This window comes from Streptomyces sp. NPDC021115 (genome assembly GCF_044333065.1).
GTDB lineage: Bacteria > Actinomycetota > Actinomycetes > Streptomycetales > Streptomycetaceae > Streptomyces.
Genome location: NZ_JBIRQF010000004.1, coordinates 225,852 through 280,672, shown reverse-complemented (window position 1 = coordinate 280,672; position 54,821 = coordinate 225,852). Strand labels below are relative to the sequence as shown.

The 54,821-nt window shown below is 71.1% G+C and carries 56 protein-coding genes and 1 tRNA gene (2 of these 57 cut by a window edge); 30 read left to right on the top strand and 27 right to left on the bottom strand.

Features of this window, described 5'->3' with window-relative positions; all coding sequences use genetic code 11:
- Positions 1-757 carry the 3' portion of an ABC transporter ATP-binding protein gene (locus ACH4TL_RS15235; protein ID WP_398314187.1) on the top strand. Its footprint begins 170 nt before the window's first position, so the window shows 757 of its 927 coding nt (coding positions 171-927); its start codon lies off the left edge, out of view; it ends in the stop codon at positions 755-757.
- 14 nt (positions 758-771) lie between these two features.
- A complete protein-coding gene (locus ACH4TL_RS15230) occupies positions 772-1,497 on the top strand; it encodes an ABC transporter permease subunit (protein WP_398314185.1) in 726 nt (241 codons plus the stop codon).
- Between the two features lie 21 nt (positions 1,498-1,518).
- Here the strand turns inward: ACH4TL_RS15230 and ACH4TL_RS15225 are convergent, their stop codons facing one another.
- From ACH4TL_RS15225 to ACH4TL_RS15205, 5 genes are all read right to left on the bottom strand, one after another.
- Positions 1,519-1,740 carry a hypothetical protein gene (locus ACH4TL_RS15225; protein ID WP_398314183.1) on the bottom strand — a complete coding sequence of 74 codons (222 nt, stop codon included), beginning with the start codon at positions 1,738-1,740 and terminating at the stop codon, positions 1,519-1,521.
- Between the two features lie 120 nt (positions 1,741-1,860).
- The gene (locus tag ACH4TL_RS15220; protein WP_398314181.1) at positions 1,861-3,171 is read right to left on the bottom strand and encodes a CynX/NimT family MFS transporter; all 1,311 of its coding nucleotides are present in this window, start codon (positions 3,169-3,171) and stop codon (positions 1,861-1,863) included.
- 50 nt (positions 3,172-3,221) lie between these two features.
- Entirely contained in the window at positions 3,222-3,932 is a 711-nt protein-coding gene (locus ACH4TL_RS15215; protein ID WP_398314179.1) for a FadR/GntR family transcriptional regulator, read from the bottom strand.
- A 119-nt stretch (positions 3,933-4,051) separates the two neighbouring features.
- Positions 4,052-4,801, bottom strand: a complete 750-nt coding sequence (locus ACH4TL_RS15210) for a hypothetical protein (protein WP_398314904.1) — start codon at positions 4,799-4,801, stop codon at positions 4,052-4,054.
- A 272-nt stretch (positions 4,802-5,073) separates the two neighbouring features.
- Entirely contained in the window at positions 5,074-6,618 is a 1,545-nt protein-coding gene (locus ACH4TL_RS15205; protein WP_398314177.1) for an MFS transporter, read from the bottom strand.
- Positions 6,619-6,753: 135 nt separating this feature from the next.
- Between ACH4TL_RS15205 and ACH4TL_RS15200 the strand changes: the two genes are divergently transcribed.
- Positions 6,754-7,764 (top strand): Lrp/AsnC family transcriptional regulator, encoded by a 1,011-nt coding sequence (locus ACH4TL_RS15200; protein WP_398314175.1) that lies wholly within the window; start codon positions 6,754-6,756, stop codon positions 7,762-7,764.
- Between the two features lie 212 nt (positions 7,765-7,976).
- Positions 7,977-8,426, top strand: a complete 450-nt coding sequence (locus ACH4TL_RS15195) for a phospholipase (RefSeq protein ID WP_398314173.1) — start codon at positions 7,977-7,979, stop codon at positions 8,424-8,426.
- An 83-nt stretch (positions 8,427-8,509) separates the two neighbouring features.
- Here the strand turns inward: ACH4TL_RS15195 and ACH4TL_RS15190 are convergent, their stop codons facing one another.
- The 9 genes from ACH4TL_RS15190 to ACH4TL_RS15150 form a co-directional block, all read right to left on the bottom strand.
- Complete coding sequence (locus ACH4TL_RS15190; protein WP_398314171.1) at positions 8,510-9,319, bottom strand: HAD family hydrolase; 810 nt, start codon at positions 9,317-9,319, stop codon at positions 8,510-8,512.
- The gene (serS, locus tag ACH4TL_RS15185) at positions 9,316-10,593 is read right to left on the bottom strand and encodes a serine--tRNA ligase (RefSeq protein WP_398314170.1); all 1,278 of its coding nucleotides are present in this window, start codon (positions 10,591-10,593) and stop codon (positions 9,316-9,318) included. Before serS ends, ACH4TL_RS15190 begins: the two co-directional genes overlap by 4 nt.
- A 575-nt stretch (positions 10,594-11,168) precedes the next feature.
- Positions 11,169-12,104, bottom strand: a complete 936-nt coding sequence (gene pheA, locus ACH4TL_RS15180; protein ID WP_398314169.1) for a prephenate dehydratase — start codon at positions 12,102-12,104, stop codon at positions 11,169-11,171.
- Between the two features lie 78 nt (positions 12,105-12,182).
- Positions 12,183-13,460, bottom strand: coding sequence for an iron uptake transporter deferrochelatase/peroxidase subunit (gene efeB / locus ACH4TL_RS15175; protein ID WP_398314168.1), 1,278 nt, complete (start codon positions 13,458-13,460; stop codon positions 12,183-12,185).
- Positions 13,457-15,520 carry a copper resistance protein CopC gene (locus tag ACH4TL_RS15170; RefSeq protein ID WP_398314167.1) on the bottom strand — a complete coding sequence of 688 codons (2,064 nt, stop codon included), beginning with the start codon at positions 15,518-15,520 and terminating at the stop codon, positions 13,457-13,459. The genes efeB and ACH4TL_RS15170 overlap by 4 nt, the downstream gene beginning before the upstream one ends.
- 6 nt (positions 15,521-15,526) lie before the next feature.
- Positions 15,527-15,994, bottom strand: a complete 468-nt coding sequence (locus ACH4TL_RS15165; RefSeq protein ID WP_398314165.1) for a copper chaperone PCu(A)C — start codon at positions 15,992-15,994, stop codon at positions 15,527-15,529.
- Positions 15,991-16,653: an SCO family protein gene (locus tag ACH4TL_RS15160; protein WP_398314163.1), complete on the bottom strand. Its 663-nt coding sequence runs from the start codon at positions 16,651-16,653 to the stop codon at positions 15,991-15,993. Before ACH4TL_RS15160 ends, ACH4TL_RS15165 begins: the two co-directional genes overlap by 4 nt.
- A gap of 74 nt (positions 16,654-16,727) precedes the next feature.
- On the bottom strand, positions 16,728-17,465 hold the full coding sequence (locus ACH4TL_RS15155; RefSeq protein ID WP_398314161.1) for a YcnI family protein: 738 nt from the start codon (positions 17,463-17,465) through the stop codon (positions 16,728-16,730).
- A 102-nt stretch (positions 17,466-17,567) separates the two neighbouring features.
- On the bottom strand, positions 17,568-18,383 hold the full coding sequence (locus ACH4TL_RS15150) for a hypothetical protein (RefSeq protein ID WP_398314159.1): 816 nt from the start codon (positions 18,381-18,383) through the stop codon (positions 17,568-17,570).
- A 201-nt stretch (positions 18,384-18,584) separates the two neighbouring features.
- Between ACH4TL_RS15150 and ACH4TL_RS15145 the strand changes: the two genes are divergently transcribed.
- Entirely contained in the window at positions 18,585-19,088 is a 504-nt protein-coding gene (locus tag ACH4TL_RS15145; RefSeq protein WP_398314157.1) for an ATP-binding protein, read from the top strand.
- Here the strand turns inward: ACH4TL_RS15145 and ACH4TL_RS15140 are convergent.
- The 3 genes from ACH4TL_RS15140 to ACH4TL_RS15130 form a co-directional block, all read right to left on the bottom strand.
- Positions 19,075-20,544: a PLP-dependent aminotransferase family protein gene (locus ACH4TL_RS15140; RefSeq protein ID WP_398314155.1), complete on the bottom strand. Its 1,470-nt coding sequence runs from the start codon at positions 20,542-20,544 to the stop codon at positions 19,075-19,077. The genes ACH4TL_RS15145 and ACH4TL_RS15140 overlap by 14 nt on opposite strands.
- A gap of 97 nt (positions 20,545-20,641) precedes the next feature.
- The gene (locus ACH4TL_RS15135; protein WP_398314153.1) at positions 20,642-22,150 is read right to left on the bottom strand and encodes an aminopeptidase P family protein; all 1,509 of its coding nucleotides are present in this window, start codon (positions 22,148-22,150) and stop codon (positions 20,642-20,644) included.
- 49 nt (positions 22,151-22,199) lie between these two features.
- Positions 22,200-23,834: a SpoIIE family protein phosphatase gene (locus ACH4TL_RS15130; protein ID WP_398314151.1), complete on the bottom strand. Its 1,635-nt coding sequence runs from the start codon at positions 23,832-23,834 to the stop codon at positions 22,200-22,202.
- A gap of 574 nt (positions 23,835-24,408) precedes the next feature.
- On the opposite strand from ACH4TL_RS15130, the gene ACH4TL_RS15125 reads away from it, so the two are divergent.
- Positions 24,409-25,083 (top strand): bifunctional DNA primase/polymerase, encoded by a 675-nt coding sequence (locus ACH4TL_RS15125; protein ID WP_398314149.1) that lies wholly within the window; start codon positions 24,409-24,411, stop codon positions 25,081-25,083.
- A 341-nt stretch (positions 25,084-25,424) separates the two neighbouring features.
- Here the strand turns inward: ACH4TL_RS15125 and ACH4TL_RS15120 are convergent, their stop codons facing one another.
- From ACH4TL_RS15120 to ACH4TL_RS15110, 3 genes are all read right to left on the bottom strand, one after another.
- The gene (locus tag ACH4TL_RS15120) at positions 25,425-26,393 is read right to left on the bottom strand and encodes a DUF5926 family protein (RefSeq protein WP_398314148.1); all 969 of its coding nucleotides are present in this window, start codon (positions 26,391-26,393) and stop codon (positions 25,425-25,427) included.
- Between the two features lie 146 nt (positions 26,394-26,539).
- A complete protein-coding gene (locus ACH4TL_RS15115; RefSeq protein ID WP_398314902.1) occupies positions 26,540-27,217 on the bottom strand; it encodes an ATP-binding protein in 678 nt (225 codons plus the stop codon).
- A 65-nt stretch (positions 27,218-27,282) separates the two neighbouring features.
- Positions 27,283-28,146 (bottom strand): glycerophosphodiester phosphodiesterase, encoded by an 864-nt coding sequence (locus ACH4TL_RS15110; RefSeq protein ID WP_398314146.1) that lies wholly within the window; start codon positions 28,144-28,146, stop codon positions 27,283-27,285.
- 188 nt (positions 28,147-28,334) lie between these two features.
- Here ACH4TL_RS15110 and ACH4TL_RS15105 point away from each other — a divergent pair, with 188 nt between their 5' ends.
- Positions 28,335-29,954 (top strand): S1C family serine protease, encoded by a 1,620-nt coding sequence (locus tag ACH4TL_RS15105; protein ID WP_398314144.1) that lies wholly within the window; start codon positions 28,335-28,337, stop codon positions 29,952-29,954.
- A 38-nt stretch (positions 29,955-29,992) separates the two neighbouring features.
- A tRNA-Ser gene (locus ACH4TL_RS15100) sits at positions 29,993-30,079 on the top strand.
- A 146-nt stretch (positions 30,080-30,225) separates the two neighbouring features.
- Here ACH4TL_RS15100 and ACH4TL_RS15095 read toward each other — a convergent pair.
- Positions 30,226-30,981, bottom strand: a complete 756-nt coding sequence (locus ACH4TL_RS15095; RefSeq protein WP_398314142.1) for a GntR family transcriptional regulator — start codon at positions 30,979-30,981, stop codon at positions 30,226-30,228.
- A 79-nt stretch (positions 30,982-31,060) separates the two neighbouring features.
- Here ACH4TL_RS15095 and ACH4TL_RS15090 point away from each other — a divergent pair, with 79 nt between their 5' ends.
- From ACH4TL_RS15090 to ACH4TL_RS15070, 5 genes are all read left to right on the top strand, one after another.
- Positions 31,061-31,339 carry a hypothetical protein gene (locus ACH4TL_RS15090; RefSeq protein ID WP_398314140.1) on the top strand — a complete coding sequence of 93 codons (279 nt, stop codon included), beginning with the start codon at positions 31,061-31,063 and terminating at the stop codon, positions 31,337-31,339.
- Between the two features lie 13 nt (positions 31,340-31,352).
- Positions 31,353-31,646, top strand: coding sequence for a hypothetical protein (locus tag ACH4TL_RS15085; RefSeq protein WP_398314138.1), 294 nt, complete (start codon positions 31,353-31,355; stop codon positions 31,644-31,646).
- A gap of 269 nt (positions 31,647-31,915) precedes the next feature.
- Positions 31,916-32,206 (top strand): hypothetical protein, encoded by a 291-nt coding sequence (locus tag ACH4TL_RS15080; RefSeq protein WP_398314900.1) that lies wholly within the window; start codon positions 31,916-31,918, stop codon positions 32,204-32,206.
- A gap of 272 nt (positions 32,207-32,478) precedes the next feature.
- The gene (locus ACH4TL_RS15075) at positions 32,479-33,855 is read left to right on the top strand and encodes a hypothetical protein (protein ID WP_398314136.1); all 1,377 of its coding nucleotides are present in this window, start codon (positions 32,479-32,481) and stop codon (positions 33,853-33,855) included.
- 473 nt (positions 33,856-34,328) lie between these two features.
- A complete protein-coding gene (locus ACH4TL_RS15070; protein WP_398314135.1) occupies positions 34,329-35,123 on the top strand; it encodes an NUDIX domain-containing protein in 795 nt (264 codons plus the stop codon).
- Here the strand turns inward: ACH4TL_RS15070 and ACH4TL_RS15065 are convergent.
- The gene (locus ACH4TL_RS15065) at positions 35,107-36,150 is read right to left on the bottom strand and encodes an XRE family transcriptional regulator (protein WP_398314898.1); all 1,044 of its coding nucleotides are present in this window, start codon (positions 36,148-36,150) and stop codon (positions 35,107-35,109) included. The two genes, ACH4TL_RS15070 and ACH4TL_RS15065, sit on opposite strands and share 17 nt — an antisense overlap.
- A 425-nt stretch (positions 36,151-36,575) precedes the next feature.
- On the opposite strand from ACH4TL_RS15065, the gene ACH4TL_RS15060 reads away from it, so the two are divergent.
- From ACH4TL_RS15060 to ACH4TL_RS15010, 11 genes are all read left to right on the top strand, one after another.
- Positions 36,576-36,923, top strand: coding sequence for a hypothetical protein (locus tag ACH4TL_RS15060; protein ID WP_398314133.1), 348 nt, complete (start codon positions 36,576-36,578; stop codon positions 36,921-36,923).
- 2 nt (positions 36,924-36,925) lie between these two features.
- A complete protein-coding gene (locus tag ACH4TL_RS15055; RefSeq protein ID WP_398314131.1) occupies positions 36,926-38,278 on the top strand; it encodes an FtsK/SpoIIIE domain-containing protein in 1,353 nt (450 codons plus the stop codon).
- An 84-nt stretch (positions 38,279-38,362) separates the two neighbouring features.
- Positions 38,363-39,043 (top strand): DUF2637 domain-containing protein, encoded by a 681-nt coding sequence (locus tag ACH4TL_RS15050; RefSeq protein ID WP_398314129.1) that lies wholly within the window; start codon positions 38,363-38,365, stop codon positions 39,041-39,043.
- Between the two features lie 22 nt (positions 39,044-39,065).
- The gene (locus ACH4TL_RS15045) at positions 39,066-39,260 is read left to right on the top strand and encodes a hypothetical protein (protein ID WP_398314127.1); all 195 of its coding nucleotides are present in this window, start codon (positions 39,066-39,068) and stop codon (positions 39,258-39,260) included.
- A gap of 1 nt (position 39,261) precedes the next feature.
- Complete coding sequence (locus ACH4TL_RS15040; RefSeq protein WP_179935397.1) at positions 39,262-39,453, top strand: mobile element transfer protein; 192 nt, start codon at positions 39,262-39,264, stop codon at positions 39,451-39,453.
- 14 nt (positions 39,454-39,467) lie between these two features.
- The gene (locus ACH4TL_RS15035) at positions 39,468-39,623 is read left to right on the top strand and encodes a hypothetical protein (protein ID WP_109376597.1); all 156 of its coding nucleotides are present in this window, start codon (positions 39,468-39,470) and stop codon (positions 39,621-39,623) included.
- A 21-nt stretch (positions 39,624-39,644) separates the two neighbouring features.
- Complete coding sequence (locus ACH4TL_RS15030; RefSeq protein WP_398314125.1) at positions 39,645-39,968, top strand: SpdD-like protein; 324 nt, start codon at positions 39,645-39,647, stop codon at positions 39,966-39,968.
- Between the two features lie 89 nt (positions 39,969-40,057).
- On the top strand, positions 40,058-40,243 hold the full coding sequence (locus ACH4TL_RS15025) for a hypothetical protein (protein ID WP_398314123.1): 186 nt from the start codon (positions 40,058-40,060) through the stop codon (positions 40,241-40,243).
- Entirely contained in the window at positions 40,218-41,597 is a 1,380-nt protein-coding gene (gene repSA / locus ACH4TL_RS15020; protein WP_398314121.1) for a replication initiator protein RepSA, read from the top strand. Before ACH4TL_RS15025 ends, repSA begins: the two co-directional genes overlap by 26 nt.
- Before the next feature lie 2 nt (positions 41,598-41,599).
- The gene (locus tag ACH4TL_RS15015; RefSeq protein ID WP_046085260.1) at positions 41,600-41,809 is read left to right on the top strand and encodes a helix-turn-helix domain-containing protein; all 210 of its coding nucleotides are present in this window, start codon (positions 41,600-41,602) and stop codon (positions 41,807-41,809) included.
- Positions 41,809-42,987, top strand: coding sequence for a tyrosine-type recombinase/integrase (locus ACH4TL_RS15010; RefSeq protein ID WP_398314119.1), 1,179 nt, complete (start codon positions 41,809-41,811; stop codon positions 42,985-42,987). Before ACH4TL_RS15015 ends, ACH4TL_RS15010 begins: the two co-directional genes overlap by 1 nt.
- Positions 42,988-43,607: 620 nt before the next feature.
- Here ACH4TL_RS15010 and ACH4TL_RS15005 read toward each other — a convergent pair.
- From ACH4TL_RS15005 to ACH4TL_RS14990, 4 genes are all read right to left on the bottom strand, one after another.
- Positions 43,608-44,582 (bottom strand): CU044_5270 family protein, encoded by a 975-nt coding sequence (locus ACH4TL_RS15005; protein WP_398314117.1) that lies wholly within the window; start codon positions 44,580-44,582, stop codon positions 43,608-43,610.
- Complete coding sequence (locus ACH4TL_RS15000; RefSeq protein WP_398314116.1) at positions 44,575-45,192, bottom strand: RNA polymerase sigma factor; 618 nt, start codon at positions 45,190-45,192, stop codon at positions 44,575-44,577. The genes ACH4TL_RS15005 and ACH4TL_RS15000 overlap by 8 nt, the downstream gene beginning before the upstream one ends.
- A 132-nt stretch (positions 45,193-45,324) precedes the next feature.
- The gene (locus ACH4TL_RS14995; protein WP_398314114.1) at positions 45,325-46,443 is read right to left on the bottom strand and encodes an MFS transporter; all 1,119 of its coding nucleotides are present in this window, start codon (positions 46,441-46,443) and stop codon (positions 45,325-45,327) included.
- A 561-nt stretch (positions 46,444-47,004) separates the two neighbouring features.
- Entirely contained in the window at positions 47,005-47,907 is a 903-nt protein-coding gene (locus tag ACH4TL_RS14990; protein ID WP_398314112.1) for an SDR family oxidoreductase, read from the bottom strand.
- A gap of 128 nt (positions 47,908-48,035) precedes the next feature.
- Between ACH4TL_RS14990 and ACH4TL_RS14985 the strand changes: the two genes are divergently transcribed.
- Complete coding sequence (locus ACH4TL_RS14985) at positions 48,036-48,602, top strand: TetR family transcriptional regulator (RefSeq protein WP_398314110.1); 567 nt, start codon at positions 48,036-48,038, stop codon at positions 48,600-48,602.
- Between the two features lie 32 nt (positions 48,603-48,634).
- Here the strand turns inward: ACH4TL_RS14985 and ACH4TL_RS14980 are convergent, their stop codons facing one another.
- Complete coding sequence (locus ACH4TL_RS14980; RefSeq protein WP_398314108.1) at positions 48,635-49,534, bottom strand: bifunctional DNA primase/polymerase; 900 nt, start codon at positions 49,532-49,534, stop codon at positions 48,635-48,637.
- A 414-nt stretch (positions 49,535-49,948) separates the two neighbouring features.
- On the opposite strand from ACH4TL_RS14980, the gene ACH4TL_RS14975 reads away from it, so the two are divergent.
- The 5 genes in view from ACH4TL_RS14975 to ACH4TL_RS14955 are tightly spaced (each overlapping or abutting the next) and all read left to right on the top strand, a layout consistent with a single transcriptional unit that may run on beyond the window.
- Positions 49,949-51,184: an acyl-CoA dehydrogenase family protein gene (locus ACH4TL_RS14975; RefSeq protein WP_398314106.1), complete on the top strand. Its 1,236-nt coding sequence runs from the start codon at positions 49,949-49,951 to the stop codon at positions 51,182-51,184.
- Positions 51,181-52,131 carry a bifunctional MaoC family dehydratase N-terminal/OB-fold nucleic acid binding domain-containing protein gene (locus ACH4TL_RS14970; protein ID WP_398314104.1) on the top strand — a complete coding sequence of 317 codons (951 nt, stop codon included), beginning with the start codon at positions 51,181-51,183 and terminating at the stop codon, positions 52,129-52,131. Before ACH4TL_RS14975 ends, ACH4TL_RS14970 begins: the two co-directional genes overlap by 4 nt.
- On the top strand, positions 52,131-53,249 hold the full coding sequence (locus tag ACH4TL_RS14965) for an acyl-CoA dehydrogenase family protein (protein ID WP_398314102.1): 1,119 nt from the start codon (positions 52,131-52,133) through the stop codon (positions 53,247-53,249). The genes ACH4TL_RS14970 and ACH4TL_RS14965 overlap by 1 nt, the downstream gene beginning before the upstream one ends.
- On the top strand, positions 53,246-53,677 hold the full coding sequence (locus tag ACH4TL_RS14960; RefSeq protein ID WP_398314100.1) for a MaoC family dehydratase: 432 nt from the start codon (positions 53,246-53,248) through the stop codon (positions 53,675-53,677). Before ACH4TL_RS14965 ends, ACH4TL_RS14960 begins: the two co-directional genes overlap by 4 nt.
- Positions 53,674-54,821, top strand: partial view of a lipid-transfer protein gene (locus ACH4TL_RS14955; protein ID WP_398314098.1) — the 5' portion only. The gene runs 19 nt beyond the window's last position; only the first 1,148 of its 1,167 coding nucleotides appear in the window; it begins with the start codon at positions 53,674-53,676; its stop codon lies beyond the right edge, outside the window. The genes ACH4TL_RS14960 and ACH4TL_RS14955 overlap by 4 nt, the downstream gene beginning before the upstream one ends.

Below are 54,821 nucleotides of genomic sequence, written 5' to 3'. Positions count from 1 at the left end.
GAGCGTCACCCTCGACGGCGCCGCGATCTGGCGCAACGAGCAGGCGTACCGCCACATCGGCATCGTCCCCGAGCGCGAGGGGATGTACGACTTCCTCACCGGCCGCGAGTTCGTCATCGCCAACGCCGAGCTGCACGGGCTGCCCGACCCCCGGGCCGCCGCCCGCAAGGCGCTCGACACCGTCGAGATGGACTACGCCGGGTCGCGCAAGATCTCCACGTACAGCAAGGGCATGCGCCAGCGCGTGAAGATGGCCTCCGCCCTGGTCCACGAGCCGTCGGTGCTGCTCCTCGACGAGCCGTTCAACGGCATGGACCCGCGTCAGCGGATGCAGCTGATGGAGCTGCTGCGGCGGATGGGCGCGGAGGGCCGCACCGTGCTGTTCTCCTCGCACATCCTGGAGGAGGTCGAGCAACTGGCCGCGCACATCGAGGTGATCGTCGCGGGGCGGCACGCCGCCTCCGGCGACTTCCGCAAGATCCGCCGCTTGATGACGGACCGTCCGCACCGCTATCTCGTACGGTCCAGCGACGACCGCGCGCTCGCCGCCGCCCTCATCGCCGACCCGTCGACCACCGGGATCGAGGTGGACGCGAGCGGCGGCGCCGACGGCGGACTGCACATCCAGGCCGTCGACTTCACACGCTTCACCGAACTGCTGCCCCGCGTCGCCCGTGAACAGGGCATCCGGCTCCTCACGGTCTCGCCCTCCGACGAGTCCCTGGAGAGCGTGTTCTCCTACCTCGTCGCGGCCTGAAAGGAGCCCCTGCGATGCCCGCGCTCTACCATCCCACCGTCGCCCGGCTCACCTACCGAGCCCTGCTCGGCCGCCGCCGCGCGATGATCCTGTTCCTGCTGCCCGCGCTGCTGGTGGTCATCTCGCTCGCCGTACGGATGCTCACCGGCGTCGACGACTCCACCGCCAACTCCCTCCTGGGCGGCTTCGCGATCGCCACCATGGTCCCGCTGATCGGCGTGATCGCCGGGACCGGGGCGATCGGCCCGGAGATCGACGACGGCTCGGTCATCTATCTGCTGGCCAAGCCGGTGAAGCGGCCCACGATCATCGTCACCAAGCTGATCGTCGCGATCGGCGTCACGGTCGTCTTCTCGGCCGTGCCCACGCTGCTGGCGGGCTTCATCCTCAACGGCAACGCGCACAGCATGGCGGTCGGCTACGCCGTCGCCGCCGCCGTGGCGTCCGTCGCCTACAGCGCCATCTTCCTGCTGCTGGGCACCATCACCCGGCACGCGGTGGTGTTCGGCCTGGTCTACGCCCTGGTCTGGGAGGCCTTCTTCGGCAGCCTGGTGGCCGGTGCCAAGACCCTCAGCGTCCAGCAGTGGTCGCTGGCGATCGCCCAGAAGATCACGGACGAGGCGGTCACCTCGGACGTGGGCCTGACGACCGGCGTCATCCTGCTGATCGTCGTGACCGGCGCCGCCACCTGGTACGCCGGGCACAAGATGCGCTCCCTGACCCTCGCCGGGGAGGAGTGAGCGACACGTCCCCTACGGACGCTACGGACGCCAGCGGTTGACGAAACGGCCGGTGTCCCCCGTGGCGGCGGTCGTCGTGACGACCGCCGCCACGCCGTGTCCGGGGGCGGCGTTGGCCCGGTCGAGGGCCGAGGCCACGGTCGTGGAGGAGCCGAGCGTCACGGTCGCGACCACACCGGCCACGATCCATGGCGCCCGCAGCATCCGCCGCCACTTCGTGCTCACCTTGCTCACGCTGCTCATCTCGTCCTCCGATCCTCGCCGGTGCCCGATGACAGCGAGCGTGACGGCCGGAGTTGTCCGTTTCCCCTCCGCCGCCTGCGGAGGAGCTGTGAACGCGGCAGGACGGGCGGGGCTTTTGCCTCAGGCGGTGATCTTGCGGTCGCGTCCCGCGCCCAGCCCCAACAGGGCCAGCGCCGCGCACACCGCGAGCATCAGCACCAGCGGCAGCGTCCAGCCGCCGGTGGCCTGGTGCACCGCGCCGAGCGCCAGCGGGCCCGCAGCGGCCAGCAGATAGCCCCAGGTCTGCGCCATCCCCGACAGCCGCGCCGAGGTGTGGGCATCCCCGGTCCGCAGCACCATCATGGTGAGCGCGAGCCCCACCGTGCCGCCCTGGCCCACGCCGATCAGCGCCGCCCACGCCCAGGCCCCGGCCACCGGCGCCACCAGCAGCCCGGCCATCCCGGACGCCATCAGCCCGGCCACCACGACCGCGAGCAGCCGCTGCGACCGCATCCGCCCCGCCAGCAGCGGCACCACGAACGACCCGCTCATCTGCACCAGCGTGCTGAAGGCGAAGACCAGACCGGCGGTGGCCTTGTCCATGCCGTGGTCGGTGAGGATCGTCGGCATCCAGGCGATGGTGACGTACGCGACCAGCGACTGGAGCCCCATGAACAGCGTCACCTGCCAGGCCAGCGGCGAACGCGACAGCGTCCGGCCGTCCCCCTTGGCGTCCCTCTTGGCGTCCCTGCCGGGAACCGGCGTCGCCGCGGCCCGGCCGTGGGGCGTACCGCGCCGGGCGAGCACCGCCTGCGGAAGCCACAGCAGTGCGGCGACCGCGGCCAGCAGCGACCAGGAGGCGAGCGAGCCGCGCCAGCCGCCGAGCGCGTTCTCCAGCGGGACGGCGGCCGCGGCGGAGGTGGTCGCTCCGGCGATCATCGCGGTCGTGTAGAGGGCGGTCATCGCCGCCGCCCGGTCCGGGAAGTCCCGCTTGATCAGGCCCGGCATCAGCACATTGAGCAGCGCGATCCCGCTGCCGACCAGGGCGCAGCCGGTGAACAGCGCGACCAGCGGCGGCGCGACGCGCAGCAGAACCCCGCCGCCCAGCAGCACCAGCGCCGCCAGCAGCACGGTCTCGGTGCCCCAGCGCCGGGCCAGTCGGGGCGCGAGCGGCGAGGCCAGCCCCATGAAGATCAGCGGAATCGTGGTCACCAGGCTGCCCGTGGTCGCGCTCAGCCCGAAGTCGCCGCTGATCTCGCCGAGCAGCGGGGAGACCCCGGCGAGCGAGGCGCGCATGTTGAGCGACGCCAGCACGATGCCGACCAGGACGAGGGCCGGATGGGCGCGCAGCGTCCGCCGGGCGGCGGTCACCTCCGGGGTCGGCCGCAGATCCGTCTCGGCGTCGACGAGCAGCTGCTCGGCCTCGGGTCCGGGGGCATGCGGGCGTGACAAGGACAACTCCGTTCGGTGGTGCGGGTTTTTGGTGGTGGGGGGTTGGGGGGTCAGCCCGCGTCGAGCAGTGTCTCGACGGCGCGTTTCGGCGTCTCCAGCAGGGCCCGGGCCGCTTCCTCGGCGGCCACGGGGTCGCCGGACGCGATGGCGTCGACGAGGGCGTGGTGGTCGCCGGGCACGATGCGCGGCATCTCGCGGTCGCCGAGCGAGGCCACCAGCGCCTCGCGCACCGAGCTGCTGAACCAGCCGTACGTGGCGCTCAGCGCGGCGTTGTGCGCGGCGTCGACCACGGCGGTGTGGAACGCGACGTCATGCGCCGCGTACAGCTCGTGGCTGCCGGACTCCGGCTGTCCCGCCGCATCCTCGAACGCCGCCTGCGAGGCCAGCGCCGCGCGCATCCGCGCCAGGTCGTCCGGCTGGTGCCGCAGCGCGGCGAGCCGGGCGCCCTCGGCCTCCAGCGCGATGCGCAGCTCCAGCACATCCCGGATCCCCGCGCGCCGTACGTCCCGCATGACCTCGGCCGGGTCGGTGGTGGAGACCACGAAGGTGCCCTCGCCCTGCCTGGACTGAAGCATTCCGGCGTGGACGAGGACGCGGACCGCCTCACGGACCGTGTTCCGTCCGACCTGGAGCTGCTCGGCGAGCGCATGCTCGGTCGGGACGCGGTCGCCGACCCGCCACTCGCCCTCGGCGAGTTGCGCGCGCAGCTGCTCCACGACGGTGTCGACGAGCGACTGCCGCCCGGCGGCACGCAAGGCCATGGTTCTCCTTCGACTCAACGTCCTCGACTCGACCGGTTGCCCAGTCATCCTACAACCTAGTTGCGTATGCCATCTAAACCCCGGGGGCGGGCAGGCAGACGCCCACCCGCCCCGGGCCGCTACCGCCGACGCCGCCCCTTGCCCCGGGCCGCGCCCGTCCCCGCCGAGGCCTGGAGCCGGGCGACATCCCGGCGGACCTCCTTCATGTCCTCACCGAGGTCGCACAGCCGCTCGCTCATGGCACAGATCACCCGCCCCTGCGCGTCGAGCCGCCGATCCATGCCGTCCAGCCGGGCCGACACCCTGGCCAGCCACGGGGTCAGCTCCCGCAGTGCGGAACCGACATCGGTGAGCCGCGATTCGACGGCGTCGAGCCGGGTACCGATCGGCCCCTCCAGCAGCCGCTCGGTCAGGATCTGTTCGAGCGGGACCCGGCCCGCGCCGGATTGCCGCCCCGCGCGGGTGCGTTCCTCGACGTCGAGCAGATAGGTCCGTACCCGCCTGGCGATATCACTGTCACGCAGCAGCATGGCCACGTTGAGCACCGCGCGACGGGGGTAGAGGGTGAGGTGGGCGCGCCCCTGTGGATAACTCGAATCTGAAAGGTCCAAGTTGGACCTTTCAAAGACTTGCAGGTCAGGGCCGCGCAGCGTGTGCATTCCGTTGCTGTGGAACTCCTCCCGGTGTCGCTTGGCCAGGCTCTTGATGGCTTCTTCCCCAACCTCGAAGTACGCCGCGACGATTCGTGTGGTGACGTGGACCCCATCGGGGAGCATGGCGAGGATCTTGACCTTGTCGAGGACGTCGGTTCGTTCGATCACGCTGTCGCGCAGCGCGCGCGATTCCAGCAGCGCGGTCTCGGGTGGCATAGGCATACGTGTGCCTCCGGTGTGGATACGGGTGGTGTTGCGCCCCAAAGGCATGGGGCCATGACGCCCCAACTGCCCGGGGCCAGGCCGCCCTTATCCAGGGACCAGGAGCGGAGGCTGCCTACCCCCTTCGGACCCAACCGCCGTGACATCGCTGTCCGTCGATCCGTCGCCCGGCCGGAGCTTCAAGCCCGCGTTGCCTCCGCGCATAACGCGTATCTAGAACAACGATCCGACTGTCGGAGGGTTACGCGGTTCCGCCGGGTTGACCTTCACGCCGCGACCGGCTCCGTCGGGGACGGTTCGCCCTGGCGCTCCGGGGTCGGGGGCTTCGGGCGGCCGCGGACGACGGCGAGGACGAGGAGGCCCGCCGCGAGGGCCGTGATGCCGGAGATCGCGCAGATCCGGTCGAGGCCGGAGGCGAACGACTCGTGCACCAGCGTGCGGGCCGCGGCCGCGTGGTCCGGTGGGGTGGCGGCGATGACGGCGTCGGCGTGGCCGCCGGAGATCGCGTCGGCCGCCGGGCCGGAGGCCCGGGGCGGGACGGCGCCGCTGTCGGTGACCACGTCCCGTACCCGGGAGGAGAAGACCGTGCCCAGGACCGCGATGCCCAGCGCGTATCCCAGCTGGCGGAAGGTGTTCACCGCACCGCTGGCCATGCCCGCCCGCTTCGGCGGGGCGGCACCGAGGGCCGCCGACACCAGGACGGGCATGGCGAGGCCGATGCCGAGACCCGCCAGGGCCAGGCCCGGGGCGAGGGCCGTCCAGTCCGACGAGGCGTCCACCAGCGTGCCGTTGACGAGTGCGCCCGCGCCCACCAGCAGCAGTCCGCCGCCGAGTGCGCGCCCCGGCGCGACCTTCTCCATCAGGCGCCCGCCCGCCGCGCCGACGATCAGCGAGACGCCCGCCATGGGCAGCACCGCGAGCCCCGCCCGCACCGGGCTCAGGCCGAGCACGGACTGCAGCCACAGCCCGGCGTAGGTGAGGTACGGGAAGGCCGCGGCCTGGAGCAGCAGGGCCGCCGCCATCAGTACCGCGAAGGACGGGCGGCGCATGAGCCGCAGGTCGAGCAGCGGCTGCCGGGCCCCGCGTTCCACCGCGATGAAGAGGATCAGCGCGAGCGCGGCGCCGGTCAGGGCGACGACGGCGCCGGTGTCGGACCAGCCCTCCTCGCCGCCCCGCATCAGCCCGTACGTCAGCGCACCGGCGCACGCGGTGAACAACACGGCGCCCGGCCAGTCGATGCGCCCTCCCGGCGCGCCGCGCGATTCGCCGACCGTGCGGAGCGTGATCCACACCGCGATCGCCGTCAGCGGCAGGTTGACCAGGAAGATGGCCCGCCAGTCGACGTACTCGGTGAGCACCCCGCCCAGCACCGGGCCGACCGCCGCGGCCGCCCCGCTCGTACCGCCCCACACCCCGAAGGCGACGCCGCGGGCGCGTCCGGAGTAGGTGGCCATCAGCAGCGGGGTGTTGGTGGCGAACATGGCCGCCGCGCCGACGCCCTGGACCGCGCGGGCGGCGATCAGCACCCCGGCGTCGGGGGCGAGGCCGCAGACCAGCGAGGACAGCGCGAAGACGGCGAGGCCGAGCAGATACAGCCGGCGGCGGCCGAAGAGGTCCGCCGCCGATCCGGCCACCATGAGCAGCGCGGCGAGCGCCAGCGCGTAGATGTCCATCACCCACTGGAGGGAGGTGAAGGAGGCGTCCAGCCCGTGCGCCACCTGGGGCAGCGCGGTGTTCACGATGGTCACGTCTATCAGCAGCATGAAGTTGCCGAGCGTGATGGCGGCCAGCGGCCACCATGTGCTGCGCATGGGGTGTCTCCAAAAAAGGAGGGGGCCGGCCCGACGCCGCTGCCCCGTGGGCCCTCACAGTCGCCATCACACCGGCTTCACCTCCAGCCAGCGCCCTTCCTGGTGGCGTTATCCGACACCGGTTAGCTTTGAGCGGTGAAATCCGACGCCGATGAGTACGACGATCTGGACCGGGCGCTGGTGTGCGCCCTCCAGCTCGACAGCCGGGCCCCCTTCAGCCGGATCGCCGAGGTGCTGGGCGTCTCCGACCAGACCGTGGCGCGCCGCTACACCCGGCTGCGGACGACGGGGGCGGTCCGGGTGCTGGGCCTCACCGACCCGGCGGCGGTCGGCGAGGTGGTGTGGATGGTGCGGGTGCAGTGCCTGCCGGACGCCGCGGTGCCGGTCGCCGAGGCACTGGCCCGCCGCACCGACACCTCCTGGGTGCATGTGATGTCCGACGGCACGGAGGTCGTCGCGACGACGCGGGCGGCGTCCGGCCAGGACAGCGACGCGCTGCTGCTGCGCAAACTGCCGCATACGCCCCGGGTGGTGGGGGTCAGCGCGCGCTGTGTCCTGCATCAGTTCTTCGGTGGTGCGCTGGCCCTGGTGAGCAAGTCCGGGGTGCTGGACCCCGATCAGGCGGCGCGGCTCGCCGCCCCCGGGGCGGACCGTCCCGCGGGGTCCGCCGGGCCCCTGACCGCCGAGGACCGGAAGCTGCTGGCGGTCCTCGCGCGCGACGGGCGGGCGCCGCTGGCCGAACTCGCCGCCGCCACCGGCTGGTCGCAGTCGACGGTACGCCGCAGGCTCGCGGCCCTGCGCGCCGACGGCACGCTGTACTTCGACGTGGATCAGCGTCAGCGCATCTTCGGGCTCGGCATGACGGCCGTGCTCTGGCTGTCGGTGCCGCCCTCCGATCTGGAGGCCACGGGGCAGGCGCTCGCGGGCCACCCCGAGGTCGCGTTCGCGTGCGCGACCACCGGGCCCAACAACCTGATGGCGACCGTGGTGTGCGAGGACGTCGCCGCGCTGTACACCTATCTGACGACGCGGATCGCCGCCCTGTCCGCCGTACGGCACATGGAGACGTCGCCGATCATCCGTCGGATCAAGGGGCCGGGGCCGCTGCCGCCCACACCGCACGATCCGTCGCGCCTTCCCTACTGAACCCTCATCTGAACTTGCCTTTTCCCCAGTTCACTTGGAGGAATCTCCGAACCTCCGTTGGTTGAACTCTGTTCATCCACACGCCCGTCCAGATCTTGACGTTTGTCAGGAACCTGCCGAACTCTGGATGTGCGCCACCTCACACCGACCCGCAACCCGCACCCCTGCGGGCGGTTTGAGCTGCCGTCAGCGACCAACGGAGGGAACCCGAAATGCGTCGTCTCGCCACGAGTCTTGCCGCCACCGCCGTCACCGCGGCCGCCACCGTCGCCCTGGCCGCTCCGGCCCAGGCCGTCCCCGCCGACAAGGCACAGGTGCTCGCGAGCTGGACCCAGACCAGCGCCGCCAGCTACAACACCTGGCTCGCGGCCCGCAACAACCAGGCCGCCTGGGCCGCGTACGCGTTCGACTGGTCCACCGACTACTGCAGCTCCTCGCCCGACAACCCTTTCGGCTTCCCCTTCCAGACCTCCTGCGCCCGCCATGACTTCGGCTACCGCAACCACAAGGCGCTCGGCATCTTCGACGCCAACAAGGCCCGTATCGACAGCGCCTTCTACGAGGACCTCAAGCGGGTGTGCGCCGCCTACTCCGGTGCGCAGAAGACCGCCTGCGACGGCACCGCGTGGACCTACTACCAGGCCGTGAAGAACCTCGGCTGAGCCCCGGACCCCCGCATGGCGACGGGCGGCCCGCCATGGGCCGCCCGTCGCCATGCGTCATCACGCGTCGTCCGCGGAACCGTTCAGCCGAGGAGCCGCTCCAGCACCACGGCGATGCCGTCCTCCTCGTTGGAGGCGGTGATCTCGTCGGCGACGCCCTTCAGCTCGTCGTGGGCGTTGGCCATCGCGACCCCGTGCTTCGCCCAGCCGAACATCGGGATGTCATTGGGCATGTCGCCGAACGCGATGGTGTCCGCGGCCGTCACCTTCAGCCTGCGGGCGGCCAGCGAGAGGCCCGTGGCCTTGGTCAGCCCCAGCGGCAGCAACTCCACCAGCCCCGCGCCCGCCATCGTCACCCCGACCAGACCCCCGGCGGCGCTCCGCGCGGCGTCCGCGAGCGCGTCGTCGCCGAGCTCGGCGTGCTGGATGTAGAGCTTGCTGATGGGCGCGGACCACACCTCGTCCGGGTCGTCGAAGGAACTGACGGGCATGTCCCCGTGCCCCACCCGGTAGCCCGGGCCGAACAGCACCTTGCCGTCGAGCCCGTCGCGGGCCGCGGCCAGCAGCAGCGGACCGGTCTCTGCCGCGATCTTCTCCAGTGCCAGCGACGCCACCTGGCGGTCCAGCGTGACGGAGGTCAGCAGCCGGTGCTCGCCCGCGTGGTAGAGCTGCGCGCCCTGGCCGCACACCGCGAGCCCGTCGTAGCCGAGGTCGTCCAGTATGTGCCGGGCCACCGGCACGGTGCGGCCGGTGACGACGATGTGGGCGGCCCCGGTCGCGGTGGCCGCGGCGAGCGCGGCGCGGGTACGGGCCGAGACGGTGTGGTCGGGACGCAGCAGCGTCCCGTCCAGATCCGTCGCGACCAGGCGGTACGGAAAGGTCCCGCCGCTCACCGGGCGACCGGTGCCAGGACCTCGCGCCCGCCCAGGAACGGCCGCAGCACCTCGGGCACCCGCACCGAGCCGTCGGCCTGCTGGTGGTTCTCCAGGATCGCGACGATGGTCCGGGTGACCGCGCACAGCGTGCCGTTCAGCGTGGCCAGCGGGCGCACCTTCTTGCCCTCGCGCATCCGGATCGACAGCCGCCGCGACTGGAACTCGGTGGTGTTGGACGTCGACGTCAGCTCGCGGTACTTGCCCTGGGTCGGGATCCACGCCTCGCAGTCGAACTTGCGCGTCGCGGACGAGCCCAGGTCACCCGAGGCCAGGTCGACGACCCGGAACGGCAGCTCCAGGGAGGTCAGCCACTGCTTCTCCCACTCCAGCAGCCGCTGGTGCTCGGCCTCGGCGTCCTCCGGGGTCGTGTAGACGAACATCTCGACCTTGTCGAACTGGTGCACCCGGAAGATGCCCCGGGTGTCCTTGCCGTACGACCCGGCCTCGCGGCGGAAGCAGGAGGAGAAGCCCGCGTAGCGCCGGGGCAACTGCTCCGCCTCCAGGATCTCGTCCATGTGGTACGCGGCCAGCGGGACCTCGGAGGTGCCGACCAGGTAGAGGTCGTCCTTGTCCAGGTGGTAGACGTCCTCGGCGGCCTGGCCCAGGAAGCCGGTGCCCTCCATGGCCTTCGGCTTGACCAGCGCGGGGGTGAGCACCGGGGTGAAGCCCGCCGCGGTGGCCTGCGCCATCGCCGCGTTCACCAGCGCGAGCTCCAGCAGCGCGCCGACGCCGGTGAGGTAGTAGAAGCGCGATCCGGAGACCTTGGCGCCGCGCTCGGTGTCGATCGCGCCGAGCAGCTCGCCGAGCTCCAGGTGGTCCTTGGGGGCGATTCCCTCGGCCGCGAAGTCGCGCGGGGTGCCGACCGTCTCCAGGACGGTGAAGTCGTCCTCGCCGCCCACCGGGACGTCCGGGTGGACCAGGTTGCCCAGCTGGCGCAGCAGGGTCTGGGTCTCCTCGGCCGCCGCGTCCTGCTCGGCGTCGGCCGCCTTGACCGCGGCGGACAGCTCACCGGCCTTCTTCAGCAGCTCGGCCTTCTCGTCCCCGGACGCCTTGGGGATGAGCTTGCCGAGCCCCTTCTGTTCGGAGCGCAGCTCGTCGAAGCGGACACTGGAGGACCTGCGCCGTTCGTCGGCGGCCAGGAGCGCGTCGACGATGCCGACGTCTTCTCCACGGGCGCGCTGGGAGGCGCGCACACGGTCGGGGTCCTCACGGAGCAGGCGAAGGTCAATCACGCCCCCAGGTTACCGGTGTGACCTCGGGGGCTCGACGCGATATTCCGTTGTGCCCCTTTTTGCCCCTATTTAGGGCTGTGGGAAAACCTGGGAATTCTCGTGTGGACGGCCGTCAAGGAATGTATGCGCATTCCCTGAAAAGGGGCAAAGAGATGACCGGCTTCCCGCGTGTGCGGGGTGAGTTGGCCGTGTGTTGTCCACAGGGCTGTTGGGATACCGGTGAGTTATCCACAGCCTGTGTGTGAGATCTGTGGATGTCGCGGTGATCGTTTGGCCCGCCGAGTGCTCGGCGATGGATTCCCCTCTCGAATCGCGTTCACACACTCTTTGAGAGAGGAATCCCTCACTCCAAAGAGCGGATCTATGGAATTGCGGTGACGGATACGCAATGTCCGGTGTTGTGAGCCGATGAGGTGACTGTGGTGATGTGTCGACATTGCCGGTTTGGTGATGTCGACTTGTCCCCAGCGCCGAGGCGAGCCTGTGGATAACTTTTCCACCACAACGGCCGGGACGGGCGTTGACCCGGCTCCGGGGCGTCGTTCCCGACCGTGCTCAGCTCCGCCCGGACGCGCTCAGTCCCGCCCGTCCTGGCAGCGGGCCAGCCACTCCGCCGCCTCCGCGAACGCCTCGTCCGAGGTGCCCTGGCGCAGCGGGCCCAGGTCCGCCGCGTCCACCCCCGCGCGCGGGTACGAGCCCAGGAAGCGCACCTTCGGGCAGATCCGCTTCAGCCCCATCAGGGCCGACCCCACCCGCCGGTCCGTGATGTGCCCCTCACAGTCCACGGAGAAGCAGTAGCGGCCGATGCCCTCGCCGGTCGGGCGCGACTCGATCCGCATCATGTTGACGCCGCGCGCCGAGAACTCCTGGAGCAGCTCCAGCAGCGCGCCCGGGTGGTCGTCGCCCAGCCAGATCACCACGGACGTCTTGTCCGCGCCGGTCCGGGCGGCGGGCCGGGCCGGGCGTCCCGCCAGCACGAAGCGGGTCATCGCGTTCTCCGCGTCGTGGATGTCGCTCACCAAGGGCTCCAGCCCGTACTTCGGCCCGGCGAACGCGCCCGCGAACGCCGCGTCGTAGCGCCCCTCCTGCACCAGCCGCGCGCCGTCCGCGTTCGAGGCGGCCGACTCCCACAGGGCGTCCGGCAGGTTCGCCGCGAGCCAGTTGCGGACCTGCGGCTGGGACACCGGGTGCCCGGTCACCGTCTTGACGTCCGCGAGCGTGGTGCCCGGCCGCGCCAGCAGCGCGAAGCTGATCGGCAGCAGCACCTCGCGGTAGATCGTCAGCGGTTCGCCGGTGGCCAGCTCGTCGAGGGTCGCGGTGACCCCGCCCTCGACCGAGTTCTCGATGGGCACCAGGGCGGCCGCCGCCGTGCCGCTGCGCACGGCGTCCAGCGCCGCCGGGACCGAGACCATCGGGACCAGCTCGCGTGTGGCCGCCTCCGGCAAGGACCGCAGCGCGGCCTCGGTGAAGGTGCCCTCGGGGCCGAGGTAGACATAGTGGCTGGCCGACATCACGATGGCTCCCTGTGATCGTATGAGAGCCGCCACGATACCCAGCGGCGGCCGGGGGCGAAGCGGTTCATTCCTCGCTCACCCTTCCAAGAGTGCCTGACCCACGTACGCGTCCGGGGCGCAGCCGCCCGGCACCGCGAAGAGCGCGCTGGCCTCGTGCCGCAGGAACCGGGACAGATCGTCCCCGAGGTCCAGCTTCCGCTGCACCGGCACGAACCCCTTCATCGGATCCGCCTGCCACGCGATGAACAGCAGCCCCGCGTCCGGCGCCCCGTCGTCGCGGAAGCCGTCGTGGTACGAGAAAGGGCGGCGCAGCATCGCCGCGCCCTGGTTCGACTCGGGCGCCGCCACCCGTACGTGGGCGGCGCCCCCGATGGCCAGCGCCCCGTCCCCGTTCACCTTGTCGAGCCGCACCGGGGTCGACTCGGTGCCGCCGGACAGCGGGGCCCCGTCCGACTTGCGGCGGCCGATGACCTTCTCCTGCCGCTCCAGGGAGAGGTTGTCCCAGGAGTCGAGCAGCATCCGGACGCGGCGCACCACGGCGTACGAACCGCCCGCCATCCAGGCCGGGTCCCCCTTCTCCGGTACGAAGATCCGCCGGTCAAAGTCGGGCTCCTCCGGCTTGGGGTTGTTCGTGCCATCGACCTGGCCCATCAGATTGCGCGCGGTCATGGGGTGGCCGGTGGCCCCGGGGGTGCGGTTGAAGCCGTTCATCTGCCAGCGCAGCCGGGCGGTGCCCCCGGCCTCGCGCTGGAGCGCGCGCAGCGCGTGGAAGGCGACCAGCCCGTCATTGGCGCCGATCTGGATCCACAGGTCGCCGTTGCTGCGCTTCGCGTCGAGCGCGTCGGAGGCGAAGTCGGGCAGCGGGGCCAGCGCCTCCGGCAGCCGGTCCTTCAGCCCCGCCCGGCCGAAGAAGGAACGGCCGAAGCCGAAGGTGACCGTGAGGGACGACGGTCCGGCGTCGAGCGCGATGCCCGTGTCGTCCGGCGGCGTCCTCCCCTCGGTCAGCTCGCGCGCCGTCCTCGACCACCGGCGCAGCAGTGCGGCGGCTTGTCTGCGGTCCGCGCCGGGCGCCAGGTCGAAGGCGGCGAGATGGCCATGGGCCTGGAGCGGGGTGGTGATCCCCGCCTGATGCGTGCCGTTGAAGGGGACGGCCGTCGAACCGACCGAGCTGAGCGGCCGGGGCGTGGTCCGCGTCGCCTCCGCGGCGTACGCACCGGCCGCGCCGCCGACGACGAGCCCGGCCGCGCCCGCGGCGCCGGCCGTGCCGAGCAGTCGGCGCCGGGACACCCCGGCGGGTTCGGTGTGCTGGTCCTGCGGTGTTTCGGGGGCATTCGGGGCCTGCTGAGTGCTCATTGCGCGATCTTCACGTTCCTGGTCTCCGTCACCTGGTCGATGTCGGAGGTGCGTACGGTCAGGGAGAGCTGCCACTTCCCGGCCATGGGGAGCTGCACGCCCTGGCCGTTCCAGTGCCCGGTGGACCGGTGCTCAAGGGGGATCGTCAGCGGGCCGAGGCCCTTCTCCTTGAGGGTCAGGGAGACCTTGACCTCCGGCACGTCGATGGGCCGGTCGGCGAAGTCGCTGATGAAGACGTTGACGGTGTTGTCGCCGGGCAGCGCCGGGTCGACCATGACGATGGCCTTGCCGCGGCCGCTCTTGGGGCCGGTGTTGTACGGGATCTCCACGCTGATCGGATCGACGTTCAGCGCACCGGGGTCCGCGGCGGGCGCCGCCGCGGGCTTCCCGGTCTCCGCCCGGCCCGGCTGGGTGCCGCTCAGCACGGTGGTCACCGCGAGCAGCACGGCGGCGACGACGGTCTCGGCGATCACGGAGCGGCGCAGTCCGGTGCGCTGCGGGTCGGCGTCGCGCTCGCGCCGGGCGGCCGTCTTGTCCTTGGCCGCCCGCTGACGGGCGAGCTGTGCGGCGCGTACGGGGTCGTCGTCGGCCCCTGAGCCCTCGCCGGAGTCTGCGCTGTCGGAGTCGGAGTCGGACTCGGAGTCGGCATCGGAGTCGGACCCGGCGGCGCCGGTACGGACCGGCTGCCCGGCCTTCACCACTGCCTTGGCCTCTGCCCCCGCCGCCACCTGTGCCTTCTCCACGCTCCCGGCTTCGTCTGAGACCTCGGCCGAGGCCGTGGCGTCGTCGAGGCGGCTCGTCCAGCGGCGCGAGAAGGCGGCGATGCCGACCAGCACCGCCACCAACGCCACCTTGATCAGCAGCCAGCGCCCGTAGTCGGTGCCGGTCAGCGCCTTCCAGGAGCCGACCTGCCGCCATGCCTGGTACAGCCCGGTGAGGACCAGGGCGATGACGGAGCCGAAGGCCAGCCGGGAGAAGCGGACCACGGCCGCCCGCTCGATCGGCACGCCCGCGCGGAGCGTCACCGCGAGCGAGGCCAGACCGCCCAGCCACACCCCGACCGCGACCAGGTGGATCACGTCGACCGGCATGGCCAGCTGCGGCTGGATGCCGACTGAGGCGTGCTCGGCCATCGCCCAGGTCGCGGCGAGGCCCACGGTGACGACGACGCCGCCGAAGCCGAGCCCGAAGGCGAGGTCCTGGCGCCGCTTGGCGTCCTCCTCCGCCGCCTCGGTATGGCGGGTGTACGAGCCGAAGAGCACGGCCAGGAAGACCGCCGCCACGCCGAGCAGCAGCAGCCGGGACAGCAGCGCTGCGCCCGGCTTGGTGTCGAGGACGTCGCCGAGCGCGCCGAGGTCGGCGACCTTGCCGAGCCCTTCCTCGTTGGCGTACGGCCCGCGCAGCAGCAACAGCAGCACGGTGGCCCCGAAGAGCGTCGCCCAGCCGCCGACGGCGATCTTCCGCACCGGCCGGGAGGACCGGCACACCCCGGCGAACACGCAGGCGCCGACCAGGGCCGCGAATCCGCCGTAGGCGGCGTACCGCCCGATGCCGTACAGCGTGGTGACCGTGGTGTCGCCGCTCCCGCCGGTCGGCGCCTTGACCGAGGTCTTGGACGGCGCGCCGATGGAGAAGGTGAACGCGCCGCTCACCGGGTGGCTGTCCTCCGAGACCGCCTTCCACGCCACGGTGTAGGTGCCGTCCGGCAGCCCGGAGCGCAGCGCGACCGACGCGGTCGACGACTTGCCGCCGACGTGTGCCGCCTTCCCCGAGTCCACGCGCTTGCCCTTGGGGTCGAGGACCCGCACCGCGTCCCGGCCGAGCAGCACGCCCTCCGTGAAGGTGAGCGTGACCTCCTGCGGCGCGGACTTCACCACCGCGCCCTCGCCGGGGCTGGTGGAGGTGAGCGCGGCGTGCGCGGACGCGGGCCCGGCGCCGAAGCTCAGCGCGCACAGCAGCGCGGCGAGCAGCGCGCCGAGGACCGACAGCAGCCGCCGGGCGGTCACGGAGGTCCGGGCGCCGGTCCGGGGGCGGGCGGTCGGGGAGGTCAGCGAGGGCATCGGCTGTCAGTCCTTGGGACGGTACGTCATCGGCTCGACCGGGACTTTGATCTTCACGGGGTCGGAGGTGGCGAAGTGCAGGGTGAATTCGACCTTCTCACCGAGCTTCGGCTTGTGGGCCAGTTTTGTCAGCATCAGATGATCGCCGCCGCTGGTCAGCCGGAGTTCGCCGTCCGCGGGCACGTCGAGCGAGCTGACCTGCTTCATCTGGGTGCCCTTGGTGGTGTGCATCGTGACGTCGGGGGCGAGCGGGGTGGTGACGGACGTCAGCTTGTCCGCGCCGCCCCCCTTGTTCGTCACGGTCAGGAAGGCCGCCGCCATGTCGGCCATCGCGGGCCGCGGGATGTACGCGCCGCTGACGGAAAGCTTCGGGCGGTCCCCGCTGCCGCCGTCGTCGCCGCCGCAGGCGGTGAGCGCGCCGGCCAGTCCGAGGGCGAGGGCGGCCGCCGCGGCGGCCCGGTGCCGGGAGGTCACGGGTTCTCCCCCTTGATGATCTTCGGGAGGTCCTTGGCGTACTGCTGCGGGGAGGTCGACGTGGTGTAGATCCAGTGCCCCTTGTCGTCCTTGGGCGAGAAGCCCAGCACCTGGGCGCCGTGGTTGACGGTGACGCTGCCGTCCTTCTCCTTCTTCGGCTTCTCGATGAAGATGCCGAGCGGCTTGGCCCCGGCCTGGATCGTGTCGAAGTCGCCGGTCAGTCCGACGAAGTCCTTGCCGCCCTGGGCGTCCAGCCACTTGCGCATCCGCTGCGGGGTGTCGCGCTCCGGGTCGGTGGTGACGAACACGACCCGCAGCTTCTCCCGTTCGGCCTTGGACAGCTTGGAGACGGCGATGCCGAGGTTGCTCATGGTCAGGGGGCAGACGTCCGGGCAGTGGGTGTAGCCGAAGAAGACCAGGGTCGGGTGGCCCTTGGTCTCCTTGAGCAGGTCGTACTTCTTGCCCTCGGTGTCGGTGAGGACGAGGTCGGGCTTGGCCTTGGCGTCGCCGTTCAGGACGATCGCCTGGCCCGTCTTCTGGCCGCCCGAGACGCTGGCGGCGCTGCCCCCCTTGTCCCCGCCGTCGTCGGAGCCGCCGCAGGCGGTGAGGGTGAGCGCGGCGGCGGCGACGAGGGCGGAGCCCAGGATCTTGGTGCGCATGGAGCTGTTCTCCAGGTATTCGGTGGGATCGGTGGTGCGTGGCGGCGGCGGGCCCGGGGCCCGCCGCCGGCTGGTCAGGCGGAGCGGCGACGGCCCGCGAGCACCCCGAAGATGACTCCGGCGGCGCCGATGACGATGCCCGCGGTGCCCAGCACCCGTGCGGTGGTGTCGGTGCTGTCGTCGTCCGACGCGGCGGCGGTCTTCGCCGTGCCGCCGGACGCCGCGGCCTTGGTGCCCTTGGCGTCGCCCGCGCCCGCGGAGCCGTGCCCGTCCGAGCTTTCGGCGGCGTCGGTGAGCTTGAGGACCGGCGCCGGGTTCTCGGGCTCCGGCGCGCCCTCCTTGGGCTCCTCGATCCAGCGCACGACCTGCTTGTCGTCGTACGTCTGGAGGGCCTTGAAGGCGAGCTGGTCGGCGTCCTCGGGCAGCGGGCCGACCGAGACCGGGAACTGCTGGAACATGCCCGGCTCGATCTTGCCGCCGGTCCAGGTGATCTTGGTGACCGCCTCGGTCACCTTGCCGTCGTCGGTCTCGATGGGCTTGTCCAGCTTGGACTTGGTGACCTTCACGTCCCAGCCGGGCACCGGCTGCGGCATCACGGAGGCGAGCGGATGGTCGGTGGGCAGGTTGACCTCGAGCTTGACGGTCGAGGAGTCGTCCCGCTCGTTGGGCACCTTGAAGTCGACGGTGCTGTAGCCGCCCTTCTCGGCCTGCCCCGGCTGCACGCTGACGTGCGCGAAGGCGGGGCCAGCGGCGAGCAGCACCAGGGCGCCCGCGGTGAGGCCGCCGAGAACCGGCGGACGGCGAAGACGCATGGCGTTCATGCAAACGCTCCAGATGAGGAGTGATCGGTGGGTCGGCGCGCAGGCGGCCCCGGCGCGACCGCCCTCCGATCCCCCTGGAGGCGTGTCGCGTCGTCAGGCCGCGAGGTCGCAGGCCGGTGGTCCCCGCCGGATCACGCTGTGCTGCAGGACGACGGCCGTCGTCCCGCGCTCGTCGGCCCCGTCCGTGCGCGGGCGCGGCGGTGCGGCGTCCGACGCGGCGTCCATGAGCCCGGTGAGCAGGGTCCGTACGAGGCCCAGCGCGGCGCGCAGCGACCGTACGAGCGCGGCCTCCGCAACCCCGCGCGCCCCCTCCAGCGACAGCCGTACCGCCCGCCACACGGCCCGCTCGCCGTGCCGCAGCAGCCAGCCGACGGCCACAGCGGCCAGCAGATGGCCCAGGGTCATCGGCAGCGACGGCAACAGGGCCGTGAGGCCCATCGGGTGCGCGGACTCGGGTGCAGCGGTGGACGGCGCGGGGTGCAGCGACGACGGGTCGATGCCCGACCGGGCGACGATCCGGTGCGCCGTGGCCGCGTCGAGGCGGCGGGGGAGCGTGGTGCACAGCAGCTTCGCCGCCATGCCGATGACATGTCCGTCGGCCTCGGCCGCGCGGTGGGCGCCAGCCGTGGCGGCGGCCGCCTGCTGCTGCCCGTATCCGAACAGGCTGTGCAGCGCGAGCTGCCCCAGGGCCAGCACCGACGCGATCCCGGGCAGCGACCGCTCCCGCCCGGCCAGCGGCAGCGCCACCGCGAACATCGCCGCGGCCCCCACGCCGAGCGTCCACAGCGGCACCGTCGCGCAGGACGCCAGCACATGCCCCGCCGCGGACAGCACGACGCAGACCGCGGTGAACACCGCGGCCCGCAGCATGCGCAGATCGGCACCCGCACGGGCGACAGGGGAAGCCATGGCCGCGCCATCATCCCACTGGGTAAACGCGTTCCCTACGGCGGGTAGGGCGTACCGGCGCACACCGGGACAGGCCTATACACCGATGCGCCTACCGCGCGCGTCCGCCGAATGAGCGGAGTCACGCCAATCGGACGCTTACGGACCATGGACCCAGGCAATACGTAACGGTATGTCGAGCCGCGGCCGGGAGGCTGGAGCATGAGCATCTGGTGGTCACTCCATTTGCCCCGCGAGGCGGCGAGCGTTCCGCTCGCACGGCGACTGCTCCTCGGCACCATGGAGACGGCCGGAGTCGATCCGGAGATCTCCTACGATCTGTCGGTCGCCCTTTCCGAGGCATGCGCGAACGCGGTGGAGCACGGCGGCAGCGACGGTACGGGCGGGGACTACCGCGTCACGGCCTTCATCGACGGCGACACCTGCCGTATCGAGGTCACCGACTCGGGCCCCGGCTTTACCGGCCGTGGCACCGTGCGCCGTGAGACGCGCACCCGGAGCGAGCGGCGTCCGGCAGTGGCGCCGAGGCCGCAGCACCCGCACAGTCCGGCTCCCGCACACGCGGAGCACGGGCGGGGGCTCTTTCTCATCGAGGCGCTCACCGATCACGTCCGCTACCGCGACCGCCCGGGTCGCGGCGGGGTGGTGGTGAGCTTCGACAAGATCCTCAAGTGGCGCGAGGACTCCCTGCTCAGAGCGTCGTGATCGCGTCCTCTTCACCGGGCGGCAGCGCCCGGCACAGCGCGTCCAGCGCCCCCGCGAACGCGTGATCGGGCGGGGTCGCATAGCCCACGACCAGGCCGTCGTGGGCCGGTCCCGGGGCGTCGGGGTGGCGGTAGTCGGCCAGCCCGTCGAGGGCCAGCCCCCGCGCGGCGGCTGCCCGTACGGCGGAGGACTCCGTTCCGGGCGGCAGCGCGAGGACCGCGTGCAGCCCGGCGGCGATGCCGGAGACCCGGATGTGCGGGGCGCGCTCGGCGAGTGCGGCCACCAGCTGGTCGCGGCGCCGCCGGTAGCGCTGGCGCATCCGGCGCACATGGCGGTCGTAGCCGCCGGACTCCAGGAAGTCCGCGAGCGTCAGCTGATCGAGCGCGCTCACCCAACCCTCGCGCTCGCCCTTCGCGGCCAGCGCCTCGTCCACCAGCGCGTCCGGCAGGACCATCCAGCCGAGACGCAGCGCGGGCGACAGGCTCTTGCTGACCGAGCCGACGTACAGCACCCGGTCGGGGTCGAGGCCCTGGACGGCGCCGACCGGCCGCCGGTCGTAGCGGAACTCCCCGTCGTAGTCGTCCTCCACGATCAGCCCGCCGCCCGCCCGTGCCCAGTCGACGGCGGTGGCGCGCCGCTCCGGATGCAGCGGCCCGCCGGTCGGGAACTGATGGGCGGGCGTGAGCAGCACGGTCGTCACGCCCCGCAGGTCCCGGCGGGCGGCCAGCTCCTCGGTGCGGGCGCCGTGCTCGTCCAGCGGGAGCGGCACCGTCCGGATTCCGGCGGCGGCCAGCAGCGAACGGTGAAAGCCCAGGCCGTACTCCTCGACGGCCACCCTGCCGCGCAGCGCGCTCGTACCGCTCAGCAGCCGCAGGGCGTGTGCGAAGCCCGAGCAGATCACGATCCGCTCCGGATCGGTGCGTACGCCACGGGCCCGGGCGAGGTAGTCGGCCAGGGCGCGGCGCAGCTCGGGGCGGCCGTGCGGATCGCCGGGGCCGAACGCCTCGCTGGGCGCGGCGGTCAGCGCGCGCCGGGCCGAGGTCAGCCAGGCGGTGCGCGGGAAGGCGGCGGCGTCGGGCTGCCCCTGGAGCAGACTGTGGACGGTGCGCGGGGCGCTCCCCCGGTGTCCTTCGGCCCGTGCGGCAGCGGGTCCGGTACGCCGCGCCGGGGGCGGGTCGGCCCGGGGCGCCACGCGCGTCCCCGAGCCCTGGCGGGCGGTGAGCCAGCCCTCGGCGATCAGTTCCGCGTACGCCCCGGCGACCGTGTTGCGGGCGATGCCGAGGTCGGCGGCGAGCGAGCGGTAGGGCGGCAGCCGGGTGCCGGGGGCGAGCCGCCCGCTCCGTACGGCGTCGCGCAGCGCGTGCGTCAGGGCGGCCCGCCGGCCGCCCGCCCCGGCCAGCTCCAGATGCAGATCACTGCCCAGGGCCTCCGCCGCATTGACCCACGATTCCGCCATGGGCACGCACCTTATCGGCGGTCAATCGCGGATGTTCAACGACGGCGGGGGAGCGGCGACCGCCGCTCCCCCGCCATGGACCTGTGAGGATTCCGCCTCAGCTCCGCTGGGCGGTGAGCCGGACCATCCACGCCTCGACGTCGTCCGCGGACCGCGGCAGCCCCGCCGACAGATTGCGGTTGCCGTCCTCCGTCACCAGGATGTCGTCCTCGATCCGGACGCCGATGCCCCGGTACTCCTCGGGCACGGTCAGGTCGTCCGGCTGGAAGTAGAGGCCGGGCTCGACGGTGAGGCACATGCCGGGCTCCAGCGTGCCCTCCACATACGTCTCGGTGCGGGCCACGGCGCAGTCGTGCACGTCCAGGCCGAGCATGTGGCCGGTGCCGTGCAGCGTCCAGCGGCGCTGGAGACCCAGCTCCAGAACGCGCTCCACCGGGCCCTCGACCAGGCCCCACTCGACCAGCTTGGTGGCCAGGACGCGCTGGGCGGCGTCGTGGAAGTCGCGGTACTTCGCGCCCGGCTTGACCGCCGCGATGCCCGCCTCCTGCGCCTCGTAGACCGCGTCGTAGATCTTCCGCTGGAGCGCGGTGTAGCTGCCGTTGACCGGCAGGGTGCGGGTGACGTCCGCGGTGTAGAGGGTGGTGGTCTCGACCCCGGCGTCGAGGAGGAGCAGATCGCCGGAGCGGACCGGGCCGTCGTTGCGCACCCAGTGGAGCGTGGTGGCGTGCGGCCCTGAGGCGCAGATCGAGCCGTAACCGACGTCGTTCCCCTCGACGCGGGCGCGCAGGAAGAACGTCCCCTCGATGTAGCGCTCCGAGGTCGCCTCCGCCTTGTCGAGGACCTTCACGACGTCCTCGAAGCCCCGCACGGTCGAGTCGACGGCACGCTGGAGCTGGCCGATCTCGAACTCGTCCTTGACCAGGCGCTGCTCGCTGAGGAAGACCCGCAGCTCCTCGTCGCGCTCGGCGGTGACCTTGTCGGTCAGCGCCGCCTCCAGGCCCGCGTCATGGCCGCGTACGACGCGCACAGGGCCGGTCGCGGCCCGGAGCTGGTCGGCCAGCTCGCGCACGTCCTTCGCGGGCAGGCCCAGGCGCTGCTCGGCCTCGCCGAGGCTGTGCCGCCGCCCGACCCACAGCTCGCCCTGGCCGTCCAGCCAGAACTCGCCGTTCTCCCGGTCGGAGCGCGGCAGCAGGTAGACGGTCGCCCGGTGCGCCCCGCCCGCGTCCGGCTCCAGCACCAGGACGCCGTTCTCCGTCTGGTCGCCGGTGAGGTACGCGTACTCGGTCGCGGCGCGGAAGCCGTACTCCGTGTCGTTGGAGCGGGTGCGGAGGTTGCCCGCCGGGACGACCAGGCGCTCGCCGGGGAAGCGCGCGGAGAGCGCGGCGCGGCGGCGGGCGGTGTCCGGTGCCTGTTCGATGGGGCTCAGATCGTGCAGCTCGGTGTCCGCCCAGCCGGACCTCATGTTCTCGGCAAGCTCGTCGGACACGCCCGGGTAGAGGCCGTTCTTCCGCTGCTTGATGGGCTGCTCCTCGGCCTCCGGGGTCTCCAGGGCGTCAGGAGTGGGCTCCTCGGTCACGTCATCCTCCTCGAACTGGACCTCTCCCATGGTAGATCGGGGTGTACGGCCCCCGGGAGACGTCACGGAGGCCGCACGATCAGCCCTCGACCGGCCGCCTGTCGGCAGCCGGGCAGTCGAAGTGGGCGACGAGCAGGACGACGTCCTCCGCGTCGTCTCCCGCGTCGGCGTCCTGGCCCCCGCCGCTCTCACCGGGGAGCATCGCCAGCAGCACATGGTCCGCGAAGGCGTCCGGATCGGCGCGCACCGCCCTGGGGGCTCCGGCCGCGGCCGCGTGCAGCCGGGCGTAGGCCCGGTCCATCGGCTCACCGGTGCGGCGGAGCAGCCCGTCGCTGTAGAACATGAGCGTCTCACCGCAGGCGGGCTCGATCTCCACGCTCGGCGCCTCCCAGCAGGACAGCATGCCCAGTGGCGCGGACAGTGTGGTCTCCACGAACTCCGTGCGCCTCTCCCCGGTGATCAGCGGCGGGCAGTGCCCCGCCCCGGCCAGCAGCACCCGGCGCACCCCGGGCTCGCAGTAGGCGAACAGGGCGGTCGCGGAGCGGGCGGGCTCGGTGAGCCGCAGCAGCAGCTCCAGATCGGAGAGCACGGCGACCGGATCCTCGCCCTCCATCACGGCGTACGCGCGCAGCGAGGCCCGCAGCCGCCCCATCGCGACGATCGTGCTCGGCCCGGAACCGGTGACCGTGCCGACCGAGAGGCCGAGAGCGCCGTCCGGCAGCGGCAGCGCGTCGTACCAGTCCCCGCCGCCCCTCGGGGCCGGCCGGTGGCGGACGGCCAGGCGCACCCCGGGAAGCCGCGGCAGCCGGGTGGGCAGCAGCTCCTCCCGGACGGTCGCCACGGTGGCGCGGGCGCGGGACAGCTCGATCAGCCGGGTGATGTGGGCAGCGGCGTAACGGCAGTACAGCGCGACCAGATGGCGCTGGTGCTCCTCGGGCTCGGCCGGTTCGTCGTAGAGCCAGGCGACCGCGCCGAGCCGCCCCTCCGGCACGGCGGCCACCCCGGGGGGACCGGCCGGGGCGGAGACCTGCGCGGAGACCGGGGCGGCGGCGCCCGGCACCGCGCCCGGCACCGCGCCCGGTGCCGTACGCGCCGTACGGTCGCCCGCGGCGGGGGACGCGTCCTCGGCGGCGGGGGTGGGGGCGGGGACGACGGCGAGCCCGGAGCCGGGGCCGGGACCGGACCCGGGGAACGGGTCCAGCGGGACCGCGTAGCTGGCGGCGAAGCCGAGGCGGGCGGCGACCTCGCGATGGCGGGGCGCGAGACCGGGCTCGCCCGCGATGTCGGGGTGGGCGACGTCGGCGCGCCGCTTGCCGCCCGGCTCGGGCAGCCCGTCCAGGAGATGGCCACCGGGCGCCGAGCTGCCCGGGATCGTCTCGATCTGGCCGAGGTCGGCGCGGCCGAGGCCGAGGCCGACGGTGGTCACCGGGCCCTGCCCGTCCGCCGGTTCGAGCGCGACCAGCCCGCGCTGCGCGCCCACGAGCGCGGCGCCCGCGCGCAGCAGCTCCCGCAGCGCGTCGTCGAGGCCGCTGGTGTGGACCAGCCGCTCGGTCAGCTCGTGAAGCGCCGTGAGATCCGAGACCCACCCGGCGAGCCGGTCCTGAACACCGGGTTCGGGCGCGGCGAGGGGCGGGCCGAGGGGATCGGCAGTTTGCGTGGGTACGGGGAGGGAAGAATCGATTCCAGCCACTTTCGGCGGATGGGGCGAGTTCATGGACCGCTGCCTTCACCCGTCGCGCCCAGCTTGCTCAATAGCATCGCAAACCCCCTGTCGTGCTGCGCCGCTACTGTGCCGCTACTGTCTCCAGATGTACACGCACGGGAGAGGCGATGTCCAGCATTGTCCCGGTGCTCTTGTTAGTGTCTGTGGGGAATTGAACTTGGCTGAAAAAAAGTCGTTACGCTGTCAATTTGAGGTCGACTGACGTCATTCGACAGCGCGTCGTCTCCAACGCGGCGGGTACACATTCGGAGAGGGACTGGGGCAGTTCGGACCGCCCCGGAACCCCGCGGCCGGTCCAGGCGTCATAGACCACAACGGCCGCGCCCCTCCCCGAAGGGCGAGGAAACGCACCACCCAGGACGGCAAGCGCCATGCGCGCGCCACCCCTCGCCACGTTCCACGCTCGGCCCGCGGCGTGATGCGCTGCCTTGTACGCGCAGTGACTTGTGATCCACGTGCTGTGAGTGGCCGAACGACGCCCGACAGCGGCACGTAGTGCCATGTGAAGTGCCATGTAGTGCGAACGGATACAGCCCTCGGCGTTAACGGAAAGGAACGAGCGCTCATGCGCGAGATCCTCGGAAGGCGACGCAAGTTCTCGCTGCGGCGTGGCGCACGCTCGCCGCAGCTCCGCGCGGCGCTCACCTGCGCCACCGAGTGGCAGTGGCCCGTCCTGCCGGGTGTCGGCCTCCGGCCCGGCGGCGGACGCCTGCGGGTGTGCGGCTGTCCCGACCCGGACTGCGCGGTGCCGGGCGGCCACCCCTTCGACCCCGTTCTCCTCGCCGCCACCACCGATCCGCGCATGATCCGCTGGTGGTGGACCAACCGCCCCGATGCGCCGCTCCTCCTGGCCACCGGCGGCACGGCCCCGTGCGCGCTCAGCCTGCCCGCGGTCGCCGGGGCCAGGGCGCTGGCCGCGTTCGACCGGGCGGGCGTCCGGCTCGGCCCGGTGGTCGCCACGCCCACCCGCTGGTCGCTGCTGGTGGCTCCGTACTCGCTCGAAGAGCTGGGCGAGCTGCTCAACCGCCAGGACTGGGTGCCCAGCTCGCTCCGGTTCCACGGCGAGGGCGGCTATCTGGTGCTGCCGCCGTCGCAGACGGGGCTCGGCCGGGTGCGCTGGGAGCGGGCGCCGCAGCGCCGCCGCGGGCGGCCCTGGCTGCCGGAGGTGGCCACCGTGGTGGACGCGCTCGTCGAGGCGAGCAGCAGCGCGCCCGACGGAGGCAGTCGGCTCGCGTACTGACGTTCGACCCCCACGGCACACGCGGTGCGGCCCACGGCCTCGCCGCGTGTGATGCGTTCGGGGGCAACTTCCGCGATGCGGCGGTCAGTTGGGCCACGCCGACTGCGTGCCGGCTGCCGTGTCGGCTACGTACCGGAGTCATCCGTTCCGGTGCCGGACATGGAAGCGCCCGGTCGCTGGCGACGGGGGATGCACCAGCGACCGGGCTTTTAGAACCGTAACAAGAGATCGGCCCTAAGCAAATTCGATCGCGGATTTCCGGACGCGGACTTCCAGGGCGTAACTGTGAGTTGTGAGCGGCGTCACGCGGGTTCGGCCGCTCGCTCGACCCCTCGGAACGCTCAGCTGAGCGTCACCTGACGGTTGGTGAGACCGCCCCGGGCGCGGCGCTGTTCGGCGGTCAGCGGCTCGTCCGAGGCGAGCGCCTCGCCCAGCCGTTCCGCCAGCTCCGCGGCCGGCTTCTCGGTCTCCTCAGCCCCCATGCCGCGGGGCAGGTCCCACACCGGCACGGTGAGCCCGTGGGCCCGGAAAGAGCCCACCAGGCGGGTGTCCTCGCCCAGCGAGGAGGCCCCCGACGCATGCAGCCGCGCGAGCGCGTCGAGCAGCTTCTCCTCCGGGTGGGACATCACCCAGCGCAGGTGGTTCTTCTCCGGCGTCTCGCACCAGTAGGCGGCCTCCACGCCGGTGAGCCGGGCGGTGGGGATCGCGGCGGCGTTGGCCCGTTCGAGGGACGCGGCGACCTCCCCGCTGGCGTTCGCGGCGTCCTCCAGCCAGAACTCGAACCCCTCGTGCAGGGTCGGCGTGAAAGCGCCGTTCGGGTCGAGCAGATCCTGGAGGCGCGGACCGTCGCCGGGCGCCCGCTCGGCCGACACCGGCGTGCCCGGCTCGGCGGTCAGCGCGCGCCGCAGGGTGTCGGCCAGGTCGCGGCTGAGGTCGCCGGAGGCCGTGTCGTTCTGGAGGCCGAGCAGCACGGCGCCGCTGTCCCGGCGCAGCGCGGGCCAGGCCATCGGCAGCACCGTCGCCAGGGTGACCGACGGCACGCCCTCGGGCAGCCCCTCGGCGAGCGGCAGCCGGACGGTCGCGGCGGGCACCAGCTCGCGCAGCGCCACCCAGTCGCATTCGCCGGGCAGCCCCTCGAAGGGCCGCTGCACCAGCTCGGTGACGGCGTGGGCGGCCTCGCGGCCGTGGCAGGCCTTGTAGCGGCGGCCCGAACCGCACGGGCAGGGCTCCCGCGCACCCACCACGGGGATGTCGCCCGTGGCGCCCCGGGGTCCTGCGGCCTTCGTCTGGGGGCGGCGCTTCTTGGCCATGATGTGGCTGTCTCCCGATCGTGGCGGCTCAGGGCTGGTGCGTAACGCCGTTGTCGGCGCGTACGTCCTCGTACTCGTACGGCTACGCGTACGGGCGGGAGCCTAGCCCGTCGGCCGAACCTCGTCGGCCAGATGCGCCGCGTCGGTCACGCCAGCTCGTCCAGATCGGCGAAGCCCAGCTCGCGGTCGAAATCGGGATCGATGTTCGTGTCGACGGTCGCGTCGATGTTCGCCCCGAGGCCGGTGCCGACACCCGGGCCGATACCCGGGCCCACACTCGCCCCGACGCTGGGCAGCATGACCCGGCCGGTGAAGCCGGTGTCGGCCGGGAGGAGGGCCCATACGGTGACCTCGCCCGTGCCGTCCCGTACGCCCCAGTCGTCGGCCAGGGACCTGATGATGTTCAGCCCGCGACCGCCGCGAGCCGTGACGGAAGGTTTGGCCGGAAGTGGCCTTGTGGGGCCACCGCCATCGGTGACTTCGACCATCACCCGATCGTCTTCATCGACGCTCCACGCCGCGCGAACCGTCCCGCCGCCAGGGGCGGAGCGCCATGGGCTGCCATGCCGCCACGCATTGCTGAGCAGTTCCGAAAGGATCAACACTGCGTCGTCTATGACCGAATCCGATACCCCAGTCCTGCTCAAATCGCCGCGCATCCACTGTCTTGCCGCGCGGACGCCCGCAGGACCATGGGGTACGGCCATGGTCGACGACGTCGGCACCTTGTGTGCCACCACCAACGCCACCCCCGAGACCTCCTTAGCCCCACGCCAGGGGATGGATGCCCCATGGGACTGGAGCGGAAACCGGCCAAGTGGCATCGTGTGACGCACTCGTCACGATCGAATACGTAACGAACGCGCCGGTGCACGCCTTGTAATGCCCACTATGAGCGCCCGAGTTGGGACAGTACCTGTTTGGGGCGATTCGTGATCAGCGCGTCGACCCCCAGCCGCACGCACAGCTCGACATCGGCCGGTTCGTCGACCGTCCACACGTGCACTCGGTGCCCCGCGCGCTGGAGCCGCGCCACGTACGTCGGGTGGTTGCGCACGATCCGGATGCTGGGCCCCGCGATGCGCACCCCCGGCGGAAGGTGCCCGTCCCGGTGGCGCGGCAGGACGAACTGCATCAGATAGACGGTGGGGATGGCGGGCGCCGCGAGCCGCACCCGGTGGAGCGAACGCGCCGAGAAGCTCATGACGCGCACGGGCGGCGGCTCGCCGGGCCGCGGCGCGTCGAGCCCGTACCGGCGCAGCAGCTGGATCAGCCGGTCCTCGACCTGACCCGCCCACCGGGTGGGGTGCTTGGTCTCGACAGCCAGTTCGACGTGGCGTCCGGCGTCGGCGATCAGGCCCAGCAGCCGTTCCAGGGTGAGGACGGACGTACTGTCGCGGCCGTTCCGGTCCGGCGCCTCCCTGTCGGTGGCCTGCCCCTTCCACGACCCGAAGTCGAGCGCCGCCAGATCGGCCAGCTCCAGCCCGGAGACCGCGCCCCGGCCGTTGGACGTGCGGTCGATGCGCCGGTCGTGGACGCAGACGAGATGGCCGTCGGCGGTCAGCCGGACATCGCATTCGAGCGCGTCGGCGCCGTCCTCGATCGCCCTGCGGTACGCGGCCAGGGTGTGCTCCGGCGCGTCCTCGGAGGCCCCTCGGTGAGCCACGACGGACACGGTGTGCGGACCCGGGCGGATGTCCCGGTCAGAACGCGCATAGGTCACCGCGTTATGGTGCCACCGCCCGGTGTCCATCGGTGGCAGGTCCCTCTTCCGGCCGTTGCCCGGAATGGCGGTAGGGCGAATTGTCCGGGATAAAGGGTGGTAGTCCACACGGCCGCCGCTCCTTACGGCGGTCTGACGCGCCGTGGGAAAAGCTGACAACGGTAATACGTACGCGTGGGCCGTCATGGAAAAACTGTCGTGCACCTGAGGAGACAGCTGTGAGCACCGAGAACGAGGGCGCTGCCGTACCGCCTGCGGCCGGGCCGCAACCGGCCCCTCCGGCGCCGCACCCGAACCCCGCGGTGCCGCCCGCGCCGGACTTCGAGCCCACCGCGGGCGCGAAGCCGGCCGCACCGGAAGCGCCGATAGGCCAGACCCCGGACCAGACGCCACCGGCCCCGGGCCAGACGGCGCCGAGCCCCGACCACACGGCGAAGGCGGACGCCCCCGCGCCGTCGTCCCCCGGGCCGTCCTCCCCCACCCCTCCGGCCCAGCCCCCGGCCGCCCCCGCCCAGCCCCCGGCTGCGTTCGCGTCGACCGGCGCGGGCGAGCCCGGCGGTGCCCCCGGCTACGGCGCCCCCGGCTACGGCGCCGGGCAGTGGCCCGCCGACGGCGGAGCGCCGGGCGCCCCGGGCGCCGGTGCCCAGGGCGGCGGCCCGGGCGACCCGTGGGGAACCGCCCCCGTACCGCCGCCCCCTCCCGGGACGCCGGAGCGCAAGCCGCGCGGGCTCGTGGCCGCCGTCCTGGCCGCCGTGCTGGTCGCGGGCGGCATCGGCGGCGGCGTGGGCTTCTGGGCCGCCGACCGGGAGAACAACAGCGGCGACACCACCACCGTCTCCGCCGTCGGCAACCCGAAGGCGGAGAGCCGCGCACCCGGCTCCGTGTCCAACATCGCGGGCAAGACCCTGCCCAGCGTCGTCACCATCGAGGCGCAGGGCAACAACGGTGAGGGCGGCACCGGCACCGGCTTCGTCTACGACAAGCAGGGCCACATCCTCACCAACAACCACGTCGTCGCCTCCGCCGCCGACAACGGCAAGCTCACCGCCACCTTCTCCAACGGCAAGCGGTACACCGCCGAGGTCGTCGGCAAGGCCCAGGGCTACGACGTCGCCGTCATCAAGCTCAAGAACGCCGCCGGCGCCAAGCTCGACCCGCTGCCGCTCGGCAACTCCGACAAGGTCGTCGTCGGCGACGCCACGGTCGCCATCGGCGCCCCCTTCGGCCTCTCCGGCACCGTCACCACCGGCATCGTGAGCGCCAAGAACCGGCCGGTAGCCTCCAGCGACGGCGGCGGTGGCAATGCCTCCTACATGAGCGCCCTGCAGACCGACGCCTCCATCAACCCCGGCAACTCCGGCGGCCCCCTGCTCAACGCGGACGGCGGCGTCATCGGCATCAACTCCGCCATCCAGTCCGCGGGCAGCGGCAGCGGCCTCGGCGAATCCCAGCAGTCCGGCAGCATCGGCCTCGGCTTCGCCATCCCGATCAACACGGCGAAGACCGTCGCCCAGCAGCTGATCAAGACCGGCCAGCCGGTCTACCCGGTGATCGAGGCCACGGTCAGCATGAAGGACTCCACCGCCGGCGCCACGATCGCCGCCAACGGCAGCGGCGGCAGCCCCGCCGTCGTCCCCGGCGGCCCGGCCGCCAAGGCGGGCCTCAAGTCCGGCGACGTCATCACCAAGCTCGACGACACCGCGATCGACAGCGGCCCGACCCTGATCAGCGAGATCTGGACGCACAAGCCCGGCGACAAGGTCACCCTCACTTACAAGCGCGACGGCAAGACCTCAACGGTCGACGTCACCCTGGGGCAGCGCAAGGGAGACAACTGACACGCTAGGCTGATCCCCGCGCCCCCAACGGGGCGCGGGGAGGCTTGCCCGAGCGGCCTAAGGGAACGGTCTTGAAAACCGTCGTGGCAGCGATGTCACCGTGGGTTCAAATCCCACAGCCTCCGCAAGTGAACGGCCCCTGACCAGGCAAGACGGTCGGGGGCCGTCGCCATGCGTGCTCCCCACCAAGCGCCGCCGTTCCCCATGATTCCCCGACCGGTCGGGCACGGAAGGGGCACGGTCGCGCCCCGGCTGAGAGGGCCCTCGCCGACTACCGATTGATCGGAATCTCGTACACGATTTCGCAGTGAGCGGCGGGTACGACGATGTCCGCCGTCTCCACGGGCCGCCCCTGGTCGCTGTAGTACGTCCGCCGGATGTGCGTGACGAGCGCGGCCTTCTGGATGCCGAGAAGTGATGCCTCCTCAGCGGTCGCCTGCCTGGGCTCCGGCTGCTCTACGGCATGGCTGACGGTGATTCCGATAGCGGCCATGCGGTTCACGACTCCCGCCCCGGCGTGCGGCCCTCCCTCAGGAAGGACGACGAGGGTGCCTGCGGTGAGGTCATACGGCTCCCAACTCGTCGACACCTGCACCGGCCTGCCGTCGGCCAGGAACTCGTACGACGTCCGGACGCACAACTCGCCCTCGGCGATACCGAGTCGCGCTGCGATGTCCGCCGGGGCCGACACCTTGGCGTCGGTCCGGCTCTCCCAGTCGCCGTGCTTGCCGACGGCTCTCATGTCCGCGCGGAACGGCGACCCCTCGGGCTGCTCACGCGCTGACGACCGGACAACGCGCACCCGCTGCCGGGGCTCGGCGACGTAGGTGCCCGATCCGGCTCGGCCCTCCAGCACACCCTGGGAGATCAGCAACTCCTGCGCCCGGCGGACCACGTTCTCGCCCACCCCGCACTCCTGGCCGATCTGGGCGCGGGACGGCAGGCGGTCCCCTGGCTCCCATACGTGCTCCGCGATCCGCCGCCGGAGTTCGTCGGCGACGCGGAGATAGGGCGGCTGCTCAGGCATATGGAAAATCTAGTCCACTAGCTCTAATCTAGTTAACTAACTTCACTGAAAGTGATCGCCAGTTGACGGAGGCTGCCCTGTGCCCGCTTCGGGAGTTAGCGCGGCGGCCATCGCCGCCCGGCTGTCCGCCGTCGGGCTCCCCACACGCATGGAGGAGCACGCCCGATTCACATCGGTCGAAGCGGAGGTGCCGGAATCACTCTCCGCCGAGTCATGGAAGGAGGTCCTGGCGGCGCTGGCTGAGGCCGATCGGTTCGGGCTCCTCGCCACCTGCCGGAACGGCCGCACTCTCCGGGCGGTCGTAAACAAACCGGTCCCCACGACGGGCGATGTCGGGGGACCGAGCCATCAGCGATAGGAGCTGATTCAGCGTGCTCAACCGTATCCGCCGTGCCGTCTCCCTCACCAGGGCGCGGCACTTCTCCAAGGGCAGGCACCGCCGCCCCTTAACGCCCTCCCGACCGCCGGTAGCTGACGAACCGACGCTCACCCTGCCGCGCGTCTCCGACTGGCCGAGGCACCGCTACTCGCTCGCAGGCGAGGAAACCGCGCTCGTCCGCCCGTACGTGCTGGCCTGGGAAAGGCGCGCACGACAGCACCCGACGGTTGTCGTCGCTCCCCATCTGTCGACCGAGGCCCGGTCGGCCCTTCTGGGGGCCTACTGATGCCCTCTCGACGGCAGACCCACAGCCCGGCCCCCTCGGCTGTCCCCTACCGCTCGCCCGCCTGCCGGATCGGCACGCACGGCGCCTGCACGGAGTCCTCCCCGGCTTCGGCGCCGGTCGACGTGCCGCTGATCTACGAGGCCTGTGGCTGCCCGTGTCACTCGGCGTCCGGCCAGGCCGGGCCAGCCAGAGGCGAAGCAATGAGCGACTGGGCACCCGGCGGTGCACCGACATCCAGTAGCGAGATCCACCGAGAGGCAGACGCGGGGATGACTGCGCAGAACGAACTGAGGCTTCTCCCGTGGGTTGGGCCAGAGGGCAAGCCGTGTTACCTGGACACCGACGACCGGGAGGGCTACATGTCCCGCTTGGCGGACCATATCGAGGCGGTGCAACTCGGGATGGCTGCCGAACTGCTCGGGCAGACAGTTCAGGTACTCGACGATGAGACCGAAGATCTGGAGAAACTAAGGCTCGTCTCCGGGCAGTTGGTAGGCGCGTTGCGGGACGTGCTGCGCGTGGCGACCAGTCGTGGAAGCCGTCTGGCAACGCCCGATTAGTGCTGCGAGGAAAGACCGGTCGCTTCCGCGACGGCCTCTGCCTGGCAACCCGTGTTCAGCGGAGAAGGGAGGCCTCGGACGCCCTTCGAGGCCTCCCTTCTCCGACATCCGCTTAACAGTTCGATTGCTGGTTGCCTCGGTGCCGCTGAGCGCGGGGTGAGGGCCCGTGGCTGGGCGTGTGGGTGGTCTTCCGGGTCTCTCCTCTACCAAGAGAAATGGCAACTCATGCAAACACGTAGCGGAGATCAAGCTGTGTGTGCCATCGTGTGTGAATGCTGCGTAGAATCAACAGATGGGCACGAGTAAAGTCGCACCCGGTCGATGCGGTGCAAGTCCTCACCAGTAAACTGCCCGCGACTTATCAGCCGATCATTCGACCGCTCATTCAGCGCCAGTCTGAATTGTTCGGGGTGCCGCAGTCAGCCTTCACTGGTGGTGGTGCTAGCTCGTATGCCCACTCGTCTTTTTCTGCCGAGGAAGACGTGATCGATGCTGAGATTTACGCGTTCGGCAGTGTTCTAATTATTCTGTGCGTTTCCGAGTCATTGCGCCTCAGTCGTGAGCGTAATAGCGAAGGCGAGATCGTAACTACTGAGGAAAAGAACTCCACGCTTCGCGTTACCTATGCAGTTCCCTTCGTTGATGACCCTGACGTCGCAGAATTCGAAAGGGTTATTGCTGAGGTTTGGGGCGAGATTGAGTTCCGGGAACCGCCGTCGCGGAGTCGGCGGCTGCGAGAAATGGCACAAGGTAAGTCGAATACCACTCGGCTACCTACCGACGAAGAGCTGGACGCGGCTGATGCATTGTCAGACAAGTCCGTGCGCAGGCTGGCTATAGCGATCAAGTCGTCTAGCGGCCTGCTGCTGGGCGATGCGCCGAAGCAGATCCCAACCAGGGAGCGGGGACGCATTGACACTATCGTTCAGCTGCTCATCGATAAGGGGCTGGTTGGCACTGAAATTGTTGTGATTTGTCGAGACTCTTCTGCTCAGGTAAATCGCGTTGCGACGGCCGATGTGTTGAATGGCCTAGATGAGCAGGGTATTCGGTGTGCCTGCGGGCGTCCACTATCAGAAGAAAAGCACGAAAAAGCGCTCAGTGTAACTGACTTCGCTCGGTCCATGCTTGACGGCAGTGCCTGGCTTTCCATTTTGGTGCTGCAACACTTGCTCGACTTTGGCGTGCCTATCCAGAGTGTTCGAATGGAGCAGGAGTATTCCGGGGAGGAAGTGGACTGTGTGGCAGAGATTTATGGTCGCCTTGTGCTGTTCGAGCTCAAAGATAAGGAGTTCAATCTAGGGAATGCCTATTCCTTCGGCGCTAAGGTCGGGATTTTTAGGCCGGATGTACCCGTAATTGTCACTACAGAGAAAGTCGGGGCCGATGCGCGGGACCACTTTGCAAGATCGGCTGTTGCTGACCGGCGAGCCAGGAGATACGCGACGGAAGACCCGGTTGGAGATGGGGGCATTAAATTCATTGAGGGACTAGATAGCCTCAAGGCCGGGATTGAAGGAATCGTGACCGAGATTGCGAGCGCTGCACTGGCGCCGCAACTTCGCGCAGCGCTTTCTTTCTCAAGCGCAACCCCTGCGGCTTTGTTGGCTGCTTGGGCGGGTGTAGAACGTCCATCGACTCCTGAGTAGTTGGCCAGAGAGGTCGGTGGAGCGGCTTTGGGCTGGAGCTGCTTTGGGGTGAGAGATCATGGCCCCGTAAGCTTCCGGCGCGTCGGGCAGTCTGTGGACCTGCCCGTTAAAGCACGACGTTGGGGCCATGATCTTAGAGGCTCGCCCCAAAGTGGCTGCCTAAAGCCGTGGAGCCGACCGGCCCCAGCCACGACGTACCCCCTTCTCTGACATCAGGCGGTTGATCGCTGTGCGCGCGGCACGGGCGGCGGCCGGGCTGGAGCGGGGCGGAGACAGGAGCGCAGGCCCGGCCGGGGGCCGTGCCGCGCGCGGGGAGCGGAGCGAGCCGCCTTGATCGAGTAGGGAAAGTTCTACCGCGCTCCGGCGGGTCGTCTTGGTCGATCGGTGCCTACTCACGTGAGTAGGCACACGGATACTCTGGTTTTAGGTACGTGCGCAACTAAAATCAGCGACGGCAGGAGTGTGCTGACCGGATGGGACCGAAGTCGGAGCGGGTCTACCTCACGATTCGCGAGTGGATCGCTGCGGGCAAGTACTTGCCAGGTTCCAAGCTCCCGTCCGAGCGGACCCTGTCGGAGGATCTGGAGATCGGCCGTACAGCCCTGCGCCAGGTGCTGGCCAAGCTCGTTGCTGAAGGCGTCGTCGAGGTGCACGGCCGTAGCTCCTACCGGGTGCCGGATCGGTCAGTGACCACCGAAGCGCCGACGGACGTCGAGCCCTGGAAGATCCACGGTGAGCGGACGGTGTACGACAACCGATGGGTGAAGCTGAACCTCGTTGACGTGGAACCGCCCGGCGTGCAGCGCTTCGAGCACCATGTCGTCAAGCTGCACCATGTGGCCATCGCCGCCGTGATCGATGACCAGGACCGGGTGCTCATGATGTGGCGGTACCGCTTCGTCCCTGACTCCTTCGGCTGGGAGCTGCCGGGCGGCATTGTCGATCCGGGGGAGGAACCTCTTCAGACCGCCTTGCGCGAAGTCGAGGAAGAGACCGGCTGGCGGCCGGACGCCTTGCAGCATGTGGTCACCTACCAACCCATGGTCGGCATGGTCGACTCGCCGCATGAAATCTTCGTCGGTCATGGGGCGAAGCTCGTTGGTGAGCCGACCGATCTGGAAGAGGCCGGGCACATCGCTTGGGTGCCTCTGTCCGACATTCCCGGGCTGATGGCTCGTGGTGAGCTGATGGGGTCCGGCACCTTGGTCGCCCTCCTGCATGTGCTCGCTTCGCGGGGTGTCGGCGCGTCGCCTACAACCGCTGAGTGAGCTGCTCGATCCGGCGCCTGTGACGTACTGACCGGGTTCGGCTTGCCACCAGTTGGGCTTGCCGCAAGTGCTTCTGCGCCTGGTCGTGCTCGCCGCGGGCCAGGTGGGCCTGGGTCAAGTCGCAGTGGAGTCCCGCCGATGCCCTGATGAACGTGGGGTCGGTCGTCTCCAGTGCGGCGTACAGGTTGCCCACTGCTTCCGCGTCGCCGATCAGGGCGAGAGCACTCCCGCGCCACCTGGTGAGGTGGCCTTCGTTCAGGAAGATGCTCAGCATGTCCGGGTCGCGGGCGTCCTCTCCTGCGGGCAGGTGTCGCGTCGCGAGTTCAAGAGCTTGCTGACACTCGGCCTGAAGCCCAGCTCGGGCGCAGATTTCCGCCTCGGCTGCGTACAGCCAAGCCCTGAGGCGTGGAGACATGCCCTTTCCACCGAGCCGTTGTGCGTCTCGAACCAGATGCACCGCCATCTCAGGACGTCCGGCGTCACACAGCACGTATGCCTGCTCGGCGGTGGCGTGCGCGAGGTACATGGGCTCCTCGGCCTCCTGGGCGGCGCGCTTCCCCAGCTCGTAGTGACGCCAGGCTCGTTCCACGGCTCCGACGTCGAGGGCCTGCCAAGCCGCCAAGGTGGCTGCTCCGGCCAGAGCCAGGGCGACCGGGCGTCGGGTGTCCGGGAGTACCGCGAAGGTGAGGGCGTCTTCCAGCCGTGTCAGGTGTGAAGTCATCTGGTCGACCAGGCTGGCGGCGCCCATCTGCCGGTCGATGGTCCGGAGCAGTTCGGTCTGGTCCATGAACGTCTCGACCATCGTCAGGCTGACGTTCTTGGCCTCGTCGATCCGGCCAATCAGCTCGTCGTACCCGTCAGCCGTGGCGAGCGCCAGAGGCGACTGTGATCCGCCCGCCAGCTCGTCGTCGGTGATCCCGAGCAGCGCGCGGAGGATCTTGGCGTAGTGGTTGGAGATCGTCCGTCGGCCGTTCTCCCACTCGGATACGTACACTCGCAAACTCGCGGTTGAGGCGACGGTGATCATGTGCTGGCGCGCATGACGTTCGATCTCCCGCACAAGACGCTCTTGTGACCACGCTCGTGCCGTCCTCGCTGCTTTGAGTCCACTCATCGCGTACTGCCGCTCCGCGTCGGGGGTGTTGAGCCGTAACAGCAGCATGCCTTACATCGGCCCAGGTCGGCAGGGGTTAACGGGTCTGCTGTTAACCCCTGTTGTCTACCCAGACGTTGCTCGGCGCGCTTCCCTGGAACTGTCGCAGTCAGGCGAGTTGGGACGCCGGATCAACGACGATGCTTGACATCTGGTGCGCACCAGATGCAACCTTCTGGTGCGCACCAGTTGGAAGCGCGAACACTCCGCAGGTTTGCTGCGGCATTTCATCAACGTTCAGGAGCGGCGACCCACCGCCAAGCAAGTACGCCGCTCCCGCCCCTGAAGGGACCTCCATCATGCGTCAGATTCCCGTCGACACGTCCGCCGCGACCGTGATGGTCGCCAAGCCCGCCCAGCCGAAGATCCGTGACCGCCGTACCGGTGAGATCGCCTTGGACGCGGACGGTGTGAAGCTGATGACCGTGGACGTGATGTTCGCGGCAAACGACGACGTCGAGATCCTGTCCGTCGCCGTCCCGGAGACCGGCATCTCCGGTGACCTGGCCATGGGCACCCCGGTCGCGCTCACGGGCCTGATCGCCCGGCCATGGGAGAACGAGTTCAACGGTCAGAAGCGGCACGGGATCGCTTTCCGCGCCGTCGCGGTCACCTCGCTCGCCGCCTCGGGCGCGCAGGCGGCCTGATCATGACCTGGCTCATGGTCGCTGTGGTGGTCGTCGCTGCTGCGGGTCTCCTGCGGTGGCGGCGCCCCGCCTGGTACTGGCTTTCCCTCGGCGTCACCTTCGCCACCGTGCGGGTCCTGGTCCGCTACGCCTCGGTCATGGACGCCTGCGGGCTGACCGTCCCGCCCGCCCGGTGGCGCCTGGCCCTGGCTCGGATGGCTGGTCGGGAGGCGCCGGAGTCCCGCCCGCCGCGCATCCTGCGTCTGCGCCCGACCCGCACCGGCCTGGTGCTGCGGCTCAAGCTCAAGCCCGGACAGGACGCCTTCGACGTCGCCGCCGCCACCGACCGGCTCCGCCACTCCTTCGGCCTGTACGGGGTCACCTCCCGTGAGATCCGCTCGGGTGTGGTGGAGGTGCGGATGACCGGCTACGACGTGCTCAAGCGGGTGCAGATGCCCGCCCGGCTCGATACCCGGCCGATGCGCGTCCCGGTCGCCCTGCGAGAGGACGGCTCGGTGCACTACCGCGACTACCGCGCCGTCCCACACGGGCTGACCCTCGGGGCTACGGAGTCCGGCAAGTCCGTCTACCAGCGCAACCTGGTCGCCGGGCTCGCCCCGCACCATGTCGCCCTGGTCGGCATCGACTGCAAGCAGGGCGTGGAGCTGTTCCCCCTGGCCCGCCGGTTCTCCGCCCTTGCCGACAACCCCGACACCGCGCTGGAGTTGCTGGAGGCGCTGGTGATGCACATGGAGGAGGTGTACCAGCTCATCCGGGCCGAGCAGAGGATCAGCGTCGCCGTGCCGGACGCGGAGATCGCCGCCGACATCTGGGACCTGCCCGAGGACATCCGGCCGGTACCGGTCGTGGTCCTGGTCGACGAGGTCGCCGAACTCGCCTTGTACGCCACCAAGGATGAGGAGAAGCGCCGGGACCGGATCATCACCGCCCTCATCCGCCTCGCCCAGCTCGGCCGCGCGTCCGGCATCTACCTGGAGATCTGCGGGCAGCGCTTCGGCTCCGAACTCGGCAAGGGCATCACCATGCTCCGCGCCCAGCTCACCGGCCGCACCGCCCACCGTGTCAACGACGAAACGTCCGCCAACATGGCCTTCGGCGACATCGCCCCCGATGCCGTGCTGGCCGCGATCCAGATTCCGGCCGAGACGCGCGGCCTGGCCATCGCGGCCGATTCGATCGGCGGCTGGCACCGCGTCCGGGCCCCGCACACCTCGCTGCGCGAGGCCGTGAACATCTGCAACAAGCACGCCCACCACACCCCTGACGTGCCCGCCTTGGCGGCCTTCCGTCCCACCACCGCAGCGGTGCCCTCGGCCCGGGTCCGGTTGTCCAAGACAGCCCCCGCTTCCGCCTGACCCTCACCTCTCTTCCGGTCGGCGTGACCGTCTTCGCGCCAGGTCCCTACCCCTCCCATGCCTGACGACAGGAAGGAACCCGTGATGGCCCGCCCGCGTGTCGACGCCGTCCTGGTCCAGGCGGTCATTGCCGGGGCGCTGTCCTTCGCCCACCTGCACGATCTGGCCGCTGCTGCCGGACAGGACGGCTGGAAAGCCTGGGCCTACCCGATCAGCGTCGACCTGCTCCTGGTCGCCGCCTGGCGACGACTGCGCACCGGCGGACCCACCCGGCTGGCCTGGTGCTGGTTCCTCATCGCCCTGGCCGCCTCCCTCGGCGCCAACGTCGCCACCGCCGGACTCCTCGACATGCACCACGTCCCTGCCTGGCTGCGCATCCTCGTCGCCGCCTGGCCCGCCCTCGCCTTCATGGGCGGCACTCTCCTCGCCCACACGACCGCTCACGAGGAGCCGGAAGCGTCTGCGGACCCTGAATCGGCAACTCAGCCCCCGGCCGTCGAGGACGGCCCAAAGGCCGAACCCGCACTCGGGCCGGTGGCCGACGTCGAGGAACCCGCCGCGCCTCCCGCCTCCGAGCCCCAGCCCGCCCCCGCACCGCCCGCTGCTCCCGCCGCGCCGGTCCCGGTCGCGCTGGTCGACCACGCCCGCAAAGTCGCCGACGACCACCACGCCCGCACCGGGGGCCCGATCGACACCGACACCCTCCGCGCCCGTCTCGGCGTCCCGCCCCATCTCGCCGACGCCATCGCCGCCCAGCTCGCCTGACCCCGAAAGGAAGCGACGTCCCATGACCCGCGACCCGGCTGACTTGACCGCTGCCGACTACCTCGACGGCGCCCGCGAGATGGCCGCCGCCGACCGGCCCTTCCTCGCCCACCTGCTCGCCGAGGAAGCCGCCCAGCGCACCACTGACCCGGCCACCGCCGCCGGTATCCGCGCCAGCTTCCCCGACCCGACGGCCACACGAACGGAGACCGACTGAGATGCCCGCACGCGACCACTTCCACTCGGTGATGCGGATCGGCCCGGTGCAGATCGGCACCCACCGCGACCGGCACGGCCGCACTGTGCACGCCGCCGTGTGCACCAACGACCGCTGCGGCTGGTCCGCCGACTACTCCAGCCGGTCCGCCGCCCAGCTCGCCGCCCGCACCCACCGCTGCCGCATCAACTGACCGGAGGTTCTGCCATGGACGTCCCGCTCTGGCTCGCCCTGATCGTCGTCGGCTGGCTCGGCGTCAAGCTCATCCGTCCGCCCTGGTGGCTCATCGCCGTACTCCTCCTCGGCGGCTACCTCCTCGCCGACAGCCTGTTGGCCCCCGTCATCGACACCGCCGTCAAGTAACCCCAGGAAGGGGAACAGCCCATGCTCCGGCCCAAGCACCCGACCATGCCCCAGCCCACCGGCCTGGTCACTCCGCAGACGTCGACTGGCATCCAGCCGACCACCATCACCCCTGGAACTCCAGTCCCGCCGCCGATACCCAACGCCCCGGCCTCTACCCGACCGGTCGTGCAGCTCACGCCCGGCACCGCCATAGCCCTCGTCGGTGGTGGTACGGCCGTGGTCCTGGTCGTGGGCGCCGTGCTGGTCTCCATGCTCCTGGCCGTCGCCGTGACCGGTGTTTCGGTCGCCGTCTGCTCCGTCGTCCTGCGCTCCCTGCTCGCCTCCGACACCAAGCGTCGCTGACCGGCGCCCGGGCGGCTCCGATACCGCCAAGCATCCGCCGCCCGGGCGCCGTCCCTACCCGATCCACTGAACCGGAAGGAAGTCCCAGCATGCCGCAGCGCACCAGCCCGACGCCTCGCACCTGCCCGAGCTGCGACGGCTTCGCCTCCGTCGCCATCACCACCGGCGGACGCGACCAGTGCGGCCACCTCCACACCATCACCGCCGACTGCCCGGCCTGCCACGGCACCGGCAACCGCATCGTCCGTCGTGACCAGGAGGGCGCCCGTGTCTGACGTGCTCGACCCGACCACCCTCGGCGACCTGCTGAGGGTGGCTTCGGCCCCTGACTACACCCGCTGGGAAGACCAGATCCGCCGTACCGGCGGCTGCGCCGACCCCATCCACCTGCGCGGCTGGGTGACCCAAAAGGACAAGACAACCGGTGCCACCCTGCACCACTACACCACCGCTAACGAGCCGGGCGGACGGCTCCGCGTCGCCTGCGGCAACCGTCGCGCCTCCCGATGCCCGGCCTGCGCCTGGACCTACGCGGGCGACACCTACCACCTCATCCGTGCTGGTCTGGCCGGGGACGACCGCCGAGACATCCGCGCCACCGTCCGCAACCACCCCCGCGTCTTTGCCACCCTCACCGCTCCCTCCTTCGGCCCGGTCCACAACCGCCCGGACCGTGGCGCTTGCCGCTGCGGTACCCACCACGCTCCGGACGCACCTGAGCTGAGCACTGCCCTCGATCCGGCCACCTACGACTACGCGGGCGCCGTGCTGTTCAACAACCACGCCGGGCAGCTCTGGCAGCGCTTCACCAACCGGCTACGCCGCGAGATCGCCGCCCGTGCTGGCATCACCCAGCGAGAGCTGAAGGGGTGCGCCCGCCTCTCGTACGGCAAGGTCGCCGAGTTCCAGAAGCGCGGCGCCATCCACTTCCACGCCGTCATCCGCCTCGACGGCCCCGGCGGGCCCAACACCGAGCCACCGTCCTGGGCCACCGTGCGGCTCCTCACCGACGCCATCCACGCCGCCGCCACGCACGCCTACACCTCCGTCTCGGTCCCGGCCGTCGAGGACCAGCCCGCGCGCACCTTTCGTTGGGGCACCCAGCTCGACGTCCGCCCCGTCAAGGCGTTTGGCGACGACTCCGACATCACCGAACAGGCCGTCGCCTCCTACGTCGCCAAGTACGCCACCAAAGCCGCCGAGACCACCGGCACCCTGGACCGCCGCATTGCCGAACTCTCCGAACTCGACCGCCACCAGGTCCCCGACCACGCTCGTCGCCTGATCGAAGCCTGCAAGTGGCTCGACCCGCTCTACCCTGACCGCCGCCTGTGGGCCTGGGCGCACATGCTTGGCTTCCGAGGCCACTTCTCCTCCAAGTCCCGCCGCTACTCCACCACCCTGGGCGCCCTGCGCCAGGCACGCGCCGACTTCCGGGCCGCCCAAGAGGCCGCAGCCCTCGGCCTGGACGACGTCGAGCCGGACACCGTCCTCGTCCTGGCCGACTGGCAGTACGCCGGGCACGGCCACACCCCCGGCGAAGAAGCCCTCGCCGCCACCATCCACCGCGGCCTGCAACTCAACCGCGAGACAGCTCGTGACGCACTGGCGAACGAGGGGGAGTGGTGACCATGGACCGGCTCCTCACCGTGTACGAGGTCGCCGAGCGGCTGGGTACGGGCGTCCGTTTCCCCCGCCGACTCATCGAGGAACGCCGCATCACCTTCGTGAAGGTCGGTCGGCACGTCCGCATACCTGAAAGCGCCGTGGAGGCGTTCGTGGGTGCCAACACCGTGGAACCGATCGCCCTTCGGCCTACCGGGCTCAGGAGGGCTGCCTGATGGCTGGCAAGCGCAAGTCCCGCCGGGATTTCGGACGAGTCCGCAAGCTGCCCTCCGGCCGGTTCCAGGCTCGGTATCCAGGACCTGACGGTGTCCTGCGTCCGGCGGATCGAACCTTCGCGACCTCGACGGACGCTGATCGCTGGCTGATACGGAAGCGCATTGAGATCGAAGAGGGACGCTGGCTCGATCCGGTCGAGGGGCAGACGACCGTGCGTGACTGGGCGGCCCGCTGGCTCGCTGCCGTCTCGCCGCAGCTCAAGCACAAGACTCAGGCTTCGTACCGCTCGCTGATCAACTCGCTGATCAATCCGGCGCTCGGGGACCGCGAACTGTCGACCCTCCGGCCGATCACGATCGCTGAGTGGGTCGGTGCCATGAAGACCAAGGGGCTCAGCGCTTCCCGCATCCGGCAGGCGTACCGGGTCCTGTCGCAGATCATGCGGGCGGCTGTCGACAACGACATGATCCCGCAGACGCCGTGCCGGGGCGTGAAGCTGCCTCGGATGCCGCAGACCGAGCCACACATCCTCACGCCGCTCGAAGCCTCCCGGATCGTACGGAGTGCGGAGAAGCCGCATGACTTGTTGATCGCGCTCCTTGCGTACGCGGGACTGCGCGTCGGCGAGGCGTTCGCCCTCCGCCGCGTGGACATCGATGTGCCCGGCGGCTTCGTCCTGGTCGACGAGAACCTGGCGGAGGCCAACGGTGCCTTGGTCTTCGACACACCGAAGTCCCACCAGAAGCGGCTCCTGCGAGTCGGCCCGTCGCTCGCGAAGCGGCTCGGCGGACACCTGGACGCCCTGCCCGGCGGGGACGACGCGCTCCTGTTCACGACTCCCGGTGGCAAGCCGCTCCGCTACAACCAGTGGCGCAAGGCGTACTTCGACCCCGCCGTGTCGGCAGCCGGGCTGACCGACGTGACCCCACATGATCTGCGCGCCTCACATGGAACGTGGGTCGCCGATCAGTACGGCGTGATGACCGCCGCTCACCGGCTCGGCCACTCGAACGCGAGCGTCACGACCCGGCACTACGCCCGGCCGGTCGCCGGTCGTGATGACCAGGTGGCCGAAGCGGCGGACTCCTGGCTCAGCGGGCACGACCACGCCCTTGGGGCACGTAGCGGGCACGATGACGATGACGACGGCTCCTCTGGGGCGCTCGCACCCGTCTGACCTGCGGCGGAGCGCCCCGCCGGGCAAATCGTCGAGAGATCTTGAAAACCGTCGTGGCAGCGATGTCACCGTGGGTTCAAATCCCACAGCCTCCGCGCAGGTAGGAAAAGCGCAGGTGAGAGGGGGGCCCGGAGAATCCGGGGCCCCCTCTCACGCGCTTCCTGTCTCAGCCTCTCCCGCCTGAATCCCAGCGTTGACCAGCGTGCGCGGCCAACCTGCGGCCAGATCGAGTACCGATGTCCGGATGGCTAGACCAGGGTGCTGCCGGTGTTCCGCATCATCTGCCGGAGCACCTTCAGTGCTGTGACGTAGTCGGCGTCATCGATCAGTTGGTTCACCCGGTGCTGCTGCCCGCGCAGCAGCTTCGCCTAGAACTTCCAGAGCGATGCTGTGCCCGGCCCGCCGGGCGACATCCACCGGATGCACGCCCGCCTTGATCCACAGCGAGATGCCCGCGTGCCGCGCCGCGTACGGCACCTCGGCGAGCGGCGTATGGACCTCGGCGGCGGGAAGAGCCCCGCGCCGGGCCTCCTGCCAGTCCCACGTGAGAGGGGCGGTCTCCACGAGACCGCCCCTGACCGGCCATCAGCCGGATACGCGTTCTGGAGTGCTCAGGGGGCCTAGGGGCGCTGCTTCAAGCGGTCGACGATCGCCCAGTCCGCCACGTGCGACAGCTGGATGTACGTCTTCTTCCCGGAACGCGAGGTTCGCTCGTCGCGGAAGCCCAGGAAGTCATAGGACTCCGGGTCGAAGATGAGGTATTTGCCCTTCTCGGACGGGCGCTTGGGGTAGGAGATCCCCACTCCGGTGCGCCCGGCGGAGTCCTTCATTCCCGGGGTCGCCTTGACCCCCGGCACCAGGGCCAGCGCCTCGTACGCGGCGGGACGCAGTCCCTCGGGCAGCACCGGCCACTTCAGGAGCTCGCCGAGCATGAAGTAGGCGTCGTACCAGTCCCACGCGGTGAAGTCGCCGATCGGCTTGCCGGACGTGCCGACGCCGATGATGGCCCGGATGAGCTTCTCCGGGTCGGTGGGCAGCTTCTTCAGCTTGCTCCACTCCCGAGGCGGCCACACGCCCTCGTTCTTCCCCATGGGCTTCTCCCAGATCACCCGGCCGAGCTCCATGGTCAAAGATCGCTTGGAGCCGTCCACCGAGTCCCAGTTCACGTCCACATAGGTCTTGACCGCGCCGGTCTTCCGCTCCGTCTCCTTGATGATCCGCTTCCAGTAGATGAACTGGTCGTCGCGCGGCGCCACGGGCTTCTCGTGCTTACTCGCCCGCGCCGCCGCCCCGTTCAGCACCGTCACGGCGGCGGCGTTGCGCATCTGCGGGGCGTTCGTGCCCGCGCGGGCGGTGCGGCCGCCCTCGTCGGCGCCGTCCGCGGCGATCAGTACTGCCGTGCCCGTAACCGCCATGGTGACCACTGCGGCTGTTGCGAGGCGCAGCGCGTGGCGGCGGCTGGGTGTGGTGTCGGGGTGCCGCTCCGTACCTGTCATCGTGTTGAGCAGTCGGTGGCGGGCCCGCGCCCGGGCCGGTTCGGTGAGCGGGGCCGCGTCCGCGTTCCAGTCCCGCAGGAGTTCGAGTTCGTCAGTCATGGTCGGATGCCTCTCGCAGTGTCGTCGGATCGGATCCGCCCAACGCTTCGCGTAGTTTGCTGCGAGCCCGGTGCAGCCGTGATCTGACCGTGCCGATGGGGACACCGAGGGCCTGGGCCACCTCCTCGTAGCCGAGATCGCCCCACGCCACCAGCAGCAGCACGTCCCGGTGCCGCGCGGGCAGCCCGGCCAGTGCCGCTGCCAGCTCGCGGCGTACGGCCTGTGCCCCTACCCGGGCCGCAGCCCGGTCGGCCAGCGGCTCCTCGTGGTCGGCGGGGGCCGGGATACGGGCCAGGGCCTTGAACCGGCGGGCCTCGGCCCGCCGCTGCCGGCCGACCAGGTTGGTCGCTATGCCGAACAGCCAGGGCCGGGCGTCGTTGCCCGTGGCCCGCGCGGGGTTGTACCGGTGCCGCTGCTGGAAAGCGGTGGTGAAGGTCTCCGCCACGAGGTCGTCGGCCGACTCGCCGCCGAGCCTACGGGCCAGATAACGGTGTACCGCATCCGCGTGCCGGTCGAAGAGCACGGCGAATGCCTCGGGCTCATCCCGGGACCGCGCAATGACCGAGGCATCGCTCTCCGCCCCCCTGCGGACGCCTGGTTCGACGGTCATCGGGGCTCCTCTCGTTCTGGGGAACGCTCTGAAGGCTTGGGCTTTCATCTCTCCTTCGCCGGTCGCCCCCGGAGAGTTCCCTCGGGGCCCCTGGCCGCCGTTCGACCTGCGCGTGTGGACCAGGCCCAGCCGTCAGGAGACGGAGACGCCGGGGTATTCGCCGCGTCGGCGTGCCGCGGCGGTGCCGGTGAGCAGTGAGCCGAGTACGGCCACGGCGGAGAGCAGGAAGGTCGCCGTGTAGCTCACTTCGGCGAGGGCGCCCCCGAGCAGCCCTGCGGCGCCCACGGCGACGTCGAAGAAGGACGTGACGGCCCCGAGTGCGGCGCCTCGCTCTTCCTCCGGCGCGGTGTCGATGGTGATGAGGGCGAGGGCCGGGTAGAGCAGCGTGAATCCGCCCCCCGCGATCAGCGCCCCGACGGCCGCGACCCACAAGACGGGAGCGAAAGCGATGAGCACCATGCCGATCGCCTCCACCGAGGCGGAGACGACGATCACGGGCAGTGGGCCGATACGGTCCGGAACCCGGCCCGCGAGCAGGCGCACGCTCACGTACGCCGCGCTGAACAGGCTGATCAGCAAAGACCCGTTGCCGATACCGCGCGATGCGAGGGCGAGAGCTCCGAAGCTGGCGACCGACGCATAGCCGAAGGCACCGCAGCCGAGGGAGAGCCCGGGCAGCACGGAGGAGGGCGGCAGCAGACGGGTGGACACGGCGGTCCCCAGGCGCGCGCTGTTGGGCAGGAACGACAGCACACCGACGGACGCGGCGGGCAGCACCGCGGCCGTGACCCACACCGCGACGAACGAGCCGCTTCGGAAGACCGCTTCCCCCAACACCGGTCCGACGGCCAGGCCGGTCCACATGGCCAGCCCGTAGAACCCGACGATCTGTCCGCGGCGTTCCGCCGGCGTCAAGCACACGGTCCAGACGGAGCCCGCGGTGAAGAGCAGTGCTTCCCCCACGCCCATTACCAGTCGCGCCGCGAAGAGTCCCGGCAGTCCCAGCGGCAGGGCGTAGAGCCCGGCGACGACGATGATGACGGTGGCACCGAGCAGCATCACCGGCCTGCTGCCCCTGCGTTGGGCCAGCTGTCCTGCGTACGGACGCACCAGCAGGGCGACCACGCCCGAGAGGGTGAAGGCCGTCCCGACTTGGAACGCGGATCCGTTCAGTTCCTCGGTGACCAGCCAGGGAATGACGGGAATGACCAGTCCGAAGGAAGTGAAAGTACAGAACAATGCCGTGGCCACGCCAGCGAAGGTGCGTCCCCAGTCGGCCTTGGCACTATTCCGGGCAGAATCCTCAGCTGGTGCGCTTTGCGTCGCGGGTAATTCTTCGTCGCTCACATCCGCCTCCGTCAGCCCACTCCGCGGCCGTCTGCCGACAACATGGTTCCCGTGGCAAAGGCGGCCTGCTCAGGGGCGAGGAAGCAGGCCGGGGCGCCCAGGACGTGTGCTTGGCCGATCTTCCCCAACGGCAGCCCGTGTGCGCCAGCTGTCATTCGGGTGTTCCACCGAATGCGCTCAGGGTCTCCGGCCGTAGGGACCATTCCATAGCTGCGGCATATCGTCGGTGCGTATCTGATCGGGGGTTTCGTCGGCCTCGTTAGTTTGAGGCGGAGTTCGGGACAAAGAGGGACCCCGGCGGCCCTGCTCGAACGCGGCTTCTCGGCCAGGGCCCCGACCTGAGCCCGATGGCCCAGCGGGACTGCGGGCGACGGCGGCCCCGTAGGAACAGTGGGGGTGGGCGGAGCTCCGGAGCTCTGGACCTCTGGAGCCCCACCCACCCGGCGCCGTGGCGGAGGCGTCGGCTCAGGCAGCCGGGGTGCCGAAGTAGTGGCCGCGTTCGAGGTCGTCGATGAGGGTCGGGCCGGTGGGGTGCCAGTCCAGCAGGTCGCTGGTCAGGGCGTTGGACGCCCGGGCGTCGACGGCGAGGAAGCGGGCCAGCCAGCCGAAGTGGTCGCCCGCCTGCTCGGCGGGGACGGAGACCACCGGCAGGTCGAGGTGACGGCCGATCACCTCCGCGATGGTGCGGAGCGGTACGCCCTCTTCCGCGGTGCCGTGCAGCACGGATCCGGCCGGGGCCTTCTCCACGGCCAGCCTGAACAGCCGTGCGGCATCGAGGCGGTGGACCGCGGGCCAGCGGCTGGAGCCGTCGCCGACGTAGCCGGAGACGCCCTTCTGGCGGGCGATGTCGATCAGCATCGGGACGAAGCCGTGGTCGCCCTCGTCGTGGACGGACGCCGCGAGACGCACGATGGACGCACGGACGCCGCGTTCGGCGAGGGCCAGCGTCGCCTGCGCGCTGGCCTCCCGGGGGCCCGCGGCCGAGGGGTCGGGCCGGTCCCGCTCGGTGGCCACCGGTCCCGGGGTGCCGCCGAGCAGCCCGGAGGCGACGACGAGGGGGCGGTCGGTTTCCTCGAGCGCGGCGCCGAAGGTCTCGACGGCGCGCAGATCGGTCTTGACGGAGTTCTCGTAGTCGGAGAAGTCGTGGATGAACGCCAGGTGCACGACCCCGTCGGCGGCGGAGGCGCCCGCGTGCAGGCTGTCGGGGTCGTCGAGGGAGCCGCGGTGCACCTCGGCACCGGCTGCGGCGATGGCCTCGGCCGAGGCGTTCGAGCGGGCGAGGCCGAGGACCTGATGGCCCGCGCGGAGAAGTTCGGGAACGACGGCGGAGCCGATGAAGCCGGACGCGCCGGTGACGAACAAACGCATCAGTGAGACCTCCGGATGGTGGGCCGTGCCGGGCGCGCAGGGCGCATCCCGGACCAGCCGATGTCAGTCGCTGTCATCGAAGCGTACCACCGCGATGTCAGTGACTGTCATCGCGTAGGATCGCGGTCATGGGTCGATGGGAGCCGGGCGCGCGTGAGCGGCTCGAACGGGCGGCATTGGAGCTCTACGTCGAACGGGGCTTCGAGCAGACGACGGTCGTGGACATCACCGATCGGGCGGGCCTCACCGAACGGACGTTCTTCCGTCATTTCGCCGACAAGCGCGAAGTGCTGTTCTCCGGCCAGACCGAGCTGCTCGGCGCCTGCGTGAACGCCATCGCCGGGGCGCCCGAAGCCGCGGCTCCCCTTGAGGCGGTGGCCGAGGGCCTGCACGTGATCTCCGCCGGTGTGCAAGAGCGCCGCGAACACTCCCGGCAGCGCCAGGCCGTGATCGCCGCGAACGCCGGGCTCCAGGAGCGCGAACTGCTGAAGCTCGCCGCGCTCGCCTCCGCGACGGCCGACGCGCTACGCCGACGTGGCGTCACGGAGCCGACGGCCAGTCTGATCGCCGAGACCGGGGTCGTGGTCTTCAAGGTCGCGTACGAGCGCTGGATCGGCGAACCCGACGGGCGGGCGCTGACCGACATCACCCGGGACTGTCTCGATGACCTCAGGGCCGCGGCCGCGCCGCGCTAGCCGTACGCACATCTCGCCCCGGCCCCGGTCGGTCACGCGACCGGCGGCAGGGGGCGGCCGGTGGTGCTGCGGGCCGCTGAGGCGACCGTGGCCTCCGCTTCGCGCCGGGTCAGGCCCGTGTGGAGCGCGGCTTCGACGAGGGCCGGGGCCAGTTCGTCCCCCGCGCCCGTCTCGTACGCCCGGCAGGCGGCCCAGAACAGCCGGTCGTTGCGCCGCCCCTCCTGGGACGCACGGACGAACCGTACGAGGGCGGCGTCGGGGCCTGGCGACGTACGGATCGGCGGATCGCTGTCCGGCAGCGTACGCACAGGCGTGCGCACCGGCGTGCGCGCCGGAGGTCGCAGCAGGCTGAGGAGCGCGGCTGGGGCGGGGGCGGGGCACCAGGCGGGGGAGCCGGGCGCGAGGCGGTAGTGGCCGCGCGCGGTGGCCGAGCCGGGGCCGACGAGGTAGCCGCCCGCCCCGCGGATGTCGATGCCGGGGGCGATCCGGCCGGCGGAGTTGGGGACCGCGAGCCCGGGCGGCCCGCACAGCCACAGGTGCCGCCCGCCGCCGGGGGTGAGCACGGTGACGGTGCGGGGGACGGCGAAGGCATACCGGCGGGCCAGCAGGGCGAAGGCGGCGGCGCCGTCGATGCGCGGTTCGTGCTTGAGGTCGAGGTCGACGCCGATGAGGTGGTGCGGGGCGCAGCCGCAGGCGATGCCGTAGCCGGTGGCCCAGGGGGCGGCGGCGAACAGCGCCCGGATCGTCTCCGGCTCGGCGGACGCGTCGTGGATGCCGTGGCCGAGCCGCCCGCAGGCGCCGCGGCAGGGAAGGGGGACGGGGGCGTGGTGGTGAGGGGAGCGCACTGCGGGCAGCTTCGCGCGGGTCAGTGGGATCACGCGGAAGCCATGGGCCGCGGCGGTGAGGGCATGGGCGAGTGGAGTGTTCGCCATGTCCTCCATTTTCGGACAAGTGTTTGATAAAGGGAAGGGCGTGGCGGCGCGTCGTGGCGTTACGGGGCGCGGGGGCGCGTCGAAGGTTTGAACGGAGTTCATCATGCTTGCGTGGTAATACGTCGTTCGGTGCGGTTCGTCGGCCGATCGATGGGCAACTTTCCGTCATGGCAGGTGTTCGCGCATGACCGAGGCGAGTGAGTAGTGGTGATTCATTGAGTGAAACGGGACGGGTGAGGTCGTTTACGACCGCGCGGCGGCGCTTCGGTGCCGCCGCGCGGTCGTGTTCGCCAGTGTTCACCGGCATTCGCCAGCGCTTGCCGGTGCTTGACAGCGTCAATTTATCTGACGGATAGTCAGAAAGCTTTCCGTGCGGTCGTACGACGATGTCGAGCCCAGGGGAGTCCGCTGCTCATGCACCTCGCCCCCACGCCCCGCCAGCGGCAGCTGCGCGAGGAACTCCGCTCCTACTTCCGCGAGCTGATCACGCCTGAGGTCCGTGCGTCCCTGCCGGGCGATCCGGCAGGCCAGCGACGGCTGTTGCGGCGGATCGGCGCCGACGGACTGCTCGGGCTCGGCTGGCCGACCGAGTACGGCGGCCAGGGGCGCGGCCCGGACGAGCAGTTCGTGTTCTTCGACGAGGCGTACCGGGCGGGCGCCCCGGTCTCCATGGTCACGCTCAACACGGTCGGCCCGACCCTGATGCGGTACGGCACCGAGGAGCAGAAGCGGTTCTTCCTGCCGCGCATCCTCAGCGGTGAGATCGTCTTCGCCATCGGCTACTCGGAACCGGAGGCAGGGACCGACCTCGCCTCGCTGCGCACGAGGGCCGTGCGCGAGGAAGAAGGGGAGGCCGGGAACGGGGAGCACAGGGCCTGGTTCGGCGCCGGTACCGGGTCCGGGCCCGGTACCGGATGGCGGATCGACGGCGCCAAGACCTTCACCAGCAACGCCCAGAACGCCGACTGGATCTGGCTCGCCTGCCGCACCGACCCGGAGGCGCCCAAGCACAAGGGCATCTCGATCATCCTCGTGCCGACCGACGCCCCCGGCTTCTCCTGGACGCCGATCGAGACGGTCGCGGGCCTGACCACGACCGCGACCTACTACGACGCGGTCCGCGTCCCGGCCTCCCACCTCGTCGGCGAGGAGAACGGCGGCTGGGGACTGATCACCACCCAGCTCAACCACGAGCGGGTCGCGCTCGCCGCCATCGGCATGCAGGCCGAGGACTTCTACGAGACCGTCCTCGCCCAGGCCCGCACCCCCGACCCGGACACCGGGGCCCGCCCCGGCGACCAGGACTGGGTACGGGCCCGGCTGGCGGAGGCGCACGCCCGGCTGGCGGCGACCCGGCTGCTCAACTGGCGGCTGGTCGGGGACGTGGGGTCGGGGACGCTGAGCCCGGGCGACGCGAGCGGCGTCAAGTTCGCGGGAACCGAAAGCGCGGTCGCGGTGTATCACCTGTGTCAGGAAATCGCGGGAGAGGCGGGGCTGATCCGGTCGGGATCGCCGGGAGCGTTCGGGGACGGCGAGCTGGAGCGGATGAACAGGGCCGCGCAGATCAACACCTTTGGGGGCGGGGCGAGTGAGGTGCAGAGGGAAATCGTGGCGACGATGCGGCTCGGCATGCGGCGGGGGCGGCGATGACCGCTGAGGCGAGCGAGTTGTACGAGAGGCTGCGGGCGTACGAGGGCCGGGTGGCGGCGAGCGGCGGCCAGGGCAGGGACCCGGTCAACGAGCCCATGATCAGGCACTGGTGTGAGGCGATGGGCGACACCAACCCCGCCTATCCGGGCATCGCACCGCCGACGATGCTCCAGGCATGGACGATGGGCGGGCTGGGCGGACATCCCGGCGGTTCGGCCCGGTCGGAGGCGTACGACGAGCTGCTGGCGCTGCTCGACGAGGCGGGCTGCACCTCGGTCGTCGCCACGGACTGCGAGCAGGAGTATCCACGGCCGCTGCGCCCGGGAGACCGGATCACTTTCGACGCGGTGATCGAGTCGGTGTCACCGCGCAAGACCACCAAGCTGGGCACGGGGCACTTCGTCACCACGCGGATGGACATTCGGGTGGGCGCCGAGCTGGTCGGGACGCATCGCTTCCGCATCCTCAAGTACGCGCCGGTGCGGCAGCGGCCGAAGGAGCAGAAACCGCAGCGGGAGCCGGATCAGAAGCCGGAGCAGGAGCCCAGGGCCAGGCGCCCGCGTCCCGTCATCAACCGGGACAACGCGGGATTCTGGGAGGGAGTCGCCGCCCACCGGCTGCTCATCCAGCGCTGCACCGGCTGCGGCACCCTCCGCTTCCCCTGGCTGCCGGGGTGCGGCGGCTGCGGTTCGCCGGAGTGGGACACGGTCGCGGCCTCCGGCGCGGGCACGGTGTTCAGCTATGTGGTCATGCACCATCCGCCCTTCCCCGCCTTCGACCCGCCGTATGCGGTGGGCCTGATCGAGCTGGCCGAGGGGGTCCGCATCGTCAGCAACATCACGGGGGTGCCGTACGACAAGGTGCGCATCGGGATGCCCGTCGAGCTGGAGTTCCTGCGGGCCGACGACGAGCTGGAGCTGCCCGTCTTCCGAGCGGCGGTGGCCTGATGGACTTCACACCCACCATGGAGCAGCAGGCCGCCCGGGACCTGGCGGCGGAGATCTTCGGCGATCTGTCCACCCATGAGCGGCTGTCGGCCCTCGGCACCGGTGTGGACGGCGAGCTGTGGAAGGCGCTCTGCGCGGCCGGGCTGCCCGCCGCGGTGGAGGAGATCGGCCTGGTCGGTCTGGTGCTGATGCTGGAGGAGCAGGGGCGGGTGACGGCCCAGGTGCCGTTCGCGGTGAGCTGCGCCTATGGCCTGCTGCCGGTCGCCGCCCATGGCACGGCGGAGCAGCGCGCGCGGCTGCTGCCCGCTCTGCGGGACGGTTCGGCGGTGGCGACGGCCGCCTACCGGGCCGCTTCCGGTCCACTCGGTACCCATCCGGCGGCTTCGGCCCGCCGGACCGCCGAGGGGTGGGCGCTGACCGGCACGTTCCCGGTGGTCCCCTGGTTGCGGGCCGCGACCCATGTGCTGGTCCCGGCGCTCACGGAGGAGGGGCACACCCGCTGCTTCCTGATCGAGCCCCAGGCGGCTCCCGGCCCGTCAGCCCCCGCCCGGAGCACCCCCGCCGTGCCCATCGTGACCGAGCCCGTCGAGACCACCGCGCCCTGGGCGGCAGGGCGGTTGACGCTCCATGACGCACCCGCCGAGCCGCTCGGTGACGACGGCGCCTGGGCCGATGTGCTCGGCAGGGCCCGCACCGCCTTCGCCGGATTGCAAGCGGGCGTCTGCCAGGGATCGGTGGCGCGGGTGGTCCATCACACCTCCGTCCGGGAGCAGTTCGGGCGCCCGCTCTCCGCCCAGCAGGGCGTACTGCTGCGCGCGGCGGATGCCCATATGGACACGGAGGCGATCCGGGTGACCGCCTACGAGGCGTCCTGGCGCTACGACCAGCGTCTGCCCGCGGCCACCCATGCGCTCACCACCGCCTGGTGGGCCTGTGAGGCGGGCAGACGGGTGGTCCACGCGGGGCAGCATCTGCACGGCGGCGTCGGCGCCGATGTGGAGCACCCGGTGCACCGGCACTTCCTGTGGGGGCGGCAGGTGGACGCGTATCTGGGCCCCGCCCCCGCCCTGCTGGCCGAGCTGGGCACCCTGCTCACGGAGGAGGCGGCGGCCGCATGACGGTCACGGTCCGTGCGGGCGAGGCGCTGCCCCCGCTGCACATCCCCATCACCCGGACGCTCATCGTCGCCGGAGCTCTCGCCTCCCGGGACTTCCAGGATGTGCACCACGACGCCGAGACGGCCAGAGAGAAGGGCTCTCCGGACATCTTCATGAACATCCTGACCACCAATGGCCTGGTCGGGAGGTATATCACCGACCACTTCGGGCCGCGGGCCCGTCTCCGGAAGGTCGCCGTCCGGCTCGGTGCTCCCAACTACCCCGGGGACGAGATGGTGCTGACCGGCGAGGTCACCTCGGTCGCCGACGGTACGGCGGAGGTCGCGGTGACCGGGAGGAACGGGATCGGCCGCCATGTGACCGGCACGGTCACGGTGGAGCTGCCCACCGGCTCACCCACCGGCTCACCGACCGGAGCGGTCCGATGAGCGCCCGCCGGCCGGACCGGCTCGGGGGGCGGGCCGCCGTCGTGGGCATCGGCGCCACCGAGTTCTCCAAGGACTCCGGGCGCAGCGAGCTGACGCTCGCGGCCGAGGCCGTCCGGGCGGCGCTGGACGATGCGGGGATCGCCCCGGCCGAGGTCGACGGGCTGGTCACGTTCACGATGGACACCAGCCCGGAGATCACCGTGGCCCAGGCGTGCGGCATCGGTGAGCTGACGTTCTTCTCCCGGGTGCACTACGGCGGGGGCGCCGCGTGCGCCACCGTGCAGCAAGCCGCGCTGGCCGTCTCCACCGGTGTCGCCGAGGTCGTCGTCTGCTACCGCGCGTTCAATGAGCGCTCCGGACGCCGCTTCGGATCCGGGGTGCAGCACCGCGAGCCGTCGGCAGAGGGGGCGGCGCTCGGCTGGTCGCTGCCCTTCGGTCTGCTGACCCCCGCCTCCTGGGTCGCCATGGCCGCGCAGCGCTATCTGCACACCTACGGCCTGACGCCCGAGGTCTTCGGCCAGGTGGCCGTCGTCGACCGCCGCCATGCCGCCACCAACCCGGCCGCGTATTTCCATGGCAAGCCGATCACCCTCGCCGAGCATGCCGCCTCCCGCTGGATCGTGGAGCCGCTGCGGCTGCTCGACTGCTGTCAGGAGACGGACGGCGGCCAGGCGGTCGTGGTCACCAGCGTCGAGCGGGCCCGCGACCTCCCCCGTCCGCCCGTCGTGATCACGGCGGCGGCGCAGGGCTCGGGCCGGGCGCAGGAGCAGATGACGAGCTTCTACCGGGACGACCTCTCGGGACTGCCGGAGATGGGGGTGGTCGCCCGGCAGCTGTGGAGCGGCAGTGGGCTGACCCCCGCCGACATCGATGTGGCCATCCTCTATGACCACTTCACGCCGTTCGTGCTGATGCAGCTGGAGGAGTTCGGCTTCTGCAAGCGGGGCGAGGCGGCCGAGTGCGTCGCCGAGGGCGCGCTGCCGCTCAACACCCACGGCGGGCAGCTCGGTGAGGCCTATCTGCACGGGATGAACGGGATAGCGGAGGCCGTCCGTCAGATACGCGGCACCTCCGTCAACCAGGTGTCGCACGCCTCCCGTGCGCTGGTCACCGCGGGCACCGGAGTACCGACATCCGGGCTCCT

Excerpts from the sequence above, each read along its gene's own strand:
- ACH4TL_RS15035 (WP_109376597.1), top strand. The coding sequence starts at position 39,468 with ATGGACGTCCCGCTCTGGCTCGCCCTGATCGTCGTCGGCTGGCTCGGC.
- ACH4TL_RS14985 (WP_398314110.1), top strand. The coding sequence starts at position 48,036 with ATGGGTCGATGGGAGCCGGGCGCGCGTGAGCGGCTCGAACGGGCGGCA.
- ACH4TL_RS15155 (WP_398314161.1), bottom strand. The coding sequence starts at position 17,465 with ATGCGTCTTCGCCGTCCGCCGGTTCTCGGCGGCCTCACCGCGGGCGCC.
- ACH4TL_RS15210 (WP_398314904.1), bottom strand. The coding sequence starts at position 4,801 with ATGCCACCCGAGACCGCGCTGCTGGAATCGCGCGCGCTGCGCGACAGC.
- ACH4TL_RS14970 (WP_398314104.1), top strand. The coding sequence starts at position 51,181 with ATGACCGCTGAGGCGAGCGAGTTGTACGAGAGGCTGCGGGCGTACGAG.
- ACH4TL_RS15195 (WP_398314173.1), top strand. The coding sequence starts at position 7,977 with ATGCGTCGTCTCGCCACGAGTCTTGCCGCCACCGCCGTCACCGCGGCC.
- ACH4TL_RS15000 (WP_398314116.1), bottom strand. The coding sequence starts at position 45,192 with ATGACCGTCGAACCAGGCGTCCGCAGGGGGGCGGAGAGCGATGCCTCG.
- ACH4TL_RS15215 (WP_398314179.1), bottom strand. The coding sequence starts at position 3,932 with ATGGCCTTGCGTGCCGCCGGGCGGCAGTCGCTCGTCGACACCGTCGTG.
- ACH4TL_RS15025 (WP_398314123.1), top strand. The coding sequence starts at position 40,058 with ATGCCGCAGCGCACCAGCCCGACGCCTCGCACCTGCCCGAGCTGCGAC.
- efeB (WP_398314168.1), bottom strand. The coding sequence starts at position 13,460 with ATGAGCACTCAGCAGGCCCCGAATGCCCCCGAAACACCGCAGGACCAG.
- ACH4TL_RS15145 (WP_398314157.1), top strand. The coding sequence starts at position 18,585 with ATGAGCATCTGGTGGTCACTCCATTTGCCCCGCGAGGCGGCGAGCGTT.
- ACH4TL_RS14975 (WP_398314106.1), top strand. The coding sequence starts at position 49,949 with ATGCACCTCGCCCCCACGCCCCGCCAGCGGCAGCTGCGCGAGGAACTC.
- ACH4TL_RS15060 (WP_398314133.1), top strand. The coding sequence starts at position 36,576 with ATGCGTCAGATTCCCGTCGACACGTCCGCCGCGACCGTGATGGTCGCC.
- ACH4TL_RS15095 (WP_398314142.1), bottom strand. The coding sequence starts at position 30,981 with ATGCCTGAGCAGCCGCCCTATCTCCGCGTCGCCGACGAACTCCGGCGG.
- ACH4TL_RS15055 (WP_398314131.1), top strand. The coding sequence starts at position 36,926 with ATGACCTGGCTCATGGTCGCTGTGGTGGTCGTCGCTGCTGCGGGTCTC.
- ACH4TL_RS14965 (WP_398314102.1), top strand. The coding sequence starts at position 52,131 with ATGGACTTCACACCCACCATGGAGCAGCAGGCCGCCCGGGACCTGGCG.
- ACH4TL_RS15050 (WP_398314129.1), top strand. The coding sequence starts at position 38,363 with ATGGCCCGCCCGCGTGTCGACGCCGTCCTGGTCCAGGCGGTCATTGCC.
- ACH4TL_RS15015 (WP_046085260.1), top strand. The coding sequence starts at position 41,600 with ATGGACCGGCTCCTCACCGTGTACGAGGTCGCCGAGCGGCTGGGTACG.
- ACH4TL_RS15040 (WP_179935397.1), top strand. The coding sequence starts at position 39,262 with ATGCCCGCACGCGACCACTTCCACTCGGTGATGCGGATCGGCCCGGTG.
- ACH4TL_RS15135 (WP_398314153.1), bottom strand. The coding sequence starts at position 22,150 with ATGGGAGAGGTCCAGTTCGAGGAGGATGACGTGACCGAGGAGCCCACT.
- ACH4TL_RS15205 (WP_398314177.1), bottom strand. The coding sequence starts at position 6,618 with ATGCGCAGCACATGGTGGCCGCTGGCCGCCATCACGCTCGGCAACTTC.
- ACH4TL_RS15075 (WP_398314136.1), top strand. The coding sequence starts at position 32,479 with ATGCTGCGTAGAATCAACAGATGGGCACGAGTAAAGTCGCACCCGGTC.
- ACH4TL_RS15065 (WP_398314898.1), bottom strand. The coding sequence starts at position 36,150 with ATGATCACCGTCGCCTCAACCGCGAGTTTGCGAGTGTACGTATCCGAG.
- ACH4TL_RS14990 (WP_398314112.1), bottom strand. The coding sequence starts at position 47,907 with ATGCGTTTGTTCGTCACCGGCGCGTCCGGCTTCATCGGCTCCGCCGTC.
- ACH4TL_RS15080 (WP_398314900.1), top strand. The coding sequence starts at position 31,916 with ATGACTGCGCAGAACGAACTGAGGCTTCTCCCGTGGGTTGGGCCAGAG.
- ACH4TL_RS15110 (WP_398314146.1), bottom strand. The coding sequence starts at position 28,146 with ATGGACACCGGGCGGTGGCACCATAACGCGGTGACCTATGCGCGTTCT.
- ACH4TL_RS15045 (WP_398314127.1), top strand. The coding sequence starts at position 39,066 with ATGACCCGCGACCCGGCTGACTTGACCGCTGCCGACTACCTCGACGGC.
- ACH4TL_RS15030 (WP_398314125.1), top strand. The coding sequence starts at position 39,645 with ATGCTCCGGCCCAAGCACCCGACCATGCCCCAGCCCACCGGCCTGGTC.
- ACH4TL_RS15070 (WP_398314135.1), top strand. The coding sequence starts at position 34,329 with ATGGGACCGAAGTCGGAGCGGGTCTACCTCACGATTCGCGAGTGGATC.
- ACH4TL_RS15225 (WP_398314183.1), bottom strand. The coding sequence starts at position 1,740 with ATGAGCAGCGTGAGCAAGGTGAGCACGAAGTGGCGGCGGATGCTGCGG.
- ACH4TL_RS15125 (WP_398314149.1), top strand. The coding sequence starts at position 24,409 with ATGCGCGAGATCCTCGGAAGGCGACGCAAGTTCTCGCTGCGGCGTGGC.
- ACH4TL_RS14960 (WP_398314100.1), top strand. The coding sequence starts at position 53,246 with ATGACGGTCACGGTCCGTGCGGGCGAGGCGCTGCCCCCGCTGCACATC.
- ACH4TL_RS14980 (WP_398314108.1), bottom strand. The coding sequence starts at position 49,534 with ATGGCGAACACTCCACTCGCCCATGCCCTCACCGCCGCGGCCCATGGC.
- ACH4TL_RS15130 (WP_398314151.1), bottom strand. The coding sequence starts at position 23,834 with ATGAACTCGCCCCATCCGCCGAAAGTGGCTGGAATCGATTCTTCCCTC.
- ACH4TL_RS15120 (WP_398314148.1), bottom strand. The coding sequence starts at position 26,393 with ATGGCCAAGAAGCGCCGCCCCCAGACGAAGGCCGCAGGACCCCGGGGC.
- ACH4TL_RS15005 (WP_398314117.1), bottom strand. The coding sequence starts at position 44,582 with ATGACTGACGAACTCGAACTCCTGCGGGACTGGAACGCGGACGCGGCC.
- ACH4TL_RS15150 (WP_398314159.1), bottom strand. The coding sequence starts at position 18,383 with ATGGCTTCCCCTGTCGCCCGTGCGGGTGCCGATCTGCGCATGCTGCGG.
- pheA (WP_398314169.1), bottom strand. The coding sequence starts at position 12,104 with ATGTCGGCCAGCCACTATGTCTACCTCGGCCCCGAGGGCACCTTCACC.
- ACH4TL_RS15010 (WP_398314119.1), top strand. The coding sequence starts at position 41,809 with ATGGCTGGCAAGCGCAAGTCCCGCCGGGATTTCGGACGAGTCCGCAAG.
- ACH4TL_RS15140 (WP_398314155.1), bottom strand. The coding sequence starts at position 20,544 with ATGGCGGAATCGTGGGTCAATGCGGCGGAGGCCCTGGGCAGTGATCTG.
- ACH4TL_RS15170 (WP_398314167.1), bottom strand. The coding sequence starts at position 15,520 with ATGCCCTCGCTGACCTCCCCGACCGCCCGCCCCCGGACCGGCGCCCGG.
- ACH4TL_RS15230 (WP_398314185.1), top strand. The coding sequence starts at position 772 with ATGCCCGCGCTCTACCATCCCACCGTCGCCCGGCTCACCTACCGAGCC.
- ACH4TL_RS15115 (WP_398314902.1), bottom strand. The coding sequence starts at position 27,217 with ATGCCACTTGGCCGGTTTCCGCTCCAGTCCCATGGGGCATCCATCCCC.
- ACH4TL_RS15160 (WP_398314163.1), bottom strand. The coding sequence starts at position 16,653 with ATGCGCACCAAGATCCTGGGCTCCGCCCTCGTCGCCGCCGCCGCGCTC.